The 57,671-nt window shown below is 57.6% G+C and carries 49 protein-coding genes and 1 tRNA gene (2 of these 50 only partly in view); 11 read left to right on the forward strand and 39 right to left on the reverse strand.

The features are described 5' to 3' along the window. From WCY31_RS03215 to WCY31_RS03240, 6 genes are all read right to left on the reverse strand, one after another. A protein-coding gene (locus tag WCY31_RS03215; protein WP_345973089.1) for a linear amide C-N hydrolase crosses the window boundary here: on the reverse strand, positions 1-824 show its 5' portion. Its footprint begins 220 nt before the window's first position; 824 of the gene's 1,044 nt are visible here — the first part of the coding sequence; its start codon is at positions 822-824; its stop codon lies off the left edge, out of view. Positions 825-1,063: 239 nt separating this feature from the next. Next, a complete protein-coding gene (rpsR, locus tag WCY31_RS03220) occupies positions 1,064-1,327 on the reverse strand; it encodes a 30S ribosomal protein S18 (protein ID WP_231020385.1) in 264 nt (87 codons plus the stop codon). Between the two features lie 26 nt (positions 1,328-1,353). Then, on the reverse strand, positions 1,354-1,881 hold the full coding sequence (locus WCY31_RS03225) for a single-stranded DNA-binding protein (protein WP_345973090.1): 528 nt from the start codon (positions 1,879-1,881) through the stop codon (positions 1,354-1,356). Between the two features lie 20 nt (positions 1,882-1,901). After that, the gene (rpsF, locus tag WCY31_RS03230; RefSeq protein ID WP_231020387.1) at positions 1,902-2,279 is read right to left on the reverse strand and encodes a 30S ribosomal protein S6; all 378 of its coding nucleotides are present in this window, start codon (positions 2,277-2,279) and stop codon (positions 1,902-1,904) included. Positions 2,280-2,488: 209 nt separating this feature from the next. Then, positions 2,489-3,460 carry a DNA polymerase III subunit delta gene (gene holA, locus WCY31_RS03235; protein WP_345973091.1) on the reverse strand — a complete coding sequence of 324 codons (972 nt, stop codon included), beginning with the start codon at positions 3,458-3,460 and terminating at the stop codon, positions 2,489-2,491. Further along, positions 3,457-5,436, reverse strand: coding sequence for a ribonuclease R family protein (locus tag WCY31_RS03240; protein WP_345973092.1), 1,980 nt, complete (start codon positions 5,434-5,436; stop codon positions 3,457-3,459). The genes holA and WCY31_RS03240 overlap by 4 nt, the downstream gene beginning before the upstream one ends. Before the next feature lie 94 nt (positions 5,437-5,530). Here WCY31_RS03240 and WCY31_RS03245 point away from each other — a divergent pair, with 94 nt between their 5' ends. The 3 genes from WCY31_RS03245 to purL all read left to right on the forward strand — a co-directional run bounded on the left by WCY31_RS03245 (position 5,531) and on the right by purL (position 8,709). Continuing rightward, a complete protein-coding gene (locus WCY31_RS03245) occupies positions 5,531-5,866 on the forward strand; it encodes a hypothetical protein (protein WP_345970829.1) in 336 nt (111 codons plus the stop codon). A 3-nt stretch (positions 5,867-5,869) separates the two neighbouring features. Further along, positions 5,870-6,397 carry a transcription elongation factor GreA gene (greA, locus tag WCY31_RS03250; protein ID WP_345970831.1) on the forward strand — a complete coding sequence of 176 codons (528 nt, stop codon included), beginning with the start codon at positions 5,870-5,872 and terminating at the stop codon, positions 6,395-6,397. A 98-nt stretch (positions 6,398-6,495) separates the two neighbouring features. After that, on the forward strand, positions 6,496-8,709 hold the full coding sequence (gene purL / locus WCY31_RS03255) for a phosphoribosylformylglycinamidine synthase subunit PurL (RefSeq protein ID WP_345973093.1): 2,214 nt from the start codon (positions 6,496-6,498) through the stop codon (positions 8,707-8,709). A gap of 47 nt (positions 8,710-8,756) precedes the next feature. Here the strand turns inward: purL and WCY31_RS03260 are convergent, their stop codons facing one another. From WCY31_RS03260 to WCY31_RS03300, 9 genes are all read right to left on the reverse strand, one after another. Next, positions 8,757-9,419, reverse strand: coding sequence for a CPBP family glutamic-type intramembrane protease (locus tag WCY31_RS03260; RefSeq protein WP_345973094.1), 663 nt, complete (start codon positions 9,417-9,419; stop codon positions 8,757-8,759). Positions 9,420-9,469: 50 nt separating this feature from the next. After that, complete coding sequence (locus WCY31_RS03265; RefSeq protein WP_345973095.1) at positions 9,470-11,665, reverse strand: hypothetical protein; 2,196 nt, start codon at positions 11,663-11,665, stop codon at positions 9,470-9,472. Then, positions 11,662-15,747: a hypothetical protein gene (locus tag WCY31_RS03270; RefSeq protein ID WP_345973096.1), complete on the reverse strand. Its 4,086-nt coding sequence runs from the start codon at positions 15,745-15,747 to the stop codon at positions 11,662-11,664. Before WCY31_RS03270 ends, WCY31_RS03265 begins: the two co-directional genes overlap by 4 nt. A 491-nt stretch (positions 15,748-16,238) precedes the next feature. Continuing rightward, positions 16,239-18,173, reverse strand: coding sequence for a CHASE2 domain-containing protein (locus WCY31_RS03275; RefSeq protein ID WP_345973097.1), 1,935 nt, complete (start codon positions 18,171-18,173; stop codon positions 16,239-16,241). Positions 18,174-18,177: 4 nt separating this feature from the next. Beyond that, on the reverse strand, positions 18,178-18,774 hold the full coding sequence (locus tag WCY31_RS03280; RefSeq protein ID WP_345970843.1) for an OmpA family protein: 597 nt from the start codon (positions 18,772-18,774) through the stop codon (positions 18,178-18,180). A gap of 1 nt (position 18,775) precedes the next feature. Continuing rightward, positions 18,776-19,201 carry a FecR family protein gene (locus WCY31_RS03285; protein ID WP_345973098.1) on the reverse strand — a complete coding sequence of 142 codons (426 nt, stop codon included), beginning with the start codon at positions 19,199-19,201 and terminating at the stop codon, positions 18,776-18,778. Positions 19,202-19,274: 73 nt separating this feature from the next. Continuing rightward, positions 19,275-19,484, reverse strand: a complete 210-nt coding sequence (locus WCY31_RS03290) for a DUF2905 domain-containing protein (RefSeq protein WP_345973099.1) — start codon at positions 19,482-19,484, stop codon at positions 19,275-19,277. Continuing rightward, positions 19,481-21,019: a SulP family inorganic anion transporter gene (locus WCY31_RS03295; protein WP_345973100.1), complete on the reverse strand. Its 1,539-nt coding sequence runs from the start codon at positions 21,017-21,019 to the stop codon at positions 19,481-19,483. Before WCY31_RS03295 ends, WCY31_RS03290 begins: the two co-directional genes overlap by 4 nt. Then, entirely contained in the window at positions 21,019-23,643 is a 2,625-nt protein-coding gene (locus tag WCY31_RS03300) for a valine--tRNA ligase (RefSeq protein WP_345973101.1), read from the reverse strand. Before WCY31_RS03300 ends, WCY31_RS03295 begins: the two co-directional genes overlap by 1 nt. A 186-nt stretch (positions 23,644-23,829) precedes the next feature. On the opposite strand from WCY31_RS03300, the gene WCY31_RS03305 reads away from it, so the two are divergent. Further along, entirely contained in the window at positions 23,830-25,911 is a 2,082-nt protein-coding gene (locus tag WCY31_RS03305) for an ATP-dependent helicase (protein WP_345970852.1), read from the forward strand. Between the two features lie 18 nt (positions 25,912-25,929). Here the strand turns inward: WCY31_RS03305 and WCY31_RS03310 are convergent, their stop codons facing one another. The 15 genes from WCY31_RS03310 to WCY31_RS03380 form a co-directional block, all read right to left on the reverse strand. Then, entirely contained in the window at positions 25,930-27,174 is a 1,245-nt protein-coding gene (locus WCY31_RS03310) for a type II secretion system F family protein (protein ID WP_345970854.1), read from the reverse strand. Beyond that, positions 27,171-28,907 (reverse strand): GspE/PulE family protein, encoded by a 1,737-nt coding sequence (locus WCY31_RS03315; RefSeq protein WP_345970856.1) that lies wholly within the window; start codon positions 28,905-28,907, stop codon positions 27,171-27,173. Before WCY31_RS03315 ends, WCY31_RS03310 begins: the two co-directional genes overlap by 4 nt. Before the next feature lie 12 nt (positions 28,908-28,919). Then, complete coding sequence (locus WCY31_RS03320; protein WP_345973102.1) at positions 28,920-29,456, reverse strand: hypothetical protein; 537 nt, start codon at positions 29,454-29,456, stop codon at positions 28,920-28,922. An 8-nt stretch (positions 29,457-29,464) separates the two neighbouring features. After that, positions 29,465-30,409 carry a hypothetical protein gene (locus WCY31_RS03325; protein WP_345973103.1) on the reverse strand — a complete coding sequence of 315 codons (945 nt, stop codon included), beginning with the start codon at positions 30,407-30,409 and terminating at the stop codon, positions 29,465-29,467. After that, positions 30,402-31,214, reverse strand: coding sequence for an ATP-binding protein (locus WCY31_RS03330; protein WP_345970862.1), 813 nt, complete (start codon positions 31,212-31,214; stop codon positions 30,402-30,404). Before WCY31_RS03330 ends, WCY31_RS03325 begins: the two co-directional genes overlap by 8 nt. Beyond that, entirely contained in the window at positions 31,204-32,826 is a 1,623-nt protein-coding gene (mshL, locus tag WCY31_RS03335; protein WP_345970864.1) for a pilus (MSHA type) biogenesis protein MshL, read from the reverse strand. Before mshL ends, WCY31_RS03330 begins: the two co-directional genes overlap by 11 nt. 9 nt (positions 32,827-32,835) lie before the next feature. After that, positions 32,836-33,261: a hypothetical protein gene (locus WCY31_RS03340; protein WP_345970866.1), complete on the reverse strand. Its 426-nt coding sequence runs from the start codon at positions 33,259-33,261 to the stop codon at positions 32,836-32,838. Further along, the gene (locus tag WCY31_RS03345; RefSeq protein ID WP_345973104.1) at positions 33,261-33,893 is read right to left on the reverse strand and encodes a hypothetical protein; all 633 of its coding nucleotides are present in this window, start codon (positions 33,891-33,893) and stop codon (positions 33,261-33,263) included. Before WCY31_RS03345 ends, WCY31_RS03340 begins: the two co-directional genes overlap by 1 nt. Beyond that, positions 33,890-35,422, reverse strand: a complete 1,533-nt coding sequence (locus WCY31_RS03350) for a hypothetical protein (protein ID WP_345970870.1) — start codon at positions 35,420-35,422, stop codon at positions 33,890-33,892. The genes WCY31_RS03345 and WCY31_RS03350 overlap by 4 nt, the downstream gene beginning before the upstream one ends. Positions 35,423-35,722: 300 nt before the next feature. Further along, positions 35,723-36,598, reverse strand: a complete 876-nt coding sequence (era, locus tag WCY31_RS03355; protein WP_345970872.1) for a GTPase Era — start codon at positions 36,596-36,598, stop codon at positions 35,723-35,725. Between the two features lie 10 nt (positions 36,599-36,608). Further along, a complete protein-coding gene (hslU, locus tag WCY31_RS03360) occupies positions 36,609-37,937 on the reverse strand; it encodes an ATP-dependent protease ATPase subunit HslU (protein WP_345973105.1) in 1,329 nt (442 codons plus the stop codon). Next, positions 37,934-38,479 carry an ATP-dependent protease subunit HslV gene (gene hslV / locus WCY31_RS03365; protein ID WP_345970876.1) on the reverse strand — a complete coding sequence of 182 codons (546 nt, stop codon included), beginning with the start codon at positions 38,477-38,479 and terminating at the stop codon, positions 37,934-37,936. The genes hslU and hslV overlap by 4 nt, the downstream gene beginning before the upstream one ends. Then, positions 38,479-38,925, reverse strand: a complete 447-nt coding sequence (gene rplI, locus WCY31_RS03370) for a 50S ribosomal protein L9 (RefSeq protein ID WP_345970878.1) — start codon at positions 38,923-38,925, stop codon at positions 38,479-38,481. The genes hslV and rplI overlap by 1 nt, the downstream gene beginning before the upstream one ends. A 16-nt stretch (positions 38,926-38,941) precedes the next feature. Further along, the gene (locus WCY31_RS03375; protein WP_345970879.1) at positions 38,942-39,670 is read right to left on the reverse strand and encodes a ferredoxin-thioredoxin reductase catalytic domain-containing protein; all 729 of its coding nucleotides are present in this window, start codon (positions 39,668-39,670) and stop codon (positions 38,942-38,944) included. Positions 39,671-39,679: 9 nt separating this feature from the next. After that, the gene (locus WCY31_RS03380; protein WP_345970880.1) at positions 39,680-40,894 is read right to left on the reverse strand and encodes an argininosuccinate synthase; all 1,215 of its coding nucleotides are present in this window, start codon (positions 40,892-40,894) and stop codon (positions 39,680-39,682) included. Between the two features lie 127 nt (positions 40,895-41,021). Between WCY31_RS03380 and WCY31_RS03385 the strand changes: the two genes are divergently transcribed. Both WCY31_RS03385 and WCY31_RS03390 read left to right on the forward strand, forming a co-directional pair. Next, the gene (locus tag WCY31_RS03385) at positions 41,022-41,273 is read left to right on the forward strand and encodes a hypothetical protein (protein ID WP_231020420.1); all 252 of its coding nucleotides are present in this window, start codon (positions 41,022-41,024) and stop codon (positions 41,271-41,273) included. Next, entirely contained in the window at positions 41,266-41,565 is a 300-nt protein-coding gene (locus WCY31_RS03390) for a hypothetical protein (protein WP_345973106.1), read from the forward strand. The genes WCY31_RS03385 and WCY31_RS03390 overlap by 8 nt, the downstream gene beginning before the upstream one ends. Here WCY31_RS03390 and WCY31_RS03395 read toward each other — a convergent pair. From WCY31_RS03395 to WCY31_RS03420, 6 genes are read right to left on the reverse strand one after another with little or no spacing between them, the layout of a single operon-like run. Beyond that, positions 41,562-42,776 (reverse strand): murein hydrolase activator EnvC family protein, encoded by a 1,215-nt coding sequence (locus WCY31_RS03395; protein ID WP_345973107.1) that lies wholly within the window; start codon positions 42,774-42,776, stop codon positions 41,562-41,564. The genes WCY31_RS03390 and WCY31_RS03395 overlap by 4 nt on opposite strands. Next, positions 42,773-43,585 carry a cell division protein FtsX gene (locus WCY31_RS03400; RefSeq protein ID WP_345973108.1) on the reverse strand — a complete coding sequence of 271 codons (813 nt, stop codon included), beginning with the start codon at positions 43,583-43,585 and terminating at the stop codon, positions 42,773-42,775. The genes WCY31_RS03395 and WCY31_RS03400 overlap by 4 nt, the downstream gene beginning before the upstream one ends. After that, entirely contained in the window at positions 43,572-44,243 is a 672-nt protein-coding gene (locus WCY31_RS03405; protein WP_345970884.1) for an ABC transporter ATP-binding protein, read from the reverse strand. The genes WCY31_RS03400 and WCY31_RS03405 overlap by 14 nt, the downstream gene beginning before the upstream one ends. Beyond that, positions 44,236-45,408 carry a tRNA (guanosine(46)-N7)-methyltransferase TrmB gene (gene trmB, locus WCY31_RS03410; protein ID WP_345973109.1) on the reverse strand — a complete coding sequence of 391 codons (1,173 nt, stop codon included), beginning with the start codon at positions 45,406-45,408 and terminating at the stop codon, positions 44,236-44,238. The genes WCY31_RS03405 and trmB overlap by 8 nt, the downstream gene beginning before the upstream one ends. A 4-nt stretch (positions 45,409-45,412) precedes the next feature. Further along, positions 45,413-46,669, reverse strand: a complete 1,257-nt coding sequence (locus tag WCY31_RS03415; RefSeq protein WP_345973110.1) for a hypothetical protein — start codon at positions 46,667-46,669, stop codon at positions 45,413-45,415. Next, on the reverse strand, positions 46,608-47,591 hold the full coding sequence (locus tag WCY31_RS03420; protein WP_345973111.1) for an RluA family pseudouridine synthase: 984 nt from the start codon (positions 47,589-47,591) through the stop codon (positions 46,608-46,610). Before WCY31_RS03420 ends, WCY31_RS03415 begins: the two co-directional genes overlap by 62 nt. 125 nt (positions 47,592-47,716) lie before the next feature. Between WCY31_RS03420 and WCY31_RS03425 the strand changes: the two genes are divergently transcribed. Both WCY31_RS03425 and WCY31_RS03430 read left to right on the forward strand, forming a co-directional pair. Beyond that, a complete protein-coding gene (locus WCY31_RS03425) occupies positions 47,717-48,826 on the forward strand; it encodes an FtsW/RodA/SpoVE family cell cycle protein (protein WP_345970889.1) in 1,110 nt (369 codons plus the stop codon). Between the two features lie 41 nt (positions 48,827-48,867). Then, a tRNA-Ile gene (locus tag WCY31_RS03430) sits at positions 48,868-48,944 on the forward strand. A gap of 40 nt (positions 48,945-48,984) precedes the next feature. Here WCY31_RS03430 and WCY31_RS03435 read toward each other — a convergent pair. After that, complete coding sequence (locus tag WCY31_RS03435) at positions 48,985-49,473, reverse strand: glutathione peroxidase (protein ID WP_345973751.1); 489 nt, start codon at positions 49,471-49,473, stop codon at positions 48,985-48,987. A 282-nt stretch (positions 49,474-49,755) separates the two neighbouring features. Here WCY31_RS03435 and WCY31_RS03440 point away from each other — a divergent pair, with 282 nt between their 5' ends. Genes WCY31_RS03440 through WCY31_RS03450 form a run of 3 tightly spaced genes read left to right on the forward strand, consistent with a single transcriptional unit; the run spans position 49,756 to position 56,570 of the window. Next, a complete protein-coding gene (locus WCY31_RS03440) occupies positions 49,756-53,127 on the forward strand; it encodes a transglutaminase family protein (RefSeq protein WP_345973113.1) in 3,372 nt (1,123 codons plus the stop codon). Further along, positions 53,128-55,620, forward strand: coding sequence for a circularly permuted type 2 ATP-grasp protein (locus tag WCY31_RS03445; RefSeq protein ID WP_345970891.1), 2,493 nt, complete (start codon positions 53,128-53,130; stop codon positions 55,618-55,620). Positions 55,621-55,622: 2 nt separating this feature from the next. Beyond that, complete coding sequence (locus WCY31_RS03450) at positions 55,623-56,570, forward strand: transglutaminase family protein (RefSeq protein ID WP_345973114.1); 948 nt, start codon at positions 55,623-55,625, stop codon at positions 56,568-56,570. A gap of 16 nt (positions 56,571-56,586) precedes the next feature. Here WCY31_RS03450 and WCY31_RS03455 read toward each other — a convergent pair whose 3' ends face one another. Further along, positions 56,587-57,519 carry a M14 family metallopeptidase gene (locus WCY31_RS03455; RefSeq protein WP_345973116.1) on the reverse strand — a complete coding sequence of 311 codons (933 nt, stop codon included), beginning with the start codon at positions 57,517-57,519 and terminating at the stop codon, positions 56,587-56,589. Further along, positions 57,506-57,671, reverse strand: the end of a protein-coding gene (locus tag WCY31_RS03460) for a M14 family metallopeptidase (RefSeq protein ID WP_345973117.1). 791 nt of this gene lie beyond the right edge of the window; 166 of the gene's 957 nt are visible here — the last part of the coding sequence; the start codon falls outside the window, past its right edge; it ends in the stop codon at positions 57,506-57,508. Before WCY31_RS03460 ends, WCY31_RS03455 begins: the two co-directional genes overlap by 14 nt.

Raw genomic sequence — 57,671 nt, forward strand, 5'->3', positions numbered from 1 at the left:
ATATGGGGTTGGTTCGGTGTTGATATGCCGTAGGGGACGGACACATTCCTGATCACACTGAAAACACTTGCCACTGCAATACGGGTATTGCTTGTCTGCGGAATGGCATTGATATAGTATGAAGCACGTACAAACCGATCCGGCGCCCTGTTCGATCCCGGCAGGAACGTGGTTCCCGGGATCTGTTCCCAATAGCCTTTAACGGCAAGCTGTTCCTCGAACACGGGATCGTTTGTCATCACCTGGTACGCCGGGTTGTGATGGATGATCAATCTACCGTTGATATATTCCAGGATTGCGCTGTCTCCTGTCGCATCGGATAGAGAGAGGTGCACCGTCGTGAATTTATCCGTTCCGGGAATGAAGTCCGTAACGATGGTGAACTTCTCTTTTCCAAACGCCTCCACCGCCTCCGCAACCGTCGCGAAATTGTCGAGTGCGTACTGGGCCCAGGCCGCGATCGTCAACCCTTTCTTCTTCCCCTTTTTGTCAAACGCGGGATATTGCGATTTGACGAGCCAAAGCATATTGGCGACCAGCCCCTTCTCGTTCATCCCGTCCGGTGCGGCGATATCCCAGGAACTGGCGACAACGCTCCCGTAGCGCGAGGTCCAGGTGATTGAATTGGGTCCGACCTCCCCGCTGCGTTTCATGCCGCGGGGAAAAAGCCAAAGGTTGGCGGGAATATCGATGGAAAAATCCATCGTACGGCCGGTGATCACCGTTTGGTCAGGGCCTTTATACACCACCCTTGTGCATGCCATGGCATCGACGGCAACGAAAATACCCAGTGTAAGCATTCCAAAAGCCAGCAGAGGTTTCATGAACTTCATTGTGTACGTTCCTTGATAGCGATGGGGTGTTTTTATGAACGGCATTGTTGGATTTCCCTTTTCGGTGATATCTGGAATGTTCGGCTATCTACGATAGTGAAATCACAAAATAGTATACGAAAATATTTTTGGACTTACTGAATTTTGGTACAGTTTAGAAGATTGATGAGGTGGTATGTAATTGGGGGAAGGAGTGGCGAAGGCGGCCTGCCTCCGCCGGTCGAGCGAAATTACTTGATAATTTCGAACGGGTTGACGACAACTTCCTTGCGGGAAATTGTGTACGGGATGATCGCAGCGGAACGTGCACGCTTGATCGCGATCGTAACCATGTCCTGGTGGCGCTTGCAGTTACCTGTCAGGCGGCGCGGCATGATTTTGTAGCGCTCAGAGAGTGAGTGCTTGAGGCTAGAAGCGTCTTTGTAGTCGATGAAGTCGACTTTCGCTTCACAGTATTTGCAATAACGTTTTTTATATTTGCGTTTTTCTGCCATGGTTTTTTTCCTTGCTGTCTATTATTCTAGAATGGGATCTCGTCTTCGTCGATGTCGATCTCGGGAATCGTATTCTCCGGCATCTGCTGTTTCGGCGGCTGGTAGGCATTCTGCGGTTGCGGCTGCTGCGGCGGCGGGTTGTAGCCCTGCTGCGGCGCGTTGTATCCCTGGGAGCTCGGGGCGTTGTAGCCGCCGTTGCCCTGGGGCGCGTCGTATCCGCCCTGATCGCCGCGGGAATCCAGCATCTTCATCTCTTCGACGTTGATCGAGTGTTTCGAGCGTTTCTGCCCGTTCTGGTCCGTCCACTGCTCAAGCATCAGTCGCCCTTCGACGAGGACTTTACTCCCCTTGCGAAGGTACTGGTTTGCAATCTCGCCGCTGCGGCCGAAGAAGGTGATGTCGATGAACATCGTTTCATCCACCATCTCGCCGTTTTGTTTCTTGAACTTGCGGTTGGTCGCAATGCCGGTTTTGGCGATGGCCATACCGCCTTGCGTGTAACGAAGCTCAATGTCGCGTGTAAGATTACCTACCAGAATGACTTTGTTGAACATATGGAAACTCTCCTAACTGCTTAAGAAGCGGCGCTTTCGCTGCTCTCTTCGGTTTTCGCCGGCTGTTGCTTTGTCTTCTCGACCAAATCGTTCCATGCTTTGACTTCGCGCTTGGAATCGTATTTGATCGTGACGTAACGGAGGAGTTCCTCGTTGATGCGGAAGCGGCGTTCGATCTCCGCGATCGCAGACGGCTCGATCATGTAATAGACAACGTGGAAGTAACCACGCGGGCTTTTTTCAATCGGGTAGGCCAGTTTGCGCATACCCATCTCGTCGCGTGCAACGATTTCGCCACCGTTTTCAGTGATGACGGCTTCGATCGCAGCGATGCTGTTTTTGATCTCTTCTTCTGTCAGGGTCGGTTTGACGATGACAAGGTTTTCGTAATGTCTCATGTAGAGTATTTCTCCTTATGGTTTCATCCCTCATGGCTCTCGGTCACGGGTCATCCCGCGCGATAATATGCATTGCGTCGCAAAGCACAAAGAGTAAGGAACGCGCAATAATACATAATTACGGCTTAATTTAAGGTGAAATTCAGACGTTGCATATCGAGTGGAACGGCGGCGGCACACTGCAGGGGGTTCAGCCGCTCTTGGCCGGCCTACAGGAGGGACTGGACTTTCAGGAAGGTCGCGGCGAGGAGGGCGCTTTTGCTCCCGCCGCCCGCCGATTTCATTTGCAGCTCCGTCTCGCCGAGCAGGCTCATCATCCGGGTGTACTGCGGCTGTTTGAAGCGTACGCTCTGCTGCTGCCTCGCCTGCTCGATGCGCGGGGGGAGTTTGTAGCCGAGGATCTTGGCCGAATCCGCCGCGCCGTTCAGGCGGATGGAGGCGTAAAAGAGATAGAGCTGGGCGATATGGTTCGAGAGCGCCGTCAGCAGCCTGATTTCATCTTCGCCGTGTTCGAGCAGGCGGCGCATCAGGGGAACGAAATCCTGTTTCTGGAGCAGGGCGTCGATGAGCTGGTCGACCTTGACCTCCGCGACGCCGTAGACGAGCTCGTCGATCTCCTTGATGCCGATACGCCCCTGCAGAAGTGAGAACTTGTCCAGTTCGTTGATGGTGAGGGCGAGGTCGCCGTTTTGCGATTCGAGCAAATGGGTCGCGGCGTAGGGGTCGAGATTGATGCCGCGCGCAGCCGCCTCGTTCAGCACGATCTGGCGCGCCTCGTTGGGAAAGGGGCGGAAGAGCCTGACGTCCGCACCACCCGATTTCGGGCCGAATGCGCTGGTGGCGCTTTTTTTGAAGTCGGTGCCGAAATAGGCGTAGATGAAGAGGTTGCCGGGATTCTTCTGTACCAGGTCGATCAGGGCAGTGAGGTCGTTTTTCGGCAGTTTCTTCTCACTCTTGACGATAAGGACGTTGCGGCCGCCGAAGAGTGACCCCTGCGAGAGATGCGCCTTGGCGCTCGAGAACTGGTACTCATCAAAGTAGACGCTGAGCATGTTGGGGTCCTCGACGGCGGCGAGCTGTTTGGTGTAGTGCTCGATCAGGAAGTGGCTCTCGCCGTAGAGCATGACGGCCCCGGGGGCCTTGTCCTGTCGGATCAGGTTGTCAAGATCCTGCCGCTTCATTCGCGCTCCTTGGAGAGGGTCGCATGGGACTCCACGGTGCGGACGAAAGTCGTATGGATCCGCGCGGTGGCCAGGCTGACGTTCTCGATACGCAGTTCGATGTCGTCAAAGAGCATGACCGGCTCGTTCGTAACGACTTTGACTTTGGCGCCGCGCAGCGGTCCGGTGATCTCGGCGCGCAGTTCCGGGTCGGTGGCGTAGACCCGCGCCGGGAAGACCTCGCCGATATGTTCATTGGCCCAGCGGGCGAACTTGCGGTCCATGAAACGCACTTCAATGTCGCTCGCCTCGCGCTCCTTATCGCTGATGGCGAAACAGAGCGCGTCGATGTTGCGAAGGACGTAGGAACCCTCCTCCTTGTCGCCGCGCTGGATCGCCTTGAGCAGCCGGTGGACGATGAGGTCCGAGTAGCGGCGGATGGGGGAGGTGAAGTGGGTATAGCGCTCGAACCCCAGCCCGAAGTGCCCGACGTTGTCCGGGGCGTAGCGCGCCTGCATCTGGGAACGGATAATGAGGGTATCGACTTCGTGGGCGATCCCGCGCTTCTGCGCTTCGTGCTGGATGCCCGTAATGGTCTCTTTGAGGCTCTCTTTCTGTTCCGCGATGATCCCGATGCCGGCCAGTTCGGTATAGAGGCTCTGCAGTTTCGCCGGGCTCGGGGGTTCGTGGATACGGAAAACACCGCGCTCGTACATCGCCGCCGCGGCCTTGTTCGCCAGCAGCATACAGTCTTCGATGAGGGCATGCGAGGGGGTCTCCTCCGCGACGGTCGTCCCCAAGATGTTCTGCGCGTCATCCAGGGCCATCTCCAGCTCCTCGGAACGGAAGTCGAAGCCGATTTTGAGGCGTTTTGCGCGCAGGGCGTCGGTCAGTTTGCGCAGTTCGAAAAGGTTGGCGATGACGGTGCGTTCGTCGTCGTTTGCCGGCGCGGCCTTGTCCGGAGCGTCAAAGAGCGCGTCGACCTCTTCGTAGTTGAAGCGCCGTTTGGAGTGGATGATGGACTCGAAGAGTTCCGTCTCAACGACCTCGTGGCTCTCCGGGTCAAGGACCATCTTGAAGGTGTAGGCGAGGCGGTCGACGTGGGGCTGCAGGGAGCAAAGCGTCTCCGAGAGCTCGCGCGGCAGCATCGGGATGGAGCGGTGGGGCAGGTAGATGGAGAAGCTGCGGTAGATCGCCTCGGCATCGATGGGGCCGAAGGGGGTGACATAGGCGCTGACGTCCGCAATGGCGACATAGAGGGTGTGCGCGTCGGGCAGGTAGCAGACGGCGTCGTCGAAGTCCTTGGCCGTGACGGGGTCGATGGTGCAGAAGGGGAGACCGCGCAGGTCCTTGCGTCCCGGAAATTTCGAGGCATCGACTGTTTTGTCGAAACTTGCGGCGAGTTTTTGCACCTCTTCGTCGAACGCGTCGTGTTTGTTGTACATGGCCAGGACGATCTTTTCGTCCACCAGCGGGTCGGCCAGGTTGCCGAGGACCTCCATGATCTCGCCGTTTTGGTTGTTGACCTTGAAAAGCGTCCCCTCATCATACCCGGCGAGGGCCTCGGCGCTGAGCGGCACCCCGGCGGGGTAGTCGTTGCGGATGTCGAGCACCGATTTGACGCCGTTTTGGATCTTGACGTAGGCGACGCTGAAGGTCTCCGCCCGTCCGACGACGGCGACGAGCTTCGCCGAGGGGCGTCCCCGGCGCCCAAGCAGCCGTTTGACGATGACGAGGTCCCCCTCCTTGGCGTCGCCCAGGTCGTGTTCGTCGATGAAAAGGTCGCGCACGTTGGCGCCGAGGACCTGCAGGTAGGCGCCGCTGCCCGACTGGTTCATGGCGATGGCGCCGGCACGGTACTGGGAAGGGAGGCGGTAGACGCCCTCTTCGAGGACGACGAGGCCTTCTTGGAGCCACTGCGCAACGAGGGGCTTTTCGTCTTCGGTAACGTCCTGGGCATAGAGTCCGACGGTCAATCTGACTAAAAGTGATTTCATGGAGGCTTTCGATTTTTTACCAGATTATAGCGTATGGGATAACTTATGCTAAAATTTTCGACTACCAATATTGAACACATTAGGAGAAAAAGCATTGCAGTTTATTGATAGTGAAGCGGTATTGAAACAGCTCGGTTATTCACCGAACGAGGCACTCATGGAGCAGGTCGGACGCATCGAGGCGAATACGGCCGGATATGACAAGATCCAGAAGCACATCCTCGAGCTGCACGAGCAGCTGAAAGTCGATGACAGTTTCGTGGCCCTTTCGAATACACGCGACTGTTTCAAGATCAAGATCGAGGCGCCGAGCGACGAACGCAAAGCCGAAGCGCTGGAACGCCTGAACCATTTCACCGAAAAATACAAGATCGACCTCGAACAGGTCCCGGGAAAAGAGACCTACTACATCCTGGGGTACAGCAAGTAAATCATGCGCGTTGAGCCGATGACCCCCGAGGGGTACGATCTGCTGACGAGGGAGTTCAAATTCCTCAAAGAGGTCGAAAAACCCCGTGTCAACCACGAAAAGCAGGTGGCGGCGGAGCTCGGCGACCGCAGCGAAAACGCGGAGTACCACGCCGCCAAGGAGAAGCTCCGCCACATCGACAAGCGTCTTTTCTATCTCAACGGCATGATCGAAAAGGCCCGGGTGATCGACCCCGAAGGCCTCGACCACAGCCGGGTGCATTTCGGCGCGACCGTCACCCTGGAGCGCATCGAAGACGGGGAGGAGGAGCGCTATACGATCTGCGGGGTGCTTGAGAGTGAACCGGAGATCGGACTCATCTCCGTCCATGCGCCCCTTGCCCGGGCGGTCATGGGCAAAGCGGAGGGGGACGAACTGACGGTAAAGCTGCCCGCCGGTCTGCGCGCATACGAGGTGCTCGGCATCGAGTATATTCCGCTTTTTTCGCTGAAAAAACAGATCCGGGGCGAGGCGGATTTCAGTTTCGCCTGAAAAGCGCTTCCTCTGCGTTTCCCCCTCTGCCGGCACCACCGGAAATTCAACTCCCCTTTGCTATAATCCTTCCCACTATTTATGCGTAAGGAAATGCAGTGAATCAGCCACTAGAAAACATAGACGAGCTTCTGGCCCAGCACAAACTGTCCAAGCTTGATTATGCCCACATCAAAGAGATCCTCGGGCGCGAACCGAACCTGGTAGAACTCGGAATCTTCTCAGCGATGTGGTCGGAGCACTGCAGTTACAAATCCTCGAAAAAGCACCTCAGCGGCTTCCCGACGAAGGCGCCGTGGGTCATCCAGGGGCCGGGTGAGAACGCAGGCGTCATCGACATCGGTGACGGGTATGCGGCGGTCTTCAAGATGGAGAGCCACAACCACCCCTCTTTCATCGAACCGTACCAGGGCGCGGCAACAGGTGTCGGCGGGATCATGCGCGACGTCTTTACGATGGGGGCGCGCCCGGTTGCGAGTCTCAATGCCCTACGTTTCGGCAGTGTGCACGGCGACGATGCGTCGGCACACCACCAGCGCTTCCTGGTGCGCGGCGTCGTCGAAGGGATCGGCGGCTACGGCAACTGTATGGGTGTTCCGACGATCGGCGGCGAGATCAGCTTTGATGAGTGCTACAACGGCAATATCCTCGTCAATGCCTTCAACCTCGGCGTCGCCAAGGCTGACGAGATCTTCTACGGCCGTGCGGAGGGGATCGGCAACCCGGTCATCTACGTCGGCTCCAAAACGGGCCGTGACGGTCTCGGCGGGGCGGTCATGAGTTCCGACTCCTTCACCGAGGAGTCCAAATCCCTGCGCCCGACAGTCCAAGTCGGCGACCCCTTCACGGAGAAGCTGCTGCTCGAAGCGTGCCTCGAACTCTTCAAGACGGACTACGTCATCGGTATCCAGGATATGGGTGCAGCGGGACTGACATCGAGCTCCTTCGAAATGGCGGGCCGCTCCGGTTCGGGGATGATCATGCACCTCGACCGTGTTCCGGCGCGCGAGGAGGGGATGATGCCGTACGAATTCATGCTTTCCGAATCCCAGGAGCGGATGCTCCTCTGTGCGAAGAAGGGAAGTGAACAGGCGATCATCGATATCTTCGAGAAGTGGGACCTCGACGCGGCCGTCGTCGGCGAAGTGACCGGTACGGGGCGCATGGAGCTCTTCTGGCACGGCGAGAAGTGCGCCGACGTGCCGGTCGACCCGGTCTCCGAAGAGGCGCCTATTCTCGACCGCCCGACAGCGCGCCCGGCCTACCTCGACACGATCAAGGGGGTCTCCATTGACGATTTCGAGACGCCGTCCAACCAGGAAGCCTTCGAGACATTGATGGCTTCCATGGAGGTCGTCGACAAGGCGTGGGTCTACGAACAGTACGACTCCATGGTCCAGACGAACACCGTCAAAAAAGGCGGGATGCTCGACGCTTCCGTCGTCCGCGTCAAGGAGAACGGCCGGGCCCTCTCTATGAGTTCGGACTGTAACGTCCGCTACTGCTACGTCGATCCGAAAAACGGCGCCGCCGCCGCCGTCGTCGAAGCGGGCCGTAACGTCGCAATGAGCGGTGCGCGTCCGCTGGCCATTACCGACTGTCTCAATTACGGCAACCCGGAGAACCCGGAAGTGATGTGGCAGTTCGCCGAAGGGTGCCTGGGGATCAAAGAGGCGTGCGCCGAACTCAACACCCCGGTCATCGGCGGGAACGTCTCGCTCTATAACGAAACGAACGGGGTCTCCGTCTTCCCGACTCCGGCGATCGCGACCGTCGGCGTCAACGACGACGAGAACAAGGTCCTGATGTCCTCTTTCCAGAATGCCGGCAACCTGCTTTACCTCGTCGGCGAGACGAAGAGCGAGTTCGGCGGCTCCCTCTATATGAAAGAGATCTGCCACACCGTCGCCGGCGAGATGCCCGCGATCGACTACAAGAACGAACTGGCCCTCTGGGACCTCGTTATCGAAGCGAACAAGCAGGGGCTGCTCTCCTGTGCCAAAGACCTCAGCTCCGGCGGGGCGGCGGTCGCACTCGGCAAAATGGCGGCAACGAGCGGCCTGGGCTGCGACGTTACCATGAGCGTCGCAGACGCCCGCGATATCTTTGCGGAATCCATGGGACGTGCCATTATCGAGGTTGCACCGGAAAACGCGGCGGCCTTTGAAGCGATGGCCGGTGGCCTTGCCTGTGAAAAAGTCGGTACGGTCGGCGGCGACAGCATCAAAGTCAACGACGTCACGCTTCCGCTTGCTACTCTGGATGACCTCTACTTCAACACCTTTAAAAAAGTCGTCGAGCAGGACATCTAACCCCACCCGCACGACACTGCAACCGCTTCTGATACTTCATGTCGGCGTTAGCCGGCATGATAGAAAAAGCCCCCGATTCCCAGCGTAAAGACAAGATTGCCGTACAGCGAGTGCTCAAAAGCGCTCATGGCGACGGAACGGGTACGCAGATAAGTACGCATAAAGAGCAGACCTCCCAGAAAACTGAGGATCATGGCGACGGGATTGCCGAACACACCGTGTACCAGGGAAAAGAGCAGGGCGTTAAGCAGAATGAGAAGCCGCCGGTCGGTGATGAGGCGTTCAAACCGGTAGGTGAAAAAGGCCCGGAAGACGATCTCCTGCGCCAGGGCGGAGAGCAGCGGGTAAAGGAGCATCACCAGTAGCCACAGTCCCGGACGCTCGCGGGGAAACACAAAAAGCAGTTCGGGGAAAATGATCCATACCGCGACACCCAATAACGTTCCCAGAAGGGTGAACCGGACAAGCACCCTCCGAAGTTTGTTGCCGTCGATATGCCACTGCAGCTTCGTATCACCGTTTTTTCGCAGTACAAACAGGGCATAGAGCATCCCTAGCCACAGCAGCGGCATAATGGCAAACCTCGGCAGCAAACCCGTGATGATCAGCAGCGGAAGCGCAAAGTAAAGCAGCACTGTTTCGAACAGAAGACGGAGGCGGGAGAAGATAATGATGTCGGTCAAGGGGGGCACGTCTGTTCCATTTTTCATCGAAAGTTCTTTGGTGTTTCAGGGTGCCCTTTTCAGGGCACGTTGCATGCTCAAAGGAGCAGTGTGGCCGTCACGAAGCCGCTCTGCCCTCCGCCGTCGTTGACCTGCTGCACGCCGATGGTGACGGTGCGGCCGGCACTCTGGGGGAGCGGAAGTGAAAGCGAATCGAACAGATGGTAGTTCTGGTAAGGGGATTGCGCCCGCTGCTCTCCGGGAACGGCCTCTGCGGCGAAATCGCCGGGAGTGCCGTTAGCCCACCAGACGGTGTAAAGACCGGCAGAGAGAGGGTTGGTGAAGGTCAACTTGATCATCGTACGGTTATAGAAATCGACGCCGAGGGGTTCGGCAATGAATGGCGGCGGAACCGTCGGCGTCACCGGGATGCGGACCGCCCGGACGGTATTACCGGCAGGGCCCACTTTGCCAAGGGCCTTGAGGCGCAGATGGTACGCCACGGTGTCCGATACCCCGTCGGGGCCGGGGAGAGGGTCGGGCACGTTAAGCTCGGTCGGAAGCGTCGCGGGGTCGAACTCTGCGACTTTTGTCCAGAGGGCAAGATGTGTTGGCATCTGATGGAGTTCGGCCGTGCCGGCAGGGAAAAGGGTCGTGCCGCCGTCCCCCGGTTCAAAGTAGACGTCACTGCCCGAGACGCCGGTAACTTCCGCCTTAAACGGCGGGGCGACGAGGAATCCCCCCAGGAAATCGCTCAGCGTACCTGCCCCGGCGATGGTTGTGCGGTAGCGTCTGGCGCCGACGTAGACCGGTGCGGATACCGTGACCGTTTCCAGACGGGGCTGACCCGACGCGCCGCTTTTTTGCCGGTAGACATGCACTCTGGCACCGGCATCCTCTTTGATGACTTTGTCGGGCAACCAGCCGGGGAGCGCCGGCGTCTCCGTTTGGCGTGTCAGGGTGGCGGCGCCGCTTTGATAGCGGGCCTCTATCAACGGCGGGGCCGGCGGTTCATACCCAAAGGAGAGGCCGGTCCACGGCGACCATGCACTGAAGGTGCTTTCGCGATCCCAGGCATCGGTAGCGCAGGCCCGGCAGCGGACCCGGACATCGTGGAATGGGACTTCCCGGCGCCGGGTCAGATTGCCTTCGCCCGGCATCTCATCGGGGAAGCGGGTACGGTTCTCTATACTCTCCTTCAGTAGGTCGCCCCCGATGGAAGGGCTCTTTGAAGTCTCCTCTTCGAGACGTACACCCAGGGCATCTGCAGCCGTCTGCTGCCAGTGCAGGTTGTAGCTGGCTTCGAAGACGGGTTTATCCGTTTTGGCATCGATGCCGAAGTGCACTTTGGGATCGCCGTAGAGGGGCACACCGGGCGCAGTCAGATCGGCAACGGGACGGGAGAGGCAGATGACGAGATTGCTGGGCCCGACCCGTTTGTCTTTTTCTCTGACACGGTAGACGGCGGTCTTGCCCGAAGGTATTTTTTCGAGCAGCAGGTCACGTTTGAGCTCGTCTATCTTCGGCCATTTGGTTCGGGGGCCGTCAAAAAAGCCGTGTCCGAACAGAAGGGCATGTTCCCATCGAAGGGCGGCCATCATCCCGAAGATCTCCCAGGGGGAGGCTTCCCCCTCTTCGAGATCGGCCGGGCCCGACGCCTGACCCTCCTGTGCCGCCGTGACAAACTCCTGCCACTCCGCCGCATCGAGGGTCGTCGGTATCGAGCTGCGCGGCGTCACAGCTGCCAGGTCGGCATCGAGGGTCTTTTTGACACGGATACGGGCAATCTCCTCAAAGGAGAGCCCCCGGTCATCGAAGAGGTCGAGGCTGCGGAAGTTTTCGAAACGGCTTCCCATGCCGAGCAGTTCAAACCGGTCCATGTCTGCTGCTTCGACCAGGACGACCTCCCCGTCGGAAACGCTGCGTTCGGCCACCAGGGTGTCCGTCGCGCTATCAAATACCCGAAGCCGGGTCGTCATGCCGCGATAGGTAAAGCGGACAGCCTGGACGGGGGCCGGCAGCTCAAATCGGCAGACGATCCATCCGTCGGGAATGATGTCGCCGTGTACTTTCCACCAGCTGGCGGGCACGCTGAGCAGCGCCGTTGATTCACCGGGGGTTTCCGGTTTGCGGGGGGAGAGTTCGTCCATCCATGCCCGTTCCACAATAATGGTATCGGGCAGTCCGAGAAAACCGCCTGAACCGTCCGGCGCTTGCAGAGGATAGGACCAGCGTAACCGGTGGCCTGTGGGTGCATCGTCGACCCAACCAAGTCCTGTAAGATAGAGTTTCATTCCATGCCTCCTTTATCTGACACGTCGCTGTCGAGCCCAACGTCGGGAGCGGACGTTTTCGGCACACTTTTGGTTTCGGCTGCGGAGAGGGTGCGAATGGCACTCCCAAGGTTCTCCGGCAGGTCAGCAAGGCGTTTTGAGACGCTTTCAAGCTGCTTCACGGCGGAAGAGAACGCATCCATTGTGGGCTGATCCGGCGTTTGAAGCGGCGGTGTCGCGCCGCCTTTGAGGCGCTCTTTGATCCAGTCGGGGTCGACCCGGGGGTCGATCAGGACATCAATGATGTCCCATGGGATATCGTAAATGACGGCAAGCCGTTCCAGCAGACCGGCAGGAATTTCGATGGGCGAGGCCGGCAGCGGCCACCGCTCCCCGAACGGCTGTATGAACGTGAGGGCAATCTGTTCAGTCGTGCCGCCGACGGCCGGTGAGGGGCGCAGGCGCGGCAGCCCCGGCAGCGCCGTGTCAAACCGGAGTGTCAAGGTGTATTCGCCGCGGGGCAGCCGGGTGCGATGCCCGGCCAGCCCCCCGACCAAGAATGCGGATGTGGCATCCGGACTCGGCAGGATTTCGACGGTCAGCTCAAGAGGATGGCGTACTTCGTATCCGGTAGGGCAGTCGCCGCTTTGTTCGACATGTCTGATCTGCAGCGACGCTTCGACACGGCGCCAATCCACCGGTTCGGGTGTTCGGACCCACAGCGCCAAAGGACGGCCGCTGCCGTCGGTGACAGCTTCGATCGTCGTGCTCTCGACGGTGTCATTGATTCCGTCGAGCATATCGCCGCTCCCGTCGTTGAAGCGGGCGCCGGATGCCGCTGCGAAACGCGCGAAGCGCTCGGCGCTAAGAGCGTCAAGGGGGTTGATCCACTGTGTCATCGCGCTCGGGAGGCGCCAGTTGACGGGCGGAACACTCAGCTCTTCGGGGTAGAGAGGTTGGATCAGATCGCCGTTACCGATCAGTCGCTCGTTCTCGAAAACAGGGCGGAATGATTCGGCGACAGAGAGCGTTTTCCGTGCGAAAATCGGATCGACACGGTTTCCTTTTCGTACCGGACGGTGGGGCTTCTGATACGAGACGGGGATGATGGAAGGGCAGCAGGCGCTGTCGGTGCGCCCGCTGGGGCTGTAACGCACGGTGAGACACCGGCTGTTCCAGTCGAGATGCTCTGTGAAGGAGGCGAACATGGAGACATAGCAGTTCCAGCCGTCAAGCTTCACCTCGCCGCGTTCGGGGTGATCGAACGCAAGGGTCACCGCGGCCGGTCCGCTTTGAGTCAGAAGGTCGGGAAGGACGATCTCCTGATCCGGCGAGACCGTGCCGCAGTGCTCCTGTATCCATTGCCGCGACGCTCCCGGGAGGTAGGAATCGCCGTCGCCGTTCGGACCCGGAATGAGCTCCTGGACGACGGTTTCCCCGCTTTCCCAGACGATACGCATCCGCAGCGGATTAAAGATCGCGTCCATATAGGGTACGAGAAAGCGCACAGCCGGCCGGTACTCCTGGTAAATCGGGAAACCGAAGCCGTACATCGTGGGGTTCCAGGGCAGTGATTCGTCAAAAAAGATCCGGTTGTCACCGATGGTGGTGGAGCGGATATAGGGACGAAGTGTTTCGGGGAAATCGATGTTGAAGGTATCACGGAGTTCCCATTCGGTCGTTTTACTGCTGGGGAGTCCCCCGCCGGGATACTCGGCAACAGAGGTGCCGGAGAGCGCCACTTCGTACCGGCCCGGTGTCAGGACGACCTTCTCCTGCCAGTTACAGCTGCGTTGGCGTGCTTCGGTGTAGCGTACGGCATAGAGCAGCAGGTCGCGATCCTTGCTGCCGGACGAGATGACGATGCTCTCTTCGGGTTGCGGCAGCTCAATGGTCAGGGCCATCAGCTGCAGACTGTCATAGAGGCTCCAGACGACATCCGATACCGTAAAGACGCCGTACTTGGTCTCGATCCGCATTTTCCGATCGTATTCGATATTGCCCACCAGATACAGCGTGATCTGCTCTACTTCGACGGGGAGGTCGGTCGCCGTGCGGAAAGCGAGTTCAAACCGTTCGCTTTTAAACACCCGGGTCGGCAGCGCCGGCTGGAACACCGTTTCAAGCGAACCCATGTTCTGGATGGGGTCGACGAGCATCTCATTGAAACGCCGGGGATTGATGAAGTGCTCTTCGGTGCCGTATCCGAAGTTCACTTCGCAGGTGTGCCCGGGGGTTTCATAGGTGCTCTCGATCGTATCCACGTGGGGGACGACCCAGGCAAAGGGGTCCTGGCCGTTGATGTGCAGCCGTGCGGTATCGCCGCCCGGTCCTGCCGCCCAAACCGCCTGGATACCGGCGACGGCCGTACCCTGGGCGATGTCGGTCACTGTGAGGGCGTCCAGCCGGTGGGTGACGGTATAGCCTCCCTCCGTGGCGGCGCTGATGACGGAACCGACAACCTTGCCGGTCTGGTCGATGACGCGTGTGCTGAACGGAATGACGATCTCGGCGTCAGGCCAGCCTCCGCGCGCTTCGGCATTAAACTCCCACTGCCGTCCGGTCAGCGAATGCAGCAGCGCTGGTTGCATCGCGCCGCTGTCCGATTCTGCCCCCCGTTTCCAACTGCCGGCCAGCAGCGGCGAGGCGACGGCTGGCGCTTCGGGGTCTTCATCCCCGAGGGTCAACGTTTTTTCGCCTTTGATATCGGGAATAGGCCAGGGAAGGTTCAGTTTGTATTTGAACGTGACATCCAGTTCCGTCGGATCGGGCGTGTGTCCCAGGACCTCCGCCGCGCCGCTCAGGGCAAACTTGAACTTCCACACTTTGAGCCCCAGCTCGCCCCAGATCTTGAACAGCCCCTCGAGCAGGACCGGGTTCCATCCAATAGTAGCGGCGACGGCGGCGCCGATCCGGGCGAAGAGGGTGATGATGCTCCATTTCCACTCGCCCCCGATCGAGATACCGGCGCCGAAGGCCATGCGGTAATTGTTGATCATAAAGAAGAGTTCGGCGCGGAGCAGGTCGGAGAGGATCTTGCCGCTGATCTGCTTCTGCTGGGTGCCAAGGTTGATATACCATGTGGTCGGGTTTTCGAAGGAGAAGAAGGCGTCGAGTACCCCGTTGGCACGGAGAAGATAGGTCTTGCCCTCTTTGGGGATGTTGACCTTGACACCCATGCCGAGCGCCATGGAGCCTGAGGCAATGTCGACGACGATGTACCCTTCGACCTGCGCCGAGTCGCTGGAGATCAGTTTGCCCGTACCGCCCAGGATAAAGACCGGTCCCGGGGTCAGCACCGCCAGACCGATCGGCTCGAGTTTGAGCACGTAGCCGTTGTCCGCCAGTGTGACAAGGTCCGTTCGGATGCCGACGCCTACGGCTGTCTGGTCGATGGGGCCGGCCTGCCAGCGGTCGAGTTCCTTGTTCTTTGCCCAGCGGACATAATCATTGGCGGCCGGGTCGGTGACAGGCAAGCCGTTTTTTTCAAGACGGGCAATGAAATTGTAGGCGAAGTCGCCTCCCATCCCGGCGAGTCCCAGGCCCGTACTGCCCAACGGGACAGGTGCCGGAAGGTCGACATCCAGCCCGATCATGACGCCGCGGTCGCTCAGGCCGCCCAGGAAGAGGTCCAGGCCGAAACCGGCGGGCTCTATTTTCAGCGCGCCGCGCCCCATCCAGACCCCGTCGTCGTATCCCAATCCAAGCTGGGCATTGAAGACGTTCTTTTTCCGGATCTTGAGGTCGCCCATGACGGTAATCCATTCGATGATGGTGATGGGAGATCCCCCGCTCATCAAATCGACATCCGTGGAGATGGTGATCTCCACACGCATAAAGACCGACTCCATCCCTTTGAACAGAGGAATACGCCCCCGGATTAGAAAGGTGATATGGTCTACTTCCGGATCGGACGTGGCGGTATAATCCGTCACCCGTATCAGCGGTGAGGATGCCAGCGGCTTTTCACTGCCGACTTCACTTGCAAGCTCTTTGAGCTTGGTCTCTATTTGCGTCTCTCCCCATGTGGCGATGTCTTCCCACATGTCCCGGAGAGCCTGCCAGATGATTTCCCTAAAAAGATTGTCAAGCCATTGATCCATCGTTCCCGCCCCTTTGCGTTTGTCATGCGTACATTCCGTTTGACGTTTCCCTAACGACTCCTACCGTGAGCTATGCCTTTTGCGCCCATGCCGTATGCATACTAAAAAACATACATTCATATTAATAATCAAAAAGGCATACTTGATAATTCTACAGGGTGTAACTTAAAAGACGCAACAAGATAAAGTGTATAAGTCCGGGGAGGCAAACAGGCGCTGCCGGAAGGCTTGTGAAAGAAACGGGGAGATGCCAGCGGTGTGTCAGCGCATTTTGAATGCGAGTGTAAAGTCTTCGTAGTCCAGGTAGGTAAACCGGAAAAAGAAGCTGTCCAGACGTTTGTAGTACTTCGTAAAGATGTTGGTAGTCTCTGTTTTCATGCGTTCCATCATAGTACGCTTCTATTACCTCCGGGGGACAGATCCGATACCGTTTGATAACATCGTGGGAAGGCCGGGATGATACGCACCGATTCGCGGGAGGCTCGAAGCAGCTACTGGTGTCGTTCGGCGATACGGCGGAATTCCTCTTTGAGCGCGAGGAAGACGTCGACGATCTGCGGGTCGAAATGGCTGCCCCGTCCCTCGACGATGATCGCCTCTGTCTTTTCAAAGGAGAAGGGCTCTTTATAGTAGCGTCGGCTGATCAGGGCGTCGTATACGTCGGCCAGGGCCATCAGACGCGCCTCGAGGGGGATCGCCTCTCCCGAGAGTCCCTGGGGGTAGCCGCTACCGTTCCACTTTTCGTGGTGGCCGTAGGCGATGTTGCGGGCGACGCGGAGCATTTCGTTGTCGCGGTAGCTGTTGATGGCGTTGTCGAGCATCTCCTTGCCGTACGTCGTATGCAGTTTCATTGTCTCGAACTCTTCAGGGGTGAGCCGGCCCGGTTTTTTGAGGATATGGTCGGGGATGCCGACTTTGCCGATATCATGGAGCGGCGCGGTATGAAAGAGCTGCTCGATGTAGGTGTCGCTGAGTATCTCCCGGTAGGAGCCCTGCCGCGCCATGGCCATGGCGAGAAGTCTGACGTAGTTTTTGGTACGGATGATGTGGGCGCCCGTCTCCATATCCCGTGTCTCTGCGACGAGGGCCATACTGTCGAGAGCCGCCTGGTGGGAGTGGCTGAGCTGCTCGTAGAACTGTTTGCGCTGGGTATAGCCTTTGACCGCGATGGCGAGGGCCATAATGATAAAGCTGAGGGCCAGCGGGGTCAGAAAATAACCCGGCGCGATATAGAGGGACTGCGTCAGCGCCGCGACGGCGGCGGCGCTGTAGAAGAGCGTCACGGCGCCGAAGAAGAAGATAATGGAGAGGTAGCGTTTGCGGCGGAACAGGATCAGCGTTGCCAGGGCGCTTAAAAACGAAAGGAACATATTGACAGGCGGGAAGACCCCGGGTTGGGAGATGAGGTCGCCGTTGAAGAAGTTCTCGATCAGTGTTGCATGCATAAAGATCCCCGGCAGCACTTCGTCCGGGGCGACGGTATAGCGGTCGTGAAGTCCCACGGCCGTCGCACCGACGAGGACGTATTTGCCCCGGATGTCGGCGGGGTCTACCCGGCCCTGCAGCAGGTCGACGGCGGAAATGCGCCGGTAGGTGTCCGTGGGATAGAAGCGGAGCAATACATTTGTATGGGCATCGGTGTAAAAGGTCCGGTCGCCGAGCGTTGCCCGGAGGCCCAGGGGGCTGTTCGCAAGGTGCATTTCGGCCGGAAAGCGTCCCGAGGTCAGCAGCATCGCGACGGCGAGGGCGGCGACGGGCTCTTGTTGCAAACGCATGACGAGGGGCATCCGGCGGAAAATACCGTCACGATCCTCGCGGGCATTGATAAAACCTGTCGAGCGACTCTGCTGCTGAAGAGTAGGGATGTTGCAGAGCAGTCCCACCCCGGTATAGAGGGTATCGACCCCTTCGGCATCGATGCGGTATCCTGTATCCTTGAAGCAGGCAGTGTCGTTGCTGTCCCACCGGTTTTTTAGGTAGAGCGGCAGCAGCAGCGGAAGGTCGCTGATTGTATCGGCCAGCAGGGTGTCATTATCGTACAGCCACTCCGGGAGTCCTCCGATCTGTACGGAGAGACCGAAATAGTTTTGGTAGAAACGTACCAGCTCCCGCGGCGAGGTACGGTCGTTTTCGGGAAAGATGACGTCTGCGGCGATGGCTGCGGGCTTGTAGGTGCCGATCTGCTCAAGCAGTTTGGCTGTGAGGACCCGGGGCCAGGGCCACTGCCCCAGCGTTTCGAGGCTTTTGTCGTCGATCTCGACGATCAGCGTCGCCGGTTCGCCGAGCTGCGACGGAGCGACTGTCGCGGCGATCCGTTTATAGAGGTCGTAGAGGAGGTTGTCGCTTTGCTGCAGCAGGGCGGTCGGGTAGGCGGCGAGATAGAAGAGCAGCGTCGACAGCGCGACTGCGACGTAGAATTTCCGCATGACGCTACCGGATCGTCATCACGACACGGCGGTTTTGCGGTTCGGTAGTATCATCGGGCGTCTGTACCTGGAGGAGATACTCTCCCAGTCCGTCGGTTTGGCATCGGCGCATCGTGACATCCCGCTGTTCGAGCATCGTTTTGAGCGCCGACGCCCGTTTCTCCGAGAGAGCGAGATTGTACGACTCGCTCCCCGTGGTGTCGGTGTAACCGGTGATGGTGATCCGCAGGGGGCTGAGCTCCCTGAGCAGCGGAAGGATTTGGGCGAGATCGCGGCGCGATTTCGACGTAAGGCCAGCGCTGTTGTTCTCGAAATAGAGGGTGAGGGTCAGCGGCGGAGGCGGTGCGACGGCGAAGGTTTCAGCGTCCTCGGCGGTCAGCTCTGCGTCCGAAACCGTTTCAGGCGCGCTGGGAGCCTCCGAGCTGCTTTCCAATCTGGTGCCTTCGTAGGGGGTGTCGATGGTAAGACTCCCGCCTTCCGTGGTGACGATGATGGCGTTGCTGCTGCTCTTGTTATCGAGCAGAACAATTTCCGTACCGGGGTGATCCATCACCAGAGCCGTGACAATGAGGACGACGGAGACAAGGAGAACTTCGACCATATCAATGCACCTTTACGAAAAAGCGTGTACCCCGTACCCCGATGGTGCCCTCGGGGACTCTGAAAGTAACGGATTTTGGGGATACTTTCCCTATCTTGCCGGTTTCGACGATGGCGCTTCCCTCTTTCAAAAAGAGGTCGAACCGGTACTTTTTCCGGCTCGGCTCGAAGAGGTAGTCGTCGATCTTCAGTACGCTCTTGTTACCCAGGGCAACCGTGCTGCCGTCGTTGAAGAGAATGCTGAGGGCACCGTCACTCCCGGTAAAGATGATGTCGCCCCGGTAAAGCTCCTCACCGCTGCCTGAAGGGGTAATGACATCGCCGCCCCGGCGGATGCCGACCTCGTTTTTCAGGTTGTCAAGCACGGCGACACTCTCAGCGGACCAGAGCGTGATGCTTATCAGACATAAAAGAAGGATTTGTTTCATCGTGTCACCTTGTAAGGGGCGCATACTTTTTATAGATTGTATGACAATCCGTGTGAAAATGTCAAACGAAGCGTTAAGGTCTGAAGAGATTGACGAGCAGTGTCAGGACGATGCTGATAACGACCATCGTGGTAATGGGGATGTAGATGCGGGAGTGTTCGTTTTCGATACGGATATCGCCGGGCAGTCTGCCGAACCATCCGAAAAGGCCAGGGAGGAAGTGCAGCAGCAGGCCGACAACGACCAGCGCAATGCCGGCGATGATCAGCCATTTTGCCGTCATAGGTTGACTGCGACCTTGTATGTCGGGTCGGTGACCTCGTAGGTGCAGTGGGGACCGGCGGCTTTGAGGAGCTTTTTACAATCTTCGCTCAGGTGCCGCAGGGTGAGCTGCTTGTTGGCATCTTCGTACTTGCGGGTGATCGTGTCGATCGCTTCGACGCCGGAGGCGTCCATGACCCGGGCATTGCGGAAGTCGATGACGACGCGCGGGGGATCCCGGTCGATCGTCAAGGCGTCAAAGAAGCTCGCCGTCGAACCGAAGAAGAGAGGGCCGTCGAGTTCATACACCTTCGTTCCGTCCGCTTCGACCTGGCTTTTGGCGTAGATGCGCGCATGTTTCCAGGCAAAAACAAGTGCGGAGATGATGACGCCGGAGATGACGGCGATGGCCAGGTCCTCGACGATCGTGATGAGCGTGACGGCGACCATGACGAAGGCGTCGGAGCGCGGCATATGCCGGATGTGGCTGAAACTGCTCCATTCAAAGGTCCCGATACTGACCATGAACATGATCCCGACGAGCACGGCAATAGGGATGACGTTGAGCACATCGGTGAGCGACGCGACAAGCACCATCAGGCCGACGGCAGCAGTGACGCCCGAGAGGCGGCCGAGACCGCCGGAGGTGTAGTTGATGATGGACTGGCCGATCATCGCACACCCCGGCATCCCGCCGAAGAGTCCGCAGGTCATGTTCCCGGTTCCCAGTGCGATACACTCCTGGTTTCCGCTGCCGCGGGTGCCGCTCATCTCGTCAAGCACCGCCAGGGTCAGCAGGGACTCGATCAGGCCGACAAGGGCCATGATGACGGCATAGGGGAGGACGACGAGAATCGCACCCGGGTCGAGGATGAAGTCAGGGATATGGAAGGTCGGCAGCTGCCCTTTGAATGCGGAAAGGTTCGCCATGTCGCCGACGGTACCGGTCTGCAAAGAGAAAACGTAGGCGACCAGGGTAAGCGCCACGATGGCGACGAGGCCGGCCGGGACCGCTTTGGTGTAGCGAGGCAGCACGAACATGATCAGCATCGTGATCGCGACGAGGGCGTACATGATGACGCCTTCGCCGTCAAAGAACTTGAACTGCGCCGTGGCGATGACGATGGCAAGACCGTTGACGAAGCCGTACATCGCCGGCTGAGGGACGAGGCGGATGAACTTGCCCATCTTGAAGACGCCGAAGAGGATCTGGATCGCGCCGGTAAGCAGGGCGGCGAGGGTGACGTACTGCAATACGCCCCAGGCCAGTTCCTCTCCGCCGAGCCCCTGCGAACGCAGCAATCCGGAGACCTCCAGGGTCAGGCCGATAAGCACAACGGCGACAGAGCCGGTCGCCCCGCTGATCATCCCGGGTTTGCCACCGATCAGCGCCGTAATAAACCCGAGGATAAAAGCGGTGTAGAGGCCGACAATGGGGCTCACTTCGGCAATGAAGGCGAAGGCGATCGCTTCGGGCACAAGGGCGACGGCAACGACGAGCCCGGAGAGGACGTCGTTTTTGATGTTATCTGTACGGTAGTTCTGGAGGTTGAACATCAGGCTCCCTGCAGGCTCTCGAGCTGGTCGAGGATCTTGCGTTGTTTGTTCTGGGCATCGACGAGGGCTTCGCGGTTGGTAGCGACGACCTCTTCAGGCGCGTTGGCGACGAAACGCTCGTTATTGAGCATGCCCGCCAATTTGGCGATCTCTTTTTCCAGTTTCACGTTCTGCTTCTCCAGCCGGTCCAGGATGGGGGCTAGGTCGATGGAACCGGTCGGGATAAAGACCTCGACCTTCTCCCCGACGTCGCTGACGGCATTTTCCATCTTCTCTGTGACGAAACCGACCTTCTCGACCTTGCCGAGGCGGCAAATGTAGGCATCCATCGCTTCGGATGTCACGGCATCCGTCTTGACGTAGGCCTCCTCGATCTTCTGGTTGCCCATATCGATGAGGGTCTTCGCACGGCGGACGGTGACGATGGCGTCCATGATAACATCGAACATCGCTTCGATTTGCATATCGCGTTCGCCCGCTTCCGGATAGCGGCTGATCATGATGGAATCCCCCGTCTCCAGCGACGTGCCGGAGAGCTCATGGTAGAGGTACTCGGTCATGAACGGCATGAACGGGTGCAGCAGCTTCATGGAGGCTTTGAAGATCGCGCCCAGTTCCGGTACGCTCTCCTTGCTCACCTTGGAAAGTTCGATACCCCAGTCACAGAACTCGTTCCACAGGAAGCGGTAGAGGACCGTGGCCGCGTCGTTGAAGCGGTACTCGTCGAGGAAGCCGCGGGTTTCAACGACGGCGGCGTTGAAGCGGCTCTGCATATAGCGGCCGAGGTCGGTTGTGACCGTGATGTTCTCCAGGTTATCGAAGGTCTCGACGTTCATCTGGAGGAACTTCGCCGCATTGTAGAGTTTGTTGGTGAAGTTGCGGCTTAGTTCCAGCTTCTCTTCGCTGAGGCGGATGTCGCGCCCCTGGACGGCGAGGACAGCCAGCGTGAAACGCAGGGCATCCGCGCTGTATTTCTCGACCATGTCGAGCGGATCGATGACGTTGCCCTTGGACTTGGACATCTTCTGGCCGTGTTCGTCGCGGACCAGCGCGTGCAGGTAGATATGTTCGAACGGCAGTTTGCCCATGAAGGTTTCACCCATCAGCATCATCCGCGCAACCCAGAAGAAGAGGATGTCAAAGCCGGTGATCAGCAGGCTGTTCGGGTAGAAGTTCTTGAGGTCGTCGCTCTCGAAGAGCTTGTCCATGACCGGGTCACCGTTGCCCCAGCCCAGGGTCGAGAAGGGCCAGAGCGCCGAGGAGAACCAGGTGTCGAGAACGTCGGGGTCCTGAACGATGTTTTTGGAAGAGCAGTGCGGACACGCTTCAGGTTCCTCTTGCTGTGACGCCCACTCATGGCCGCAGTCGTCGCAGTAGAAGACCGGGATGCGGTGGCCCCACCAGAGCTGGCGGGAGATACACCAGTCGCGCAGGTCGTTCATCCAGGCATTGTAGCTGTTGATCCAGTGCTGCGGGAAGAACTTGACGAGACCGTCATTGACCTTCTCGATGCTCCCTTTGGCCGTTTCGGCGCGGACGAACCACTGCTTGGAGATGTAGGGCTCGACGACGTTCTTACAGCGGTAACAGTGGCCGACCTGGTGGACGTGCTCTTCGATTTTCTCGACGAAGCCTTCCTCTTCGAGACGCTTAACGATGACGTCGCGCGCTTCGAGGCGCTCGAGCCCTTTGAACTCGCCGGCGAAGTCGTTGAGGATCCCTTTTTCGTCAAAGACAGTGATGAATTCGAGGTCGTGGCGCTTGCCGACCTCGTAGTCGTTCGGGTCGTGGGCCGGGGTGACCTTAACCATCCCGGTTCCGAACTCCATGTCGACGTGCTCGTCGGCGATAATGGGGATCTCGCGGTCAATGAGCGGCAGTTTGAGCTTTTTGCCGATAAGGGCCTTGTAGCGCTCGTCGTCCGGGTGGACCATAACGGCCGTGTCCCCGAAATAGGTCTCCGGACGGGTTGTCGCGACGACGATGTGGCCGCTGCCGTCCGCGTAGGGGTAGCGGACGTGGTAGAAGTGGCCGTTGTGCTCTTCGTACTCGACTTCGATGTCGGAGAGGGCCCCGTCATGGGTACACCAGTTGACCATGTAGTTTCCGCGGACGATCAGCCCTTTGTCATAGAGGTTGACGAAGGCCTCTTTGACAGCGGACTTCAGCCCTTCGTCCATCGTGAAGCGTTCGCGGCTCCAGGCGGGGGAGACGCCCATCTTGCGGAGTTGGCCGACCATAATGCCGCCGGACTCCTCTTTCCATGCCCAGACACGCTCCAGGAACTTCTCGCGCCCGAGCTCTTCCTTGGTCGTTCCTTCTTCAAGCAGCTGCTTCTCGACGACGTTCTGGGTCGCAATCCCCGCGTGGTCCGTGCCCGGCTGCCACAGCGTCTTGTAGCCGTCCATCCGCTTGTAGCGGACGATGATGTCCTGAAGGGTGAAGGTAAGAGAGTGGCCGATGTGCAGACGCCCGGTGACATTCGGCGGCGGCATCATGATGGCGAAGTTTTTGTCGGCTTTCTGGATGGCTTTGTTTCCGTCAATTTCAAAATAGCCGCGCTCTTCCCAGATAGGGTAGAATGCCGACTCGACGGAAGAAGGATCATAGCTTTTTTTTGACATGGATGTCCCCGTATTCTGCGCTTGTTTTGTTCAGATTTTGAAATGAATGAAGGCGCTTAAATTTTAGGCGGATTATAGCGAAACGGAGGTAAAATGCCGGACTCAACAGCGTAATGCCGTCAGCTTGACGGCCGAAACATCCCGCATCTCAGCCGTAAGAGCGAACTCTACCCGCAAAGGACAGCAGTGCCCCTTTCCCGTCTCAACGAAGAACAGTACCGTGCCGCGACCGCATCCTTTGGCCACAATCTGATTATCGCCTCCGCCGGGACGGGCAAGACGTCGACCATTGTCGGGCGGATTGCGCACCTTCTGGGGCAGGGGGTGCAGCCCCACGAGATCCTGCTGCTCACCTTTACGAACAAGGCCGCGGCGGAGATGGTCGAACGCGTTGCAGCCTTTTTCGGTGCGGAAAAGGCCGGGCAGATCGACGCAGGGACCTTCCATGCGGTCAGCTACCGCTGGCTCAAGCGGCAACAGGGCAAGGTCGTCCTCAAGCAGCAGCGCGAGCTCAAGACCCTCTTCCGCAGTGTTTACGAAAAACGCAGTTTCCACCACCTGGAGGGGGAGAACGAACCCTACGGCGCCAACTACCTCTATGACCTTTACTCCTATTACCAGAATACGGAGATGGACAAGAGTTTCGAGATGTGGATCACTGAGCGGCAGGAGGAACATGACCGTTTTGCCATGATCTATGCCGACATCATCGACGAATTCGAAGAGCTGAAAACCCAGTACGGGTTTTTGAACTTCAACGACCTGCTCCTGCAGATGCGCAAGCTCTGCGAACGGATGGAGCTCGGGTATAAAGAGGTGCTTGTCGACGAGTACCAGGATACCAACGCCCTGCAGGGGACGCTGATCGATGCGATGAGTCCGCCGTCGCTCTTCTGCGTCGGCGATTATGACCAGTCCATCTACGCCTTCAACGGGGCGGACATCTCCATTATCGGCTCTTTTTCGCAGAAGTACCCCGATGCCGACGTTCATACCCTCTCGAAGAACTACCGCTCGACGGTCCCCATCCTCTCCCTGGCGAACAAAGTGATTGCCAAAAATGAGCGCATTTACCCCAAACAGCTGGAGGTGACGCGGGATCATGCCGCACCGCCGCCGAAGCTGCTCGTGTACGACGAACTCTTCGAACAGTACCACGGCATCGCGGAGATGATTGGCAAGAGTGCAACCGAACACGAAGAGATTGCTGTCATTTTCCGCAACAACTCCAGTGCGGACGGGATCGAGGCGGCACTGCGGGAGAAGGGGATCGCCTGCCGCCGGCGCGGCGGGGTCAGCTTTTTTGACGCCAAAGAGGTGAAGTTCATTCTCGATATCTATACGCTGCTCGTCAACGAGAGCGATATGATGGCTTTCATCCATGTGTTCGAACATGCCAAAGGGGTGGGAAGCGCGTTGGCCAAGGAGCTCTACGTGGCGCTGCAGTTCCTTGGCGGCGGTTCGATGCTGCGGGGTCTTTATACGCCCGATCTGAAGATCAGCAACCCTTTCGAGAAACGGAAACTGAACCACCAGCTCGGACTGTTCGATGATTTTCTAGAGCTTGGGCATGCCGGCCGTTTTGCCGAGGTGATCAGCGATAAAAAGCTTTTGAAGAACCCCGTACTAAAGCATCCGAAGCTGACCAAAGACGGGGCGAAAATGCTCTCGCAGTTCTATACCCTGCTGCAGGCGATCAAAAACCTCTCCCGTCCCCAGAACGTCGTACAGAAAATCGCAGCCTCCGATCTCTATGCGACGGTCGCGGAGCAGCTGGCCGTCCGGCGTGCCATTTTGCCCGACGGCCAGGTCGATGCAAAGCTTAAAACGGAAGCATTGGAACGTATTCGCCGCAAACCGGCGGTGCTCCAGGAATTGGCCAAGCCCTATAAAGAGCATGAGCGCTTCCTCAATGCGATGATTCTCGGCTCCCAGGACCTGACCCAGGGCGAAGGGGTGCATCTGCTCAGTATCCATGCGTCCAAAGGGCTGGAGTATAAAGAGGTTTATGTCATCGATCTGATGGACGGGCGCTTTCCCAACCGTAAATTGATGGGCAGAGGCGGAAGTCTGGACGAGGAACGGCGGCTCTTCTACGTAGCGGTGACCCGGGCGAAGGATATCCTCTATCTGAGTTTCGCCAAATACGACCGGATCAAAAAAGCGCAGTTCGTCCCGTCGATCTTTCTTTACGAAGCGGGCATGCTCAAAGAGGACGAAGAGTACAGAATGCTTGTGAAAAAAGAGGAAGCGAAAGAAGACGCGTAAGCGCGTCTTCCATTGATGTTAACGGCCGTGGACGGCGTCGTTGAGCGACCACATCGGCAAGAAGATACCAAGGGCAAGCAGCAAGACCATCGCGGCAATCATAAAGAGCATGATCGGTTCGATCGCTTCGGCAAGCCCGTCGATGATCTGGTCGAAACGCATCTTATAATAGTCCGTGACCTTCTCAAGCATCGAGTCGAGCTGACCCCCCTGCTCACCGGCGGAGATCATCTGAATGATCATATTCTCGAACAATCCGGTGTCGGCAAGCCCTTCGCTTAGGGAGGCTCCTTTTTCGACAGCCTGTCTGACGGTTAAAAGTTTCTCCTGCAGCGGGAGGTTGTCGATCATGGCGACGGAGGTCTCGAGCGCATCGGCAATGGGAATACCCGCCTTGACAAGGGCGGAGAAGACCAGAGTGAAACGGTTGAGCGTAGAGAACATGATCAGATTTTTGATCAAATAGGTTTTCAGTAAGAGCTGATGCCATCGGAATTTGAACTCCCGGTTGGTATTGAGCATGTACCGGAAAATGATGAAAAAGACAATCAACCCCGCAAGGATATAAGGACCGAAGTTATTGAACAGGTACTCCAGTTTCAGCAGAATAATCGTCGGCAGCGGCAGATCGGCATGCAGCTCTTCGAAGATCTTTTTAAACTGGGGCACAACATAAGAGATCAAAATCGTAAAGGCGACGGCCATGGCGATCATGACGTTGCGCGGATAGGCCATAGCCTTCTTGAATTTGATGACGTTGCGACGGATCTCTTCGAGCATGTCGGCAAGCTGGTAGAGTGAATCTGCCATGTTACCGGTCTGTTCACCGAGTTCGACCATCGCCAGGGTGAGACCGCCAAGTTGAAAACGGAAGTTCTCCATGGACTTCGACATGCTTGAACCCGAGTTGATATCTTCGGCAACGGAGGAGAAGATCTCTTCGAGCACCGGGTCGTTGGCTGCCCGTGCGATTTCGTTCAATGCATCATGGACGGAGATACCGGCATTGGTCATAACGGCCAACTGCCGGATCGCAGCGATCAGAGAATCGGGTTTGACCTTCTTCTTTTTGATGTTGCCCATAAAACGCTCTTTGAAATGTTTGAGCTGATCATCAAGCGGTGCTGCACCTTCCATGACATTGACAACGATACCGGGATAGCGGACTTTGGCAATATACATCGCCTCTTTTTTCCCCTCGGCATAAAAGCCGTGTTGAACTTTTTTCCCTTTTGACAGGACTGTTGCAAGATAGTATTTCATTCTTTTGCCACCCTCAAGACTTCTTCAATTGTTGTTTTACCTTCAACGACCTTTGCCATCCCATTCTGAAACATACTAACGAAACCTTCCTGAATCGCCTGTTTCATCATCTCTTCTTTGGAAGCGCTCCTGGCGATCATGCTGCTGAGTGTTTCGGTAATGGGAAGAACTTCACTGATCATCTCTCGGCCGAGATAGCCGCTGCCGTTGCACTCTTTACAACCGACACCATGGTAAAAGACCGTCTCGGGCGGGATATAGGCCTTATACTCTTTTAGAACGGATGGCGGCACTTCAAGCTCTTTTTTACAGTGCGGGCAGATTTTGCGGACGAGACGCTGCGCCTGAACGGCGACAACGGCCCCGCTGATAAGATAGGGCTCGATTCCCATGTCCGCCATACGAGGCAGGGCGGAAATGGCGTCGTTGGTGTGCAGGGTAGAGATGACAAGGTGCCCGGTCAGTGCGGCCTTGATAGCGATCTCCAGGGTTTCATGGTCACGGATCTCACCGATCATGATCTTGTCAGGGTCCTGGCGCAGAATTGAGCGCAATGCTGCGGCGAAGGTCATACCGACCTGCGGATGGACCTGGACCTGCTGAATAAGGTTCATCCGGTATTCGACAGGGTCTTCGACCGTAATGACTTTGTCCTCGACGTTACGCAGTTCGTTGAGGGCCCCGTAGAGCGTTGTCGTTTTTCCCGATCCGGTCGGACCGGTGACCAGAAGGATGCCGTGGGGCTTTTTCAAAGCCTGGATCAGCTTTTTGTAGCCGTCCGCATCCATACCGGCGTCTTCAAGTCGGATCAGCGCTTTCTCCTTGTCCAGAATACGCATAACGATAGACTCGCCGTAGAGAATCGGGAGCGTCGAAAAACGGAAGTCGTACTCGCGGTCACCGACCACGGCGGAGAAACGGCCGTCCTGGGGTTTGCGCTTTTCGGCGATATCGAGATTGGCAAGGAGCTTGAAACGCGAAGCGAGCGGTGGGTAGATATCCTGGTCGAAGATGAAGATCTCGGCCAGTTTCCCGTCGACACGCGCCCGGACGACACAGTTGTTCTCCGTCGGTTCGATATGGATATCGCTCGCCCGGCTCTTGATACAGGTTTTCAGAATAACGTTGATGAGCTGGAGAATCGACGATGCGTCCTTCTGCTCTTCGGGCGAACCGATCGTGTTGAGCTCTTTTCGGATGTTGTCGACAAGGCCCTTGACACTGCTTTTAATATCGATCTTGAAGAGATAGGACTGGATCTGCTTTCCCGAGGAGATGGCCACCTGGAGCGGTTTACGCGGGAAGACCCTCTGAATCGCTTCCTGGGCATCGATGTTGAGCGGATCGGCGAAGGCGACCGTAATGCTCATATCGCTTTCCGCGACCGGCAAGGCATTGGAGCGTTGCAAGAGATTCAGAGGAACACGCTCCGCCAAACGATAATCCATATCGATCGAATCCAGATCGATATATTGGATCTCAAGGACCTCCGCCAGGTACTCCAGGACGGCCCTTTCGGGGAGAAAAGGATACTGTTTGAGAATCTCCAGGTCATACTTGCCGGCCCGGATCTGTTCAACGACGAAACGTTTGACAAAGTTGAGCGATACGGCCCCGACTTTTGTCAATGTTTCCAGCAAGATCTCCTCTTTCACCCCGACCTTGACAAGGCGGTCGATCTGGGTTTGGGAGATATGCTTTTTTTCCAGAAGATCGTGCGTAATTCTATCCACTTCGGATTGCCTTTAACGGTAAATATGCTGTTTTGTTAATATTGTATCATAATATTCCGTGATGCCAAGCTGCAGGGATTGGCCGGAATGACGCAGGAAAAGCTTGTAGCTTCGACGGGGGGTTTGGGGATCGGTCAGCACATAGGAGTCGCCGCTCTTCACGTAGTGATTTGCACTGTACAGATCGAAGACGCGTGAGAGGAGATGGTCCGAAGTCGGGAGCTTCAGACCCGTAAGCGGTGTCTGATTTTCAAGGGCATTGATCAGCAGGTTTCGCTGCAGCAGGATCGCAGCAAAGTACGTGGCGTTCCTGCGCGCTTCCTCGGAATGGTTCAGTATAACGGCGGGTAGTGCCAGGCGATCAATGCGATCTGCTTCGAGGCAGGAAAAGGCGTAGAGCGAAACAAAACGTTCATCCTGTTCATGGCGGTGCAGCATCTTTGCACCCTGATTGCAGGCCCGAAGGTACTGACCGTTTTGATAGAGCGTGTAGAGGCTGCCGCTGCTGGAAGCACTGAGCAGTGTAGTGACAAGTGCAAGCAGGCTCAAATGAAGCCTCATTCCATCGTCCCCTTCTCCATCTGATCAAGGGTGATTTTGGCCTTGACGGAGCTGCTCTCCTGGATGTAGCTTTTGAGGGTTTTGATCGCCATCTCTTTCTGATCCATTTTGTAAAGCGACTTTGCAAAAATGAGCCATGAATCTTCGATCGTACTGTCAAGTTCATTGGTGATCAGCGCATAGTTGTAGGCTTGCTGATAGTTACCGATATTATAATAGCGCTTGGCGACGAAAAGGCTCAGAATAGGGTTCTTGCTCTTTTTAAAACGGGCGATGACATCCTGGATATCCTTCATGTCGTCATCGCGGAGGATCGTCATCTCTTCAGACGACGGTTCATCTTCCGCATCAGCCCGAGATGCTGTGGGGAGCGGAGGGGTGGCTTTGTGTGACGAAGAAGCCTGAATGCCGGGTAACGTATCGGACTGCATTGAAGGGGCATTTATCGGCTGTATCTCCTCTTTCGGAGGTGCCGAAATGACCGGGGCCGGAACTGGTGCCTGTTGTACCGGTTTCTGATAGACTGGCGGTGCAGCCTGTGTCCTCGCTTGCGGTTGCGGCTCTTGCGTATCGACATGGGAATAATAGTCCATAACGTCCGATTCGAACTCGTGCATGAATCCCATGGAAGGCGTCAGTTTGAGTGTAGGTTGTCCCGCAGCAACGCTCTGTGCCGGTGCAGGTCGTGAGCTGTTGGGTTCCTGCTCCTGCGCGGCAGCGGTCTGTTCAACTGCGGTAACAGTTGGTGCTGTTTCTTTGGAAGCAGCCGGGGCTGATACGACCGCCTCTGGTTTTGATGGCGTCGGAGCCGACGGTGTGAAGAGAAAATAGGTCGCAGCGGATAGAAGGAGCACCGTGGCAGCGCCGCCGACCAGGTACGGGACCTGTCGTGTTCGGCGGTAGCGCTTCCAGCGCTGTTCGAGTTCAGGGACGTTAAGCATTGATAAACCCCGTTTCAATCCCCGCCATTTCAATCATTTTACGGTTGACAGCAGTATAGTTGATCTGCGTGGGCTGATTCTCTTCATACCATGACGCAATACTGAAGAGTGCAAAGAGCAACTTGTTGGTATTACGGTAATTGCCTTCGGTCAATGCATGGATCCAGCGGACATTCTTGTCATTGAACATATTGGCGACATCAAAACAGTTTGACCGGAGCAGTTTTTTCTGAATGTAGATCTTCAGTTCGGCGGCCGAAGCGTTGAGCAGCTCTTGCGCTTCCCAGATACGTGACTGGAAATGCTCTTTGGCGACAACATCCTCCTGTTCCGTTTTGTGTAGGGAGATAATAAACTTGATCTGGCGCGTATCGGAGATCAGACGGATTTTTTCCAACAACGCTGTCGAATACATTTGCGCTTCGTCCAGCAAGACGACCGGAGGGGTTTCAAATGTGTATTGTGCCGCAAGCTCATTGAAACGCGTAAAATGGATCGGTTCGTCGGTGATGTAGTCAAACACATCGCGTGCCAGTGATCGGAAAAAAGCATCTTCATCGGTGATGGGTGTCTGATATAGAACGATCTTCTGTCTGTCATGCAGCTCTTTGTAGATACGGCTCAGCATCATACTTTTACCCGTGCCCGGTTTTCCGAAAAGCAGGATCATTTTCAGGGGTTTTTTAATGGCTTCCATCAGGGATTTGTAGACGATGGCGACGCGATCGAGCTGCACATAGGCATTCGCGTCTACAACATCGAGAAAGACCTCTTTGGAAGAGTCAAAGAGGTTCTTATTCTGCATTGGCCTCTGCAGCTGTTTCTTTTGCGGTCAGGCCGACTTCACTGTCGGTAAACTTGGTATATCCAAGATCAGAAAGGGAGAGCGTGTTGTTCTCTTTCTTGATAATGTGCGGTTCGATAACGATAACGAGTTCCGTCGTATCCACAGCTTTTTCTTCGTATTTGAAGAGATAACCGAGCCCCGGGATGTCACCAAGAAGCGGCACTCTGTTGGTATGCATGCTTTCGGACTTATCGATCAGACCGCCGATAATGATACTGTTGCCGTCTTTAACGGTCACAACAGAGGCAAGCTGGCGGCGGTCAAGATCCGGCGGCATGGAGCGCTTCTGCTGCTCAAGTTCGTCACTGCTGAGTTTAATCCTCGTCTGGCTGACCGAAGGATTGATCTTGAGGGTGATTGTATTGTCGTTGGCGATCTCCGGTGTGATGTCCAGCAGAACACCGGCGAAGATGGAGTTGACCTCTTCGTTTTGTGTGGTCTGCGATGTACCGGCTGAACTACCGGCCAGAATCTGGGACTGTTGGATCTTGTAGAAGTACTCCGTACCGACAGTGATGAGGGCGGGTTGGTTGTTGAGGGTCAGCACCTTCGGGTTGGAGATCGCGTCAACGTCTCCCTGCGTTTTGAGGAACTTGACCAGTTCATTGATCGTATTGCCCCCGGTGAGTTTGAGCAGTGATGCCGGACCGGAATAGCCTGCGGTTCCCCCCGTCAGGATATTCCCCGTCGTATCAAAGGTGGAAACGTTCAAAGCATCGAGTTTGTCAATGTGAAACGAAAGGTTCTGCAGGGCATAGATCTGGGACCAGTCGATCCCCGTTGAACTACTGTTGTTGAGCGTAACGGCCATCATCCGGACGTCGATCAGTACCTGGTACTGGATCTTTTTCTGCAGTTGGTTGAGGTACTTCTCAAGACGCTGCTGCTGGCGTACCGTCGCCGTGACGGTGACGAGCCCCGCGTTTTTGTTGACGATCGGAGCTTCCGCCTGGTAGAAGTCCGTCGGACGGTTCAGGACACGCTGCAGTTCGAGGTCGAGTTCTTCCCAGAATTTGACCTCGTCGAGGGACTCGATCTTGATACCTGAGGTGTTGTTCTGCGTAATCTGCATGGAGCCGCCGCCGAGGTCAGCCCCCTGGCCGCCGCCACCGCCGCCGGATTGGCTGCTTGAACTCCCGGTTGCCTGGGAGCTGCTGAGCAGAATATCCGTACTGCCGATACTTTTACGGGCACTGATAATGTAGTCGATGTTGTAGGTCTTCGTCTCGATAAAGGAGATCTTGAGGATATTGTTCTCCAGGGTGTAGTTGAGGTTGTTGTCAACCAGGAGAATATCCAGGACCTCGTTCAGGGTGAGATTCTTCAGATTGGTCCGCTGCAAGCGCTTGGACATCTTTTTTTCAGCTTCATTGTCGCTGATGATCAGCGTGAGTTCACATTCGTTGCTCAGCTGATCGACATATTTGGAGATGGTCATCCCCTTCGCTCCGCTGATGGAAAAGAGCTCATAGGTACAGTCTGCTGCCTGTACCGATGAAGCCAGCAGTAGGGCCGCGGCTACCGAAGTGATTGACTTGTGGATGCTTTGGAATGGAGTCATGTTTTTCATCGTCTTTTCCTATTTGGCGTTGATTTGGATTTTTGGGTTCTTCTTCTTCAGCGTCAGCGTTACTTCTTTCTTCTTCTTCTGAAGCAAGACGCTGTCGCGTTCGATCTTCGTGATGACGTACCCGTAAATGGTATCTTTTTCTTTGTACCATTTGCCGTCAATCAGCGCGGTGCGGCTGTTGATGACGGATTCGAGGGTCATGTACCTCTGCTTGGGACGCTTCACGTATGTGCCCGTCGCCTTTGCCTTATGGGGCTGGTTGAGGATCAGTTGGGCCCTAAAGGGATCTTGTAATCCGTACAGCGCACTGGCATGAACCCCCTTGCGGGGCGGTTTGATCGCTGCGATCTCATCGTCTACCCACTTCATGTCAGGCTGCATGCCCTCGGCGAGTACGATCAACGGTAGGGTGAGGAGTAGTAGCTTTGTTTTCATTAGTAAGTAATCCCCCATACAGATGAGTTGACGTCGAGTTCCAGTTTTTCTTTGGCTCTGAGGTCAAGACCGTGCAGGTCAATGACGAGATCGCTCTGCTCCATCGCATTGATGAATTTGAGCATATTGTCGAATTGACCACTTGCAAAGACCTTAATATCCAAGACATGACCGAACTTCTCTTTTTCAATGGCGCGTTTGTTGCTGAGAAGCGCGAGCTTGATGTTGTATTTTTTTGCGTTTTCGGCAATCGAGTCGATATATTTACCCCAAGCTTCTTCATTATAGAAGAGTTCGGAGATCTGGCTGATCTTGAAGTTGATGTACTCATTTTTCTCCTGAGTCGCTACCGTCTCCATTTTGATCGCTTCAATCTGCGCTTCGATCTGCTTGATTTCACTTTCGGGGTGCATCGCCAGGTACTGCTCATCCGCCCGGAGTTTTTGTTCGACGGCGATTCTCTCTTGTTTGACTTGGAGATATTCGCGCTCGGCACTTTCCCAGAAAAGAAGATAGGAAAACGCCACCAGTGCCACGGCGATCAGACCGTAGATCATATAGACCTCGCCCTGCTTTTTGCTGGCGAAGGACTGGTCTATCGGATAGAGATATTGTTCAAGATTGAATTTCATTTCAGCACCACCTTCAGGTCACCGCGGTAATAGTTGGTTTCCTCATCCAATTCGATTTTTTCGATGTTATAGTGGAAACGCTGTGTACGGTGTTTTGTCATAAATTCGACCAGATCGGTAATTTGTTTGTCCTTTTTCGCCATGACACGTAAACTGAAAGTTTTTTCATGGTCATCCTGTTTATAGTTGATATCGGCAACGCTGACGTCAAACCGATTCAACTCTCTGGTAAGGGCAGCCATGATTTCTGCTTTCATGGGGTAATTGACCTTGACGTCATGGATTTTGATCAGTGTCGCTTTTCGCTCTTCGAAGAGTTCGATCTCTGCATCAAGCAGCTTCTGCGCTTCTGCCTTTTGCGCCAGTTTGAGATTGATGGTCTCTTCGCGGGTCACCTTGATGGCATGCGTCTCGCGGTACTGCTTTTCCAGGAGGGCTTTACGAACGCTTTCGGCATACCCCATCGTCCAGTAGGTGACGGGGTAGGCAAATGCGACGACGAGCGAAAGGGCTGTGACGGCGAAGAGCTTACCGCTGTGGCGTTGGAAAAACGGCGGCGGCCGGTGGTAGATGGAAAAGTTGACGTCATAGCGTGCGGCTTTGTCCGTACGGACATACAGCTGCATCAGCTGGTGGATTTGGTCAATGTAGCTGTCCGTCGCAAAACCGTAGGAGAAGTCGAACGCCTTGGCCTCAAACCCCAGATAGGTCTGGCAATACTCGTCAACCCCGGCAATAGAGCCGATCTGCGAACCGATATAAATCTCTTCGATCGTTTCGATTTCGTAAGCGCGTTTCGCGTAATTAAGAACGTCGTTGATATGGAGGAAGAGTTCGCCGAAGAGTTTGATCAGGTATTTTTGGTACTCCGGATTCTGCGTCGCAAGCCCTTCGGTCGCAAGCAGCGTCTGAAAGTCCGCAAGGTCGATCTGCTCGCCCAGGAGCTCGCAGAAACGCTCATGCATGTCACGGAAAGAGTATTTGAGACTCTTTGTGTAGACGAATTCCTGCTCATTATAGAGGGTGAAGAAGGCGTCATTTTCCTGGAAATAGATGTAGCAGTGGGCACCGTATCCCTGAACGATCTCATGGCTGTAGAGGGTTTTGAGCAGCAGCGGTACCGGAACGATCTGGTCGACATACTGCAGATCGGAAACCGTTTGCGCAAAGGTCTCGTCGATGACGAGCGGGTCGACAATAAATACATGGAAGGTGCGTTCTTTCGCACTCCCGTCCGTCGGCACCTCGATGAAGTCGATCGTGTACTCGATCGCCATGTCGAGGGCGAGTTCTTCGTATGCCTTGGTTTCAATGACAAAAGCAAGATCGTCATCCGGGATGTTTTTGCTTACACCGATCTGGGCCGTGATGAAGCTACTCGTGTTGAGATAGGAAATCCCGTACTGTTTCTTACCATACTGCGGGTTTTTAGCAGCACTTAACTGATTACCGCTCCCGAGGTAGTAGGTGTGATTATACGGGTTGTTCGAGAGGACCGTATCAAAAACCTGCTCGTTAGAATTGTTCATGTCGCAAATCCCTGTTCTTTTTGGACTGTCCGGCAGCCATGTCATGAAGGGCGAATACTATCTCTAGATAGCCGGGGGCAACCGGATTGCCACCCGTTTTTTTTCACCTGGTTCATTTTTTAACAACATAAAACCACATTGCAAAATAACACAGAGTGTTATCGTTCTGAGGTTTCACACATTTTCATTGTAGCCCAAGTAAACTTAAAAATTTTCTTATAAGTGTGCAAAAAAGCCCTAGTTATGGTTGTCGCGGGGGAGTGAGGTAGAATCTATTTTTATGGCTAATCTGCCGGAGGCTCAGGTTTGGTACCCGAGGTCTTCAAGCATCTTCTTATCGTTGGTCCAGTTGGGTTTCACGCTGACAAACAGATCAAGGTAGGCGCGGTGGCCGGAAAGAGACTCGATCTTTTGGCGGGCATGTTTGCCGATGCGCTTGATCGTTGCCCCGCCTTTGCCGATCATGATCCCTTTCTGGCTCTCCTTTTCAACGATGATCGTTGCGCGAATATGGTCGATGTCGTCGGCTTCGTCGATTTTGTCAATGACGACATCCGTACCGTAGGGGATTTCGTCGCTGATATTCTCGAAAATTGATTCGCGGATGAACTCTCGGAAGATGTCCCGCAGTTTCTCATTGGTGAGGTCTTCAGGGTCAAAGAGGTAGGGCGATTCCGGCAGAAAGCGCGTAATGACTTCTTTGAGCTGTTCGAGACCGGTATGCTTGGTCACAGAGACGGGAATGAGGGCCTCGAAGTGTTCAGAGAAGGCATTGTACTCTGCGATTCTGGCCAGCAGCTCCCCCTGGGAGATCTGGTCGATCTTGCTCAGTGCAATGAGGTGTTTTTTCCCGCCGGCGAGCTCCAAGAAGCGTTTGTAGTGCTTGACGCTGTCCGCGGCGGGGGCCAGGTAGACAATGAGGTCGCAGTCACCGATTGCCTTGAGGGCCTCTTCGAGCATGAACTGGTTGAGTTTGCGCTCTTTTTCATGCAGGCCGGGCGTATCGACGAAGATCAGCTGATCCTCCCCGTGCATGACAATGGCGTTGAGTCGTCTGCGCGTCGCATTGGCTTTCTGGCTGACCATGGCGATTTTTTCGCCCAGCAGGGCATTGAGCAAAGTGCTTTTGCCCGCATTCGGGCGTCCGACGAGGGCGATAAAACCGGCTTTGGTCATACAGGGCTCCTTAGAGGATATAACGGGAGAGGTCTTCATCCTCGATGACGATGTCCAGTTTATCATGGACGATCGTTTTGCTGACGGTATAGATCTTCCCGGCGTAGGATTCGGCGTCAAAACTGATCTCTTCGAGCACCTTTTCCAAGATGGTGTGCAGACGTCTGGCACCAATGTCTTCGGTCTTTTCATTGGCCTGCTGCGCGAGGGCGGCGATGGCACGGATGGCGTCGTCATCAAATTCAAGGGTGACTTCTTCGACGGCGAGCAGCGCCTTGTACTGTTTTATCAGCGAGTTCCTCGGCTGGGTGAGGATGGAGTAGAGCGCCTCTTCGTCAAGGGACTGCAGCTCGACGCGAAGCGGAAAACGCCCCTGAAGCTCGGGGATAAGGTCGCTGGGCTTGGTCAGGTGAAAGGCCCCGGCGGCGATGAAAAGGATGTGGTCGGTTTTGACCGGCCCGTACTTGGTGCCGACGCTGCTCCCTTCAACGATAGGCAGCAGGTCGCGCTGTACCCCCTCTTTGCTGGGGTCGTTGCGACCCTGACTCTTGGCGCTGACGGCGATTTTGTCGATTTCGTCGAGGAAGATGATGCCGCCGTCTTCCGCGCGGCGTACGGCCTCGCTTCGGATGGCGTCCATGTCCAGAAGCGCTTCGGTCGCTTCGCTGTCGAGGATACGGATGGCATCGGAGACTTTCATCTCCTTTTTGTTCTCTTTTTTGTTGATCGAACTGAACATTTTGGCGAAGGATTCCTGCATCTTCGCCATCTCCGGCGGCATGCCGCTGTCGTTGAACTCGATATTTCCCTTGGGGAGCTCGATCTCGATGGTTTTGTCGTTCATCTCGCCGTCAATGACCCTCTGCCGCATCCGTTCGCGGGAGGAGGCATATTCGGCTTTCTTGGTCTCCGAGGAGAGGGGTGGCAGCGGCGGCAGCAGCTTGTCGACGATCTTGTCGAGGACGTACGCTTTGATCTTCTCTTCGTTTGCCGCTTTCTGCTCCTCTTTGACGAGGGCGATGGAGGTCATGACGAGATCGCGGACCATCGATTCGACGTCGCGGCCGACGAACCCGACCTCCGTGAATTTGCTCGCTTCGACCTTGATGAAGGGGACGCCCATCATCTTGGCCAGTCGGCGGGAGATCTCCGTCTTTCCGACCCCGGTTGAACCGATCATCAGGATGTTCTTGGGCATGATCTCCTGCTGCATCTCGCCATCAAGCTGCATACGGCGGTAACGGGTGCGCAGGGCCAGGGCGATGCTCTTTTTCGCGGCCTGCTGGCCGATAATGTAGGCATCGAGGTAGGAGACGATCTCGTTGGGGGTCATGTTCATGCTTCCGAGGCCTCCAGGGTAAGGATTTTGATCTCGTGGTTGGTGTAGATGCAGAGGTCCGCCGCGATATGCAGGCTCTCCTCGACGAGGGACTCGGGTGTCATGTCCGCATGCTTTTTCAGGGCACGGGCGCTGGCGATGGCGTAGTTTCCGCCGCTGCCGATGGAGGCGATTTGGCCATCCTCGGGCTCGACGACGTCGCCGTTGCCGGTCAGGATGAAGATGTGCTCTGTGTTGAGGACGATCATCATCGCTTCCAGACGCCGAAGGACCTTGTCTTTCCGCCACGCTTTGGAGAAGTCGATGATGGCCTTGACCATGTCCCCCTTGCGTGCGGAGAGGAACTCCTCGAACATGTCGAAGAGGTTGAAAGCGTCCGCCGTGGAGCCGGCGAATCCGGCGAGGACCTGGCCGTTGTGCAGTTTGCGGATCTTGGTGGCGTTGTTCTTTAAGACGGTGTGCCCGAAGGTGACCTGCCCGTCCCCGCCGATGACCGCCTTGCCCTCACCCTTGTACGCGAGGATCGTCGTTGCGTCGAACATTATGCACCTACGATGTCGAGGTGCAGCAGCGCATGGATGCCGTGGCCGAGTTTGAGGTCGACCTCGTGCTTCCCGGTCATTTTGATCGCCTTTTTGGCTTCAATGTGCTTTTTGTCGATGGTGATGCCGTGCGCATCTTCGAGTGCTTTAGCGATGTCATCTTTGGTGACGGCGCCGAAGAGGTGGCCGGTATCGCCCAGTTTTTTGGCGATCGTTACCTCCAGGGCTTCGAGCTTCGCTTTCATGGCAGTGAGGTCGGCGATCTCCTGGGCCTCGTTCGCAGCGGCCTGGCGTTTTGCTTCCTCCCATTCCGCGATCACCTCGTCGGTCGCATGTCTGGCAAACCCCTTGCCGATCAGGAAGTTCTTGCCGTAGCCGTCTTTGACCTCTTTGACCTCGCCGGCTTTGCCGAGGCTTTTGACATCTTTGATCAACAGTACTCTCATCTCTTCTCCTTGTGTTTCAGCGTTCGAGCTCGCCGCCGTAGGCGACGATCCCGTAGGTCAGGTTGCCGACGTCTTCAAATCCCATGTCGCTCAGGATACGTTGGCAGTGCGCACTTCGGCTGCCGACATGGCAGTAGACGATCAGCTTCTCTTTTTTGGAGAGTTTTGCGCTCTCCAGGGTGTCAAAGAAGCTGCTGGTAGGAATGAGGCGGTCGGCGCCCTTGATATGCCCCATCTGCCACTCCATGTGCTCACGCACGTCGATCAGTTTGAAATCGACCATGCCGAGCGTTCTCCCTTCGAGCAGGGCGGCGAGCTCGTCGCCGTCGAACTGCTCTTTTTGAAGCAGCAGCGCACACTCTTCGGCGCTGAGCCCTCGGGAGTGCTGATGGACGACCTCTTCGATCTCTTCCTCGCTACGGTGCTGGGCAGCATATTCGGGGGTGCAGAAGATCTGGCAGTGGCAGACCCCGTCTTCGGGAATCTCTTTCTCGATGGCCGGTTTGCAGGGGCAGATGCGGTCCTGCTCTTTGTCGCCGGTGACGAAGAAGCAGGGGCAGTAGCGCTTGCCGTGCATCAGCTTGTTACGCGTCAGCCCCAGCTGGATGCCGTCGTTGATCTCCGCATCGGGGTTGTAAGACCAGCCGAACTGCTCGACGACTTTGTCGGTAAAGCGGATCGTCCGCTCGAGCTCGCTCTGGAATTCGTCAGAGTTGATATCGATCTTCGTAATTCCGCCGGCCATCGTTTTTCCTTACTGTTTGCGCGCTTTGCCCGCGATGATGAAGCGCAGGGCGTTGAGCTTGATAAAGCCGTTGGCGTCTTTCTGGTCGTAGACCGCGTCCTCTTCGAAGGTACAGTACTCCGGGTTGAACAGTGACTGTTCGGAGCTGCGTCCGACGACGATGACGTTGCCTTTGTAAAGCTTGAGGCGGACAGTCCCTTCGACGTTCTCCTGGGTCTTGTCGATGGCAGCCTGGAGCATCTCACGCTCCGGCGCGAACCAGTAACCGTTGTAGATCAGCTTCGCGTAGCGCGGCATCAGCTCGTCTTTGAGGTGCGCCTCTTCGCGGTCGAGGGTGATGGACTCGATGGCGCGGTGCGCTTTGAGCATGATCGTACCGCCCGGCGTTTCGTAACAGCCGCGGCTTTTCATCCCGACGTAGCGGTTCTCGACGATGTCGGCGCGGCCGATACCGTGTTTGCCCGCCAGCTTGTTCAAGGTCTCGAGCATCGTCGCCGGGGAGAGGGCTTCGCCGTTGAGCGTGATCGGGTCGCCGTTTTTGTAACCGATCTCGATGTACTCGGGCTCGTTCGGCGCCTCTTCAGGGGAGACGGTCCAGCGCCACATGTCGGCTTCCGGTTCCGCGGCGGGATCTTCGAGGATGCCCCCTTCGTAGGAGATGTGCAGCAGGTTAGCGTCCATGGAGTAGGGGGATTTTTTACCGCTTTTCTCGATCTTGATGCCGTGTTTTTCAGCGTAGGCGAGCAGCTTTTCGCGGGAGTTGAGGTCCCATTCACGCCACGGGGCGATGATGGTGAGGCTGCTGTTCTGGCCGAGGTAGCCCAGTTCGAAGCGGACCTGGTCGTTCCCTTTGCCGGTTGCGCCGTGGCTGACGCCGTCGGCGCCGGTGATCTTGGCGATCTCCGCCTGGCGCTTGGCGATCAGCGGGCGGGCGATGGAGGTGCCCAGCAGGTACTCGCCCTCATAGATGGCGTTGGCACGGAACATCGGGAAGACGTAGTCGCGGACGAACTCTTCGCGCAGATCGTCGATAAAGATGTTTTCGGGCTTGATCCCCAGATCAAGCGCTTTCTGGCGTGCCGGTTCGACCTCTTCGCCCTGGCCGATATCGGCGGTAAAGGTGACGACTTCGCACTGGTACTCATCCTGCAGCCACTTGAGGATGACGCTGGTGTCCAGACCGCCGGAGTAGGCCAAAACGACTTTTTTGACTTCTTTTTTCATGGATAGATGTCCTTGAAGGATAATTATGATGCCGCGATTTTAGCGCAGTTTAGATGACGGCGAGGTAAAGGGCAGCCGGGTTGGTGTGGGGGACCTGCTATACTTTTGAAAAAGTTTGGAGCTCCGGATGCCAAGTTTTGCCATTATCGGCGGTCTTTTACTTAACGTCGGCGCCTTTTTGACCTACCGCGGGAAAATCTTCGAAGCGGTGTGGGCCTACCTGGTGGCAGATCTGTGCTGGATCGCGATGGCGTGGGAACGCAACGACGGCTGGGGCATGCTCTTTATCGCCATAGGCATCGCCTTCGGGCTGCTGGCCTTTCGGCGGATGCACCGGGGCGACATGGAAAAATCACTGAACAAGGATGAACGTGGCTGACACGATGCTATACGAAGCGCAGGGATTGCAGCTTGACCTTTCCAAAATCACCCGCCTCTACCCGGCGGCGATCGTCGAGGGGGGTGGGGCTGAGGCCCAGGTCTCCCTTGAGTGGGCGGATTTGAAGAAGGACGAGGTGAAGATCGCGGAGTACGTCCTCGTCTTTGACTTCGACCCTCCGGGAGAGGTCCCGGCCCAGCGCAAATTGCTCCATTTTGAGACGAAAGCGGCGCTCTTCGAGACAATGCAGAGTCTATCAGATATCTTCGAAAAGGCCTACAAGGGGGCTTAGCGGATGACCTGCAGCGGATCGATGTGGTAGTTTTTCTGGGTCACTTCGAACATCAGCTCATCGTTCACGCGGCCGATGACGCTCCCTTTTTTAAGACGCTTGCCTTTCTGGACCGTCGGGGCGATCTGGTCGAGGTGGGCATAGATGGTATGCAGTCCGCCGGAGTGCTCGATAATGACGACGTTCTCCAACATCGGCGTCTCCTGGGCAAGAATGACCTTGCCGTTGAAGATGGCCTTGACTTTGGCGTTGGAGCTTTTTGGCTGCAGGGAGACCGACTCGTTGAAGATCTTGATCTTGTAGATCGGATCGGTGTAGGTGCCGTAGCGCTTCAGAACCGTGTACGCATCGAGCGGTGCGATCGTCTTTGAACCGCGGTAGCGGCGGGTTCGCGCCTTGTGGTAGCTGCTGCCGACCGAACGCACATCTGGAACCTCTTTGGAAGCCAGCAGCGCTTCATTGCGCTTCTCCTCCTGACGCGCGGCCGCTTTTTGTGATTCGCTCTCCTGGATAATGTGCAGTTGGGCCAGGGTCTTTTTCAGGGCGGACTTCTGCGCCAGAATCTTTTTGATCTCTTTTTTATAGCGGCTCTTCTTCGTCTGCAGGTCGCCCAGGGCCTTTTCGTTCGTCTTTTTGGCTTTTTGAAGGTCGCGTTTCTCCTGCTCGATCGAAGCGATGTCCGTTTTAAGCCGTGCCGTTTTTGCCGTCAGCTGCTTCAGGGCCGCTTCGTTTGCGCGGAAGTCGTTCCCGAGTTTCTTGATCTGTTCTTTGGTCTGCTCGTTCAGTGCGCTAAAGACCGCTTCGCCGATGACCGCGTCGGGGGAAAGGGTGTTGCTGTCCTCCTGGATCATGGTGAGGGAGACGATACGCGCCATAAGGTCGGCGAGGTCGTCGCGCAGCTTTTTGCGGTTGGCTTCGAGGGTCTCCTGCGTTTCGGCGAGCGTGACCAGCTCATCCTTGGCGCCGGAAAGGATGGTAGCCTTGCCCTGCAGTGCCGACTCGAGGGATTCGATCTTCTTTTGCTGGGTCAGAACGGTCCGCTTTTTTTTCAGGATCGCCTTGGCGGTCTTGGCCATCTTGGCATTGACCGAGGCGTAGTTGCGGTCAAAAGAGCTGAGACTTTTGGAGGTCTCGTCGATTTTGTCGTCGATGCTTTTGGCCGTCACAGTGGCGGTGAGCAGCACCAAAAGCAGAAGGGCGGACCGGATCATACCTCTTCTTTGTGCCCCATGACGATCATGGAAGCGAGCAGGATGGAGAGGGAGATGGCCACGCCGGTGAGCAGCGGCACGTCATGCAGCGGCTGGAAGAGCGTCGGCTGCAGCTGCACGAGGGAGAGGAGCTGTGCCATCCAGCCGTAGTGGTCGACAAGGACAAAGACGGTTGTCGCCAGCAGCGAGGCGATCACGGCATCGACGATGGCCAGGCGGAAGAGGACGGCCGACCGCAGCCAGACCGGGGCGCCGAAGAGGGCCATGATGTTCATCCGTTCGCGGTGCTGGAACTGCCACAGGCGCATCTCTTTGATGATGAGCAGCGAGGTGACGAGGAGGACGACGGCCGCCAGGACACTGACGACGTTCTTGAAAAGCTGCAGCAGTCGGTAGACGGTGTCATGCTGCTGTGCAAAGGTCTCGACGCGGCTGATGGCGCGGTCGCGCAGCAGCCTCTTCCCCAGTTCCCGCGCCTCGTCCGGGGTGATGAAGTTTGCCATCCGCAGCCGGTAGAAATGCGGAAGGTTCAGCGTCATCAGGTTGATCTGTGAGTCGCCGGTCTGCTGCTGGAGCTGCTGCAGTACCCGGCTGGGCGAGAGGGGTTCGACGGCGCTGATAGCGTCGTCGATGCCCTGGAAAAAGGCGAGGGAGAGGTTGCTGTCGCTGACGACGACGATGCCGTAGTTGTCCCCCAGGCGCTGTTCGTATGCCCCGATGACCCGCTCCAGGCTCAAAAAGAGCTGCAGGGTGATGAGGATGGAGAAGAGCGCCGTGATCAGCGAAAAGTGGCTTTTAAGAGACTTCATAGACGTCTCCGTGCTCGATATGGTAGTGCTTGTATTTGACCCCCAGCGTCTCGGGGATGTGGTGGGTGACGACGACGACGGTCGCTTCGAGCTGGGTATTGGCCCCTTCCAGAAGGTTCCAGATCACCTTGGAGGAGTACTCGTCAAGGTTCCCCGTCGGCTCATCCGCGAGGATGAGGATGGGATTGTGGGCAAGGGCGCGGGCCATCGCGACGCGCTGCTGCTCGCCCCCGCTCAGCTCCATGGGGTACTTGCCCCGCTGGTGGGTGAGTTTGACGTGGCCGAGGAGCTTCTCCACCTGCATCTCGCTGATGTCGCGGGCGTATCCGTTGATGAGCAGCGGGAGCATGACATTCTTCTCTATAGTCCACTCTTTGACCAGCTTGTAATCCTGGAAGACAATCCCGACGTGGCGGCGCAGGAAGTTGAGTTTCTTCGTATTGATATTGTCCATGTCGACCCCGCCGACGGTGAGGGAGCCGGAGAGCATGGGGAGGGCACCGAAGAAGGACTTGAGCAGGGTGGATTTGCCGCTCCCGCTGGCCCCGGTGATAAAAACGAAGCTGCCGGAGTCGATGGCGAAGGTCGCCTTGGAGATGATCGTTTCATGCTTGCCGTAGCCCAGGGAGAGGTTGTCGGCGATGATGATCTTATCCATGCAGGGCCTCGATCAGGAGCTGATGCGCACGGGCGTTCGTCCGGGAACGCACCGGCGGTGTCGGGAGGTAGCGCGGCGCATCGCCGAGGATCAGGTAGAGATGTTCGGGACGGGCGTAGGGGCCCATGGAGAGGCGGAACATGGCGCGGCCGTCGTCGGTGCGGTAGAGGCGCTCGAAGTGCACGAACCCCTCGTCGAAACGCAGCGTGGAGCCGTTGAGGGCTTCGAGGCGTTCCGGGTCGGGTGCGATGGCGTTGAAAGCGAAGGGGGCGATCGCCTCGAGCGGTCCGGAAAGCTCTTCGTTGTGCATCAGCACGTCGTAGATGTTCTTCTCCATCCGGCGCCAGCGATCCTCGTATTTGCTACTGACCTCCAGGGCGCGGTTCTTGTAGATCTCGATATGGTTCTGGTTCAGGGCCATAAAGGTCTCGAAACTGTAGGCGAAGTAGTTGTCGCTGTCGGTACGCAGCTCCAGTTTCCCCTCGGGCTTCAGCACCCGGATGCTTTCGGCAATGAAAGCTTCGCCGATGACGCGGCGGTGGGGTTTCTTGTCCCAGGGGACGGGAAAGTGGACGTAGATCCGCCCGGCAAGGTTGGAGGGGACGAGTTCCAAAAAGAGGCGGGCATCGTAATCGAGCAGCAGGATATTGTCAAGCTGCTGGATGTTGATCTGTTTGAGCACCTGCTCGATGGAGGGCTTGTGAATCTCGATCCCGATAAAGAGGACCTCCGGGTTCGCCTTGGCCTGGTGCAGCAGGTGGCGACCGGAACCGAAGCCCACTTCGATGCGGATCTCACGGTCGGTGGGAAAGTCGCGCTCGAAATCGTGGATGGACCACAGCGCGCTGTCGTTGCCCAGGTGCATGTTCGCTTCGCCGCTGTCGACGTTCGAGGCGAGGACCTCCAGCCCGACGAGCCCCGCATAGGCCTGAAGGGCGCGCTTGACATAGTGCGTGGCCGACGGGCGGGAGATCTTGTCCGCTTTGAGCAGGGTCTTGTCCGGCAGCCGCTTGAGCAGCAGGAAGAACTCCTTTTCGCCGATGGAGGCGGCGATCAGTTTTTCATCGTCGTGGAGGGTGTTTTCCGCCATATAGTGAAAAGTGACGCCGTCCGCAGCCGCGGGGAAGGCCGGAGCCTTGAACGAAGCGATATGCAGGTGGGGCATCGGGTTACTGGCCCTCCAGGACGATGGTCTTGGACGCGGAAGGTTCAGACTTGAGGCCGTTGGCATCGACGGCGATCACCTTGTAGCTGTACTCCAGTCCCGGCGAAACGTTCACATCGGTGAAGCTTTCGGTTTTGATGTCGCGGATAACGTTCTCTTTGCTGTCAAACCACCCGCTGCGGGTCGTCTTGAGGAGTTCGAAGGCGACGGCGCGGCTGTCTTTGGATTTCCATCGTACCACGACGGCCTTGTTGCGCAGCGCGAGGGCGGTCAGTTCGGGGACGGCGGGCGCGGCCATCGTCGTGCCTTCGGCGGGTTCGCTCGGCAGGCTCTCCAGCTCATCCTTGTCGACCGCCGCGACTTTGTAGAAGTAGCGCACACCGTTTTCGTCGACCTTGTCCGTGAAAGCGGTGCGGTCGACTTTGGCGCGGTAGCTGTAGTAGCCGTCTTCGCGGTCGGCACGGTAGACCTTGTAGTAGACGATCCCTTTGTCGGGGGAGGGCTGCCACTGCAGGGCGACCCGGTGGATCGCACCCCGGCCGGCGGAGAGCTGCGACGGCGGCAGCGGGAGCGGTTTGGTCGCGACGGTCACGACGGCGGAGGGGAGGCTCTTCTCGCCGCTGAAAGTGCGGGCGAGGATGCGGTACCGGTAGACGCTGTCGTCGTCAAGATCGTGGTCGATGTGCTCGGCATGGAGGCGGCCGTCGATGCGGGCGATCCAGTGGAAGGATTTCTCGCCCGGATCGAGGCGTTCGATCTCATACCCCTCGACGCGCAGGTCCGGGTGGGGACGCCAGAGGAGTTTGGCGCTGCGGGCCAGCTCTTTGGTCGCCGTGAAGTAGCTGACCGGCTCGGGGAGGCTCAGCGTTTTGGCGGCGACGGTGTTGTCGGGCATGGATTCGCGCCCCTTGGCGTCGACGGTCGTGAAGCGGTAGCGGTAGGTCGTCGCGGGCTGCAGGCCGGCGTCGACGTAGTGGGTACGGAGGGTGTCGTCGATCACGGCGATGCGGTAGAGTTTGTCGTCCTCACCGCCCGGGGTGTCGCGGTAGATATTTACGCCTTTGACCCGCGGGTCCTTGACCGGTTTCCACTCAAATGCGATGGCGGCGGTGTCGCTAAGGTAGCCGTTGATGCTGACCTGGGGCAGGGTGTTGTCGATTGCGACAGGTTCGGCGGGGGCAGGTCCTCCGACACAGCCGCTAATCAGCAGCGTCAGTGTCGAAAAGAGTGCCGATACGATCAGGGTCGAGCGTCTCATCATCCAGTGTCTCCGTAGGGAAATGCGACTGCAGCCTCTCTGTAAGCGCCGCGGGAAGCGGGGCCGCAAAACGCATCGCCTTCCCCGTCCGCGGATGGGTGAAGTAGAGCGTATAGGCGTGCAGCAGAATACGTTGGATTTTATCGGGATTGCTCTTAATGCCGTATAAATGGTCGCCGAGGATATGGCGGCTGAAACTCTCCAGGTGGACGCGGATCTGGTGGGTGCGCCCCGTAAAGAGTTTACAGGCGATCAGTTCCTCTTTTTCGTCCTTGGAGAGCAGCAGCTTTTTAAAGAGGGTCTGCGCACTCTTGCCGTGAGGGACGACGGCCATCTTGAGGCGGTTGTGGGGGCTGCGCCCGATCGGCTTGTCCACCAGGGTGAGATCCTCTTTGAGCGGCGGAGTGACGACGGCAAGGTAGTAGCGCCCCATGCTTTTGTCCTGGAGCTGCTTGGAGAGGGCGTCGTGGGCCTCGTTCGTTTTGGCGACGATCATGACGCCGCTGGTGCCTTTGTCGAGGCGGTGGACGATGCCGTGGCGCTCCTCGCCGCTGAGCGTCGAGAGGCGGATGTCGTGGTGTTTGAGCCAGTCGACGAGGGTCGGCTCCTTGACGCTGGGGGCCGGGTGGACGGTGAGGCCGCTGGGCTTGTCGATGATGAGCAGGTCGTCATCCTCATAGAGAATGGGCACGTCGAAATCGATGGGCTGCGCTTCTTCGGGCTCCATCTGGGGCAGCGTAACCGTGACCTTTTCGCCGGACTTGAGTTTCACCCCCGGCTTGGCCGCCGCTTTGGCCTCGACGGCGACATGGCCGTTCTTGATGAGGTGGGCGATCTGGTTGCGGGGTTCGCCCATCGCCTGCCCCAGAAAGGTGTCGAGGCGTTCGCCCCCGGCGGCTTCGAAAGTCAGGACAGTTGGCTGCATGGGAACCTTTGTTATAATTTTGGCACTGGGCATTAAGCGCTGTGGCTAAAAGCGGGAGAAAGACCTCTACCGCTCTATTTTCTACACGTTTGACGCTGAACGCTTAACGCTTGAGAGGACGTGCCTTGCGCAGAATAGATAGACGCATTTTAGCACACTTCGATTTTGTCATCCCGGCGCTGATCGTGCCCCTCGTCCTGGTGTCGGGGTGGCTGATCGGCGAGATCCACCCCCTCCTGGCGCACAAACACCTCGTCTATGTCGGCGTCGGGGCGGTCGTCTTCACCTTTTTCTTCTTTCTGCCCGTGCGGCGGCTCAGCTGGATGATCCCGATCTTCTACTGGTTCAACATCGGCCTGCTGCTCGCCGTCGAGTTTTTCGGCCATGCGCGCCTGGGTGCGAAGCGCTGGATCGAACTCCCCTTCGTCCACTTCACCATGCAGCCCTCCGAGCTGATGAAACCGGCGTTTATCCTGATGCTTGCCTACCTCGTTTCGCGCAATCCGCCTCCCTACGGCGGCTACGGCTGGGCCGCTTTTTTGAAACTCTCCTTTTACATCCTGCTCCCTTTCTTTCTCATCGCCAAGGAGCCGGACCTGGGGACGGCCACCGTCTTGCTGCTGCTGGGGGTGGGGGTACTCTTTCTCGTCGGGGTGCGCTGGAAGATCTGGCTGACGCTGGCGGTCGGTTTTATCGTCTCGATGCCGCTGATCTATACCCAGCTGCACGACTACCAGAAGAAGCGGATCACGGACTTTATGAGCGAGAAACCGAGCTATCACGTCCAGCAGTCCATCATCGCCATCGGTTCGGGCGGGGTCGTCGGTAAGGCCAAGGAGGAGGCGACGCAGACGCAGATGAAGTTCCTTCCCATCGCGTCGAGCGACTTCATTTTCGCCTACGTCGTGGAGCGTTTCGGGTTTATGGGAGCAGTGCTGCTGATCGGGCTCTATGCCCTGATCATCATCCACCTGCTCGGCATCAGCCTCTACACCCACGACCCCTACATCAAGGTCGTCAGCGCGTCGGTCTCTTTGCTCATCTTCGTCTACATGAGCGTCAATATCGCGATGACCATCGGGCTCGCCCCCGTTGTCGGCGTCCCGCTGCCGATGTTCAGCTACGGCGGCAGCAGTTTCGTCAATTTCATGATCCTCTTCGGGATGCTTGAAAACCTGATGGCGTTCCGCTTCACCGAACTCTACCACCGCCGGGGCAAAAAAAGCTTCGTCTAAAGGGCGCGAAAGTATAATTCGCTCCTTCCTGTAGAGGATGTGGGTCTTTAGCTCAGTTGGTTAGAGCCCCCCGCTCATAACGGGGTGGTCCAGGGTTCGAGTCCCTGAGGACCCACCACCAGACCTACGATACCTTTTTCCCTTGTTTTGTCAGAACGTTATTGCGCATGCAACAGTTTTTCAATGGCACTTTCCAGTGCTTTCGGCTCGGTCGAGGGGGCAAACCGTTCGACGACGTTGCCGCTGCGGTCGACGAGGAACTTGGTGAAGTTCCACTTGATCGCCTCGCTGCCCAGCACGCCGGGCCTGGCCTTTTTAAGGTGGCCGTAGAGGGGGTGGGCGTTCTCGCCGTTGACGTCGATCTTGCCGAACATCGGGAAGGTGACCCCGAAATTGCTCCGGCAGAAGGTCATGATCTCCTGTTCCGTTCCCGGTTCCTGGGAACCGAACTGGTTGCAGGGGAAGCCGAGGACGACCAGGCCCCGGGATTTGTATTTTTCATAGAGCGCTTCGAGCCCTTCGTACTGCGGGGTAAAGCCGCAGCGGCTCGCGACGTTGACAATCAGCATCACTTTGCCGCGGTAGGGTGCGAGCGTCGCGTCGCTGCCGTCAATGGTTTTAACGTTAAAAGCGTAGATGTCGGTCATTGTATTCTCCTTGGCGCAGTTTTGGATGGAAAAGAGCAGAAGGAGCCAGAAGAGCCCCCGTATTGTCCGCCTTGTCATGATCTTCCTTCGTCCGTGTGATACCGCATTGTAACATTCATACAAAGCCCCTCTGCCGGGGCAGTGGTAAGCGCGCCGGAAACAGCGGCGGGTCCGGGGTGTGAAAACCCGTGGGGGTGGGTGAAAAATAGGCGCGGTTTTCCCGAAGTTGAATCGAGAAAAGTATATAATGCAGCAATATTCTGAGGACGCACAAGGAAAACCATGGCGCTCAAAGTCGTAATCTCCCACAAAACCGCTTATCAGTATGACCGTTACGTGTCGCTTTCGCCGCATACCATTCGTTTGCGCCCCGCGCCGCACAGCCGGACGCCGATCGAGGCGTACTCGCTCAAGATCAAGCCGGAGAACCACTTTATCAACTGGCAGCAGGATCCCTTCGGCAACTACCTCGCCCGTATCGTTTTCCCGGAAAAGACGAAGGAGATGAGCATCGACGTCGAGATCATCGCCGACCTGATCACCATCAACCCTTTCGATTTCTTCGTCGACGAGTATGCGCAGGACTTCCCGTTCAAGTACAAGCCGGCGCTGAAAAAGGAGCTGCTGCCCTACCTGGAGATTACGGACAAAGGCAAAAAGCTCAAGACGTTCATGGAGTCGCTCGACCTGAAGACGAAACGCAATATAAACGACTTCCTCGTCTACCTCAATACGGAGATCCACAAGTACCTCGACTATACGATCCGGCTCGATCCGGGCGTGCAGACCTGCGAAGTGACCCTGGGCAACAAACTCGGCAGCTGCCGCGATTACGCCTGGCTCTTCGTGCAGGTACTGCGCCACCTGGGACTCGCGGCGCGTTTCGTCTCCGGCTACCTCGTCCAGCTCACCGCCGACGTCAAATCCCTCGACGGCCCGAGCGGCCCGGAAGCGGACTTTACGGACCTGCACGCCTGGACGGAGGTCTACGTCCCGGGGGCGGGGTGGATCGGCCTCGACGCTACAAGCGGCCTCTTTGCCGGGGAGGGTCATATCCCGCTGGCGTGTACGCCCCATTACGACAGCGCCCATGCCATCGACGGGGCGACGGACAAATGCGAGACGGAGTTCGATTACTCCAATACCGTCACGCGGATCTTCGAATCGCCCCGGGTCACCAAGCCCTACCGTGATGAACAGTGGGAGGCGATCTACAATCTCGGGTTCGAGGTCGACAGGGAGCTCGAAGCCAACGACGTGCGTCTCTCGATGGGGGGCGAGCCTACTTTCGTCTCCATCGACGACATGGAGTCCGAGCAGTGGAACACCGAAGCCGACGGCGAACACAAGCGCGAACGCGCAGACGTCCTTGCGCACCGGCTGCTGGGGACCTTCGGCAAAGGCGGGATGCTGCACTACGCCCAGGGGAAATGGTACCCGGGCGAACCGCTGCCGCGCTGGCAGAAATCGGTCATCTGGCGCAAGGACGGCAAGCCGATCTGGCGCAACCCGAACCTTTTTGCCGACATGAACGCGACCTACAGCTATACGACCGAAGATGCGAAGCGTTTTATGGAGCTGCTGTCGCTGACGCTGGGCGTGAGCGACAAGAATATTGTCGAAGCCTATGAAGACCCCGTCTACTACGTCGTCAAAGAGGCCGAGCTTCCCATCGACGTCGATCCGGCGAAGTTCGACCTGGATGACCCGCTCGAGCGCCGTACCCTGGCGCAGCTGCTGCAGCAGGGGTTGGCCAACCCGGTCGGCTATGTGCTGCCGCTGGGCTACGGCCAGACCCGCTGGATCACCTCGGCATGGGAGTTCCGCCGCGGGAAACTCTTTCTCAGTGCGGGGAACTCGCCGCTGGGCCTGCGGATGCCGCTGGAGTCGCTGATGGCCAAACCCCATGTGGAGCTGGCGCAGAACTTCGAACCCGACCTTTTTGCGGAGTCCCCGGCACTGGGGGATTACCTTGACGATGCGCGGGCACGCTGCGAAGCGGCGACCCCGGAAACGACGGAGGCGAACCGTTACGACGCCTTCGTGCGGACGGCGATCAGTACGGAAGTGCGCGACGGCAAACTGTATATTTTCCTGCCGCCGCTCAACCACACCGAGGCTTTCCTGGACCTCATGGCCTCCATCGAGGCGGTCGCGGCGAAGCTCAATGTCAAAGTCGTCCTCGAAGGGTACGAACCGGCCCATGATAACCGCATCGAGCGCATCAAAGTGACCCCGGACCCGGGTGTCATCGAGGTCAACATCCATCCGGCGAAGAACTGGAGCGAACTGACCGAAACAATGCTGGGTCTTTATGAAGACGCGCGCCAGTCCCGCCTGGGGACGGAGAAGTTCATGGTCGACGGCAAGCATACGGGTACGGGCGGGGGGAACCACGTCACGATCGGGGCGATGACGCCGCACGACAGCCCGCTGCTGCGCCGCCCGGAACTGCTGCGAAGCCTTATCACTTTCTGGCAGCACCACCCCTCCCTGAGTTACCTCTTCTCCGGTGCTTTCATCGGCCCGACCTCCCAGGCGCCGCGCGTCGACGAAGGGCGCGCGGAGAACCTCTACGAACTGGAGATCGCCTTTGCGCAGATCCCCGAAAACGGAGAGGTGCCCTACTGGCTCACCGACAGGCTCTTTCGCCATATGCTCACCGATATCACCGGCAATACCCACCGTTCCGAGTTCTGTATCGACAAGCTCTACTCGCCCGATTCAAGCACCGGGCGGCTGGGGATCCTGGAACTGCGCGGTTTCGACATGCCGCCGCATTCGCAGATGGCCCTGATGCAGATGCTGCTGGTGCGTACCCTGGTCTCGCTCTTCTGGCGAAAGCCCTACCGCCACAAGCTGGTGCGGTGGGGGACCCAGCTGCACGACAAGTTCCTGCTGGAGCACTACGTCAAGGAGGATATCGCGGATATTGTCCGCTTCCTCAATTCCGAGGGGTATCCCTTCGAGCTGGACTGGTTCGATCCCTTCTTCGAGTTCCGCTTCCCGCTTTACGGCATGGCGACGGTGGAGAATGTCCATCTCGAACTGCGCGCGGCCATCGAACCGTGGAACGTCCTGGGAGAAGAGAGCGGATCGCAGGGGACATCGCGCTATGTCGATTCGTCGCTGGAACGGGTCCAGGTGAAGATCAACAACTTTGTGCCGGAGCGCTATGTACTCACCTGTAACGGGGTCGCGGTGCCGTTGAACCCGACGGGCGTCGAGGGCGAGTTCGTCGCCGGGGTCAAGTACAAAGCGTGGGAGCCGTGGTCGGCGCTGCACCCGACGATCGGGGTCGACACCCCGCTCACGTTCGATGTCGTCGACCGCTGGAACCAGCGCTCCATCGGCGGGATGACCTACTACGTCTCCCACCCGGGCGGCCGCAGCTACGACACCTTCCCCGTCAACAGCTACGAGGCGGAGTCGCGCCGTATCAACCGTTTCTGGGGCTTTAATCATACCCAGGGCAGTGTCGATGAGGTGCCGACCCATGTGGTCGAACAGGCGCTGCCGGCAGGGGAGCGGGAAGTGACGCGCAAAGTGGCCGAGAAGCACGCCGGCGACAAGGTCTTTGTCTTCCAGGAGCTGCCGCGCAGCGCCGAGTATCCCCATACGCTGGACCTTAGACGGAAATGGACACGGGTGTAAATGGGGATTTTCGACCGTTATTTTTCCGAAAGCTCCTTTGACGAGATGGTCGATGCGCAGCGGCAGTGCCGCCCGCATTGGCAGGCGATCTACGACCAGATCGAGGCGACCGGCATCGAGGGGCTGAAAGCCAAACAGGCCGAGCTGGACTGGAGCCTCGAAGAGAACGGCGTCACCTACAACGTCTACGACGCCCCCGACGGAATCACCAAACGGCGCTGGACGCTCGATCCCATCCCCTTCGTCGTCACCCAGACGGAGTGGGACGGCGTCGTCAAGGGGCTGCGTCAGCGCGCGAAGCTTTTCGACCTGATGCTGCGCGACCTTTACGGCGACCAGCTTCTGCTGCGGCAGGGGATCCTGCCCGCCGAAGTCGTTTACGCCCACAAAGGGTACGCGGCGGAGATGTTTGGTTTCGGGCACAAAATGGATTTCGAACTCTTCTTCTACGCAACGGACATGGCGCGGGGCCCCGATGGCAAGTTCTGGATCGTCAATGACCGGATCCAGGCCCCGTCGGGCCTCGGTTACGCCGTCGAGAACCGCCTGAGCATGAACATCATTGCCAAATCACTCTATCCGGGGGTGCATACCCGCCGGCTCGCGGGCTTCATCGAAGAGATGAAATCGATGATCGACCGTCTCAGCGGGGGGGACCGCTCCAAGGCGGCCCTGCTGACGCCGGGGCCGCACAACGAAACCTATTTCGAGCACGCCTATCTCAGCTCCCTGCTGGAGATCAGCCTGGTGCAGGGCGAGGATATGCTGGCCAAGGACGGGGCGCTGTGGCTGAAAAACCTGAGCGGCCTCACAAGGATCAACACCCTGCTGCGCCGCGTGGACGACCGCTACTGTGATCCGCTGGAGCTGAAAAACGATTCGCACCTGGGTGTGGCGGGCCTGGTCGACGCGGCGCGCCGGGAGAACCTGGCGATGATCAACCCCATCGGCAGCGGTATCCTCGAGAACCTCGGCTTCAACCCCTTTATGAAGAACATTGCGAAGTTCTTCCTCGACGAAGAGCTGATCCTGCCGCAGATCGCCACCTGGTGGTGCGGGCAGCCCGGCGAACTCGAATACGTTCTCGAAAACCTCGAAGGGCTTATTGTCAAGCACATCGACCGCACGGAGAGCGCCAAGGTCTATTTCGGACGGAAAATGGACGCAGCGGAGCTCGATGCGCTGAGGGCGCAGCTGAAGGCGGCGCCGCACCTCTACGTGGCACAGGAGGAGATCGGCTTCTCCACCGTACCCTATTTTACCGGGGAGTCCGTCGAACCGCGCAACGCCGTTATTCGCTCCTATGCCTTCAAGCGCGGCAGCCAATACTGGGTGATGAACGGCGGGCTCGTGCGCGTCGCCTCGCAAAAAGACGCCTTCTTGATCTCCTCGCAAAAAGGGGGCACCAGCAAGGACCTCTGGATCGTCGGCGAAGATGAGGAGCGCGCGCCGAGCAATCCCTTCAAACAGCTGCCGTGCATCGACGCCTCCATCGACCAGATCCCGACCCGCAGGGCGGAGAACCTCTTCTGGCTGGGGCGTTACCTCTCGCGTGCCATTATCACGACGCGCCTCATCCGCTACACGGTCAAGCGCCTTATCAACGTCTACCGCGACGAGTCGAACACCGCCGGGGAGTCGCAGCACCAGCTGCTGCGCGCCATTACCCACATGACGATGACCTATCCGGGATTCCTGGATAAGAAAAAGGCCGACAAGCTCCTGGAGAACCCGATGAAAGAGATCGTCTCCGTCCTCAAAGAGCAGAACCGGTCCGGGTCGCTCTCCTTTACCCTGGCGATGCTGTCGGGTTCGAATGTCAGCATCAAGAACCTGCTGGGCATCGAAGCGTGGAAACTCTTCGACAAGCTCCAGTGGGAGTGGCAGAGCTTCTGCAGCGCCAATACCCGCATGAACCGCACCATCGTCAACGAGATGGACAAGCTGCATGTAAACCTGCTGGCGTACAAGGAGCTCGTCGAAGAGAGCATGTTCCGCGAGCAGGGCCTGGTGCTGTACGACATCGGTTACCGGATCGAGAGCGTCCAGCTGCTGATCTCCAAGGCGCGCTCCCTGCTCTGCCCGCGCCAGGAGAAGGCCGAGGAGTATGAACTGCTCGAAGCGCTGCTGAACACCTGCGAAAGCTTCAACGCCTACCGTGCCCACTACCGCAGCGCTTTGCAGCTCGAGAACGTCATCGAGTTCCTGCTGCTCAATCCGCAGTATCCCAAATCGCTGACCTACCAGACCCAGAAACTGCTCTCGGACCTCAAAGACCTGCCGAAGTCGCGTACCCACCTGACCGAGTATGAGGCGCCGATTTTCCAGGCCTATTCGCGCCTGAAGCTTGCGACGGCGCAGGCGCTGCTGACCTATGAGGAGTCCGACGGCATCTACAAGGAGCTCGATGCACTGCTCTCGGAGCTTTCCGAGCTCTTTATGAAGGCTTCGGACGAGTTTTCGAAAACCTATTTTTCCCATTACGACGAGTGAGCATGATTTACGATATTTTCCACGAAACGGTCTTCCATTATCAGAGTCTGGTCACCTTCAGCCACAACATCGCGCGGCTGAAGCCCAAAGAGGGGCGGGAGCAGGAGCTGCTCTCCTTCCGGCTCGACGCGGAGCCGTACGCGTCGGAGATCCATGCCTTCGTCGACATGTTCGGCAATACGAACCACCATCTGCTGCTGCGAGAACCGCACACCTCCCTGACGGTGACGGGGCATGCACGGGTACGGCGCAAAATCCAAGAGGTGCACCGGGCGATCGAACGGCTTCGAAAAGGGGCCGTCTCCTATGAAAAAGCGCTGCAGCGCCTTTCGGGCTTCAATACGCGTGACATCGCCGCCAAGCAGTTCCTTTTCGCGTCGGAACTTGTGCCCGTCGATATCGCGCCGCTGCGCGACTACGCCCTGGAGTCTTTCCATCCGGATCGCAGCCTTTTCGAGGCCGGCGAAGAGCTGATGGGGCGCATCTTCGAAGACTTCGAGTTCAATCCCGCTTTCAGCGACCTGACGACCCCCGTGACGACGATTTTCGAAGAGAAAAAGGGGGTCTGCCAGGATTTCGCGCATCTGGCCCTCTCCGCGCTGCGCTCCATGGGGCTGCCGGCGCGCTACGTGAGCGGCTACATCGAGACCATCCCGCCCGAAGGCACGGAGAAGCTCTTCGGTGCGGACGCGTCGCACGCCTGGGTGTCGCTCTACGTCCCGGGGAGCGGCTGGCTCGACCTCGACCCGACGAACAACATCATTCCCCTGGAGCAGCACATCGTCATGGGGCATGGACGGGACTATGACGATATCTCGCCGCTCAAAGGGGTGGTGCGCGGGAGCGGGCAGAGCCGGCTCAGCGTCCGCGTGGACGTTCGGCGCGCCACTGAGGAAGATGAAGAAACGGCACCTACCCAGACACAGTCACAGTCGCAATCGTCGAAGTAACGCCGCCGCGACCGGGCTAATGGATCTTCGCGATGCGGTAGGCGACGGCATTCTCGAAGATCAGCGAGTGCATATAGATACAGGTGATCATGCCGTCGCAAGGGGCGAGGAAACGGTGGACGACTTCGCCCTCTAAGGCGTGAACGATCTTGCCGATCGTCTCATCCTTGGAGACCGTCGTCCCGGGTTTCTGCGTCGGGATAAAGATCCCGCTGCGGGGGCTTTTGATGACCTCGATGCGTTCGCGGGTCACGACGGTCGAGTTGTAGCCGTTAAATGCCTCGTATCGGATGATGCCGCTGTGGCTGAGGAAGTTGATGAGACTATCCATGATGACCCGGGCGGATGCGGGGTCGATCAGGGGCTCGTGGGGGCAGACCACGGAACACGCCTTGGCCCCCCAGAGCTGCCAGTTGTACTGCAGCGACACCGTCTCGATGGATTCGGGTTCGCGGTGGTGGATGACCTTGAGCCCCAGCCAGCGGGCGCTTTTCACATCTTCGTAGCCGGTCTTGAAGAGTTTGACGTAAGGCAGACAGGTGGCAAGGTCGGTCCGCGTCTCCAGAATAATGCCGTAGTCGTAGTCCTGGACCGCTTCGAAGAGGCGGTGGGCGATGCGCTGCGTCGTTTCGCCCTCGTTGTACCCCGGGAACATCATGTTGATGTCGGTCTTGTCCAGGGGCCAGAAACGTTCGTTGATGTTGAGGGCGTAGTGGTTGACGGAGGGGATGACGAGGATATTGCCCAGGATCTTTTCGCTTCCGAGTTTGTTGCGTAGGAAGTCGACCAGCTTCGACGCGCTGTACAAGGGCAGGGTCGTGGCCCCCTCCATGGCGCCGATGACGGCGACGCTGGGGGCGTCGGGATCGCTCCCTTCGAAGAGGTACCCCTCGACGACCATCGGCGCGCGGCTGAGGGATTCGAGTTTCAGGATCTCAATTTTTTTCATCGCTCTCTCCGAAAATCCGTGCGAGCAGGGACCCTTCGTAGACGACGGGGTACTCGCGCAGGGTGAACAAAACGCCGCCGTTGGGGGCGTAGAGGGATTCGCGCACCGCCCCGCTGAGGGGGTCGACGATGTCGCCGATCCACTGCTCCTTC

This window comes from Sulfurimonas sp. HSL3-1 (genome assembly GCF_039645995.1).
Classification (GTDB): Bacteria; Campylobacterota; Campylobacteria; order Campylobacterales; family Sulfurimonadaceae; genus Thiomicrolovo; species Thiomicrolovo diazotrophicus.

Bases quoted from the DNA above. Each gene is read 5' to 3' on its own strand.
- rpsR (WP_231020385.1), bottom strand. From the start codon at position 1,327: ATGGCAGAAAAACGCAAATATAAAAAACGTTATTGCAAATACTGTGAA.
- WCY31_RS03225 (WP_345973090.1), bottom strand. From the start codon at position 1,881: ATGTTCAACAAAGTCATTCTGGTAGGTAATCTTACACGCGACATTGAG.
- rpsF (WP_231020387.1), bottom strand. From the start codon at position 2,279: ATGAGACATTACGAAAACCTTGTCATCGTCAAACCGACCCTGACAGAA.
- holA (WP_345973091.1), bottom strand. From the start codon at position 3,460: ATGAAGCGGCAGGATCTTGACAACCTGATCCGACAGGACAAGGCCCCC.
- WCY31_RS03240 (WP_345973092.1), bottom strand. From the start codon at position 5,436: ATGAAATCACTTTTAGTCAGATTGACCGTCGGACTCTATGCCCAGGAC.
- greA (WP_345970831.1), top strand. From the start codon at position 5,870: ATGCGCGTTGAGCCGATGACCCCCGAGGGGTACGATCTGCTGACGAGG.
- WCY31_RS03260 (WP_345973094.1), bottom strand. From the start codon at position 9,419: ATGAAAAATGGAACAGACGTGCCCCCCTTGACCGACATCATTATCTTC.
- WCY31_RS03265 (WP_345973095.1), bottom strand. From the start codon at position 11,665: ATGAAACTCTATCTTACAGGACTTGGTTGGGTCGACGATGCACCCACA.
- WCY31_RS03270 (WP_345973096.1), bottom strand. From the start codon at position 15,747: ATGGATCAATGGCTTGACAATCTTTTTAGGGAAATCATCTGGCAGGCT.
- WCY31_RS03275 (WP_345973097.1), bottom strand. From the start codon at position 18,173: ATGCGGAAATTCTACGTCGCAGTCGCGCTGTCGACGCTGCTCTTCTAT.
- WCY31_RS03280 (WP_345970843.1), bottom strand. From the start codon at position 18,774: ATGGTCGAAGTTCTCCTTGTCTCCGTCGTCCTCATTGTCACGGCTCTG.
- WCY31_RS03285 (WP_345973098.1), bottom strand. From the start codon at position 19,201: ATGAAACAAATCCTTCTTTTATGTCTGATAAGCATCACGCTCTGGTCC.
- WCY31_RS03290 (WP_345973099.1), bottom strand. From the start codon at position 19,484: ATGACGGCAAAATGGCTGATCATCGCCGGCATTGCGCTGGTCGTTGTC.
- WCY31_RS03295 (WP_345973100.1), bottom strand. From the start codon at position 21,019: ATGTTCAACCTCCAGAACTACCGTACAGATAACATCAAAAACGACGTC.
- WCY31_RS03300 (WP_345973101.1), bottom strand. From the start codon at position 23,643: ATGTCAAAAAAAAGCTATGATCCTTCTTCCGTCGAGTCGGCATTCTAC.
- WCY31_RS03310 (WP_345970854.1), bottom strand. From the start codon at position 27,174: ATGAAATACTATCTTGCAACAGTCCTGTCAAAAGGGAAAAAAGTTCAA.
- WCY31_RS03325 (WP_345973103.1), bottom strand. From the start codon at position 30,409: ATGCTTAACGTCCCTGAACTCGAACAGCGCTGGAAGCGCTACCGCCGA.
- WCY31_RS03330 (WP_345970862.1), bottom strand. From the start codon at position 31,214: ATGCAGAATAAGAACCTCTTTGACTCTTCCAAAGAGGTCTTTCTCGAT.
- mshL (WP_345970864.1), bottom strand. From the start codon at position 32,826: ATGAAAAACATGACTCCATTCCAAAGCATCCACAAGTCAATCACTTCG.
- WCY31_RS03340 (WP_345970866.1), bottom strand. From the start codon at position 33,261: ATGAAAACAAAGCTACTACTCCTCACCCTACCGTTGATCGTACTCGCC.
- WCY31_RS03345 (WP_345973104.1), bottom strand. From the start codon at position 33,893: ATGAAATTCAATCTTGAACAATATCTCTATCCGATAGACCAGTCCTTC.
- WCY31_RS03350 (WP_345970870.1), bottom strand. From the start codon at position 35,422: ATGAACAATTCTAACGAGCAGGTTTTTGATACGGTCCTCTCGAACAAC.
- era (WP_345970872.1), bottom strand. From the start codon at position 36,598: ATGACCAAAGCCGGTTTTATCGCCCTCGTCGGACGCCCGAATGCGGGC.
- hslU (WP_345973105.1), bottom strand. From the start codon at position 37,937: ATGAACATGACCCCCAACGAGATCGTCTCCTACCTCGATGCCTACATT.
- hslV (WP_345970876.1), bottom strand. From the start codon at position 38,479: ATGTTCGACGCAACGACGATCCTCGCGTACAAGGGTGAGGGCAAGGCG.
- rplI (WP_345970878.1), bottom strand. From the start codon at position 38,925: ATGAGAGTACTGTTGATCAAAGATGTCAAAAGCCTCGGCAAAGCCGGC.
- WCY31_RS03375 (WP_345970879.1), bottom strand. From the start codon at position 39,670: ATGGCCGGCGGAATTACGAAGATCGATATCAACTCTGACGAATTCCAG.
- WCY31_RS03380 (WP_345970880.1), bottom strand. From the start codon at position 40,894: ATGAAAAAAGAAGTCAAAAAAGTCGTTTTGGCCTACTCCGGCGGTCTG.
- WCY31_RS03385 (WP_231020420.1), top strand. From the start codon at position 41,022: ATGCCAAGTTTTGCCATTATCGGCGGTCTTTTACTTAACGTCGGCGCC.
- WCY31_RS03395 (WP_345973107.1), bottom strand. From the start codon at position 42,776: ATGATCCGGTCCGCCCTTCTGCTTTTGGTGCTGCTCACCGCCACTGTG.
- WCY31_RS03400 (WP_345973108.1), bottom strand. From the start codon at position 43,585: ATGAAGTCTCTTAAAAGCCACTTTTCGCTGATCACGGCGCTCTTCTCC.
- WCY31_RS03405 (WP_345970884.1), bottom strand. From the start codon at position 44,243: ATGGATAAGATCATCATCGCCGACAACCTCTCCCTGGGCTACGGCAAG.
- trmB (WP_345973109.1), bottom strand. From the start codon at position 45,408: ATGCCCCACCTGCATATCGCTTCGTTCAAGGCTCCGGCCTTCCCCGCG.
- WCY31_RS03415 (WP_345973110.1), bottom strand. From the start codon at position 46,669: ATGATGAGACGCTCGACCCTGATCGTATCGGCACTCTTTTCGACACTG.
- WCY31_RS03420 (WP_345973111.1), bottom strand. From the start codon at position 47,591: ATGCAGCCAACTGTCCTGACTTTCGAAGCCGCCGGGGGCGAACGCCTC.
- WCY31_RS03435 (WP_345973751.1), bottom strand. From the start codon at position 49,473: ATGACCGACATCTACGCTTTTAACGTTAAAACCATTGACGGCAGCGAC.
- WCY31_RS03440 (WP_345973113.1), top strand. From the start codon at position 49,756: ATGGCGCTCAAAGTCGTAATCTCCCACAAAACCGCTTATCAGTATGAC.
- WCY31_RS03445 (WP_345970891.1), top strand. From the start codon at position 53,128: ATGGGGATTTTCGACCGTTATTTTTCCGAAAGCTCCTTTGACGAGATG.
- WCY31_RS03450 (WP_345973114.1), top strand. From the start codon at position 55,623: ATGATTTACGATATTTTCCACGAAACGGTCTTCCATTATCAGAGTCTG.
- WCY31_RS03455 (WP_345973116.1), bottom strand. From the start codon at position 57,519: ATGAAAAAAATTGAGATCCTGAAACTCGAATCCCTCAGCCGCGCGCCG.